Here is a 55,302-nt window from a genome sequence, read left to right as displayed (position 1 = left end):
TAGCGGTGGTTCAGTCAATAAAAAGGTGACTGATATATCGCTATCGCGAGCAGGCTCACTCCTACAAGGTCAGGTGGTAGCTAAAATATTACGCGACCACTCGATAACACGGCACATACGCCGCGCCACCCGGCAACTTCATCCGGTGCTGGGCGACGAAGGCTTTGAGCAGCGCATCGAGCGGTTGCATGATCGCCGCATCACCACGGATCTGGTATGGCCCGTGTTCTTCGATCAGGCGAATGCCTTTGTCCTTGACGTTGCCAGCGACAATGCCGGAAAACGCCCGACGCAGGTTCGCCGCCAGTTCGTGCGGTGGCTGGTCGCGGTGCAGTTTCAGGTTGGCCATGTTTTCGTGGGTCGGATCGAACGGACGCTGGAAGCCTTCGTCGATTTTCAGCAGCCAGTTGAAGTGGAACGCGTCGTTGCGCTCGCGACGGAACTGCTTCACCGCTTTCAGCCCCTGAGTCATCTGCCGCGCCACTTCGGCCGGGTCGTCGATGATGATTTCGTAATGCTGCTTGGCCGCTTCGCCGAGGGTGGCGATGACGAAAGCGTCGAGTTGTTCCAGATACGGCGCGGCATGTTTCGGCCCCGTGAGGATAACCGGGAATGGCAGCCCTTCATTGTCCGGGTGCATGAGGATGCCGAGCAAATAAAGGAATTCCTCAGCCGTACCGGCGCCGCCCGGGAAGATGATGATGCCGTGGCCGACACGCACGAAGGCTTCCAGACGTTTTTCGATGTCCGGCAGGATCACCAGCTCATTGACGATCGGGTTCGGCGCTTCGGCGGCGATGATGCCCGGCTCGGTCAGGCCGAGATAACGACCGCCGTGAATACGCTGTTTGGCGTGGGCGATGGTCGCGCCTTTCATCGGGCCTTTCATCACGCCAGGGCCGCAGCCGGTGCAGATGTCGAGGCTGCGCAGGCCGAGTTCGTGGCCGACTTTCTTGGTGTATTTGTATTCTTCAGTGTTGATCGAGTGACCGCCCCAGCACACGACGATTTTCGGCTCGACGCCCGGACGCAAAGTGCGCGCATTGCGCAGCAGGTGGAAAACGTAGTCGCTGATGCCTTGCGAGGTGCTCAGGTCGATGCGTTGGCTGTCGAGTTCGTTTTCGGTGTAGACAATGTCGCGCAGGGCGCTGAAGAGCATTTCGCGGGTGCTGGCGATCATCTCGCCGTCGACGAAGGCATCGGCCGGAGCGTTCAGCAGCTCCAGGCGTACGCCGCGGTCCTGTTGGTGAATGCGGATTTCGAAGTCCTTGTAGGCTTCGAGGATGGTCTTGGCGTTGTCGACATGGGCGCCGGTGTTGAGAATGGCCAGGGCGCACTGGCGGAAGAGGGTGTAAGTGCTGCCGGATCCTGCTTCGCTCAGTTGCTGGACTTCACGTTGAGAAAGGGTTTCCAGGCTGCCTTTCGGGCTGACCGAGGCATTGATTACGTGTCGTTGGGTCATGCAATGATCCTTAAAACGATGTCATCTCAAGACTAGGCGATGGCATCCGAATAGTGTGTATCCAAGAATGAAGATGGCACGATCTGCGCTGTACCGCCATGTCCCCGTTGGACGCGGAAATGATGAAAAGGAGCCCCAGCATAGCTAAATCCGTCGCAGAGGCGATAATGCGCCGGCCGGTTTTTTCAGTTACCCCTTTTGTCGCCCAAGGAAGTCATTTGTGATGTTCGAGATTCAGCCGATGGATGCCGCAACCTTTCGCCAGCAGACCCGACGCAGCACGATCATCATTGCCGTGCTGTTCCTGGTGCTGGCGATGTTGTTCTCGAGCGTGGCGGTGGCGTTGTTCGGCGAACCTGGCGGCGATAACCTGCGCTTCAATGTCGGCGGGGTTTTTCTGGCATTTCTGCTGACTGCGGCATTACTGCGCGGGCGTTTCTGGAATCAGAGCTGGATGGCGCCAGCGGTATACAGCTGGCGGCTCAAGCGCAGCCTGATGAGCATCACCAATGTGATGCATCAGGTGACGGCGGCGGTGGAGCAGAATGATCCGACGGCGATGAAGGTGCTGCGCTTCTACCATCTCGGGCTGACACAAATGCACGAACTGGACGGCAACTCCAGCGATCACGGGCAACTGTGGCGCGAAGTTGAAGCGCATAAGGAACGCATGCAGGCGCAGGGGCTCGACACTGAGCAGACGCGTCTGGATCCGGCCTGGCTGGAAACCCTGAAGCAGACGCGGCGCTGATTAGAGCGCTCGACGCAGCCTCCACGAACGGATCAAGCGACCATACACCAGCAGGTTGACCGCCAGCACCACGCTGCCGAGCGCCAGTTGAATCTGCGGGGTGAGCCCGGCCGGGTAGATGACCGGCCAGATGTAATGCTCGATGAAGCCGCCGGCGTATTCGGTCTGCCCGGCCGCATGGCGCATAAGGTTTTCCCAGTAGGTCAGCGGACAAGTCAGGTGCAGCACCTCGACCATCACGCCCCAGGTGGCGGCGGGTAAATGCAACCACATCAAACGTGGCCATTTGAGCACCAGCAGCCCGCCAAACAGCACGAACAAAATAAATGACAAATGAAACAGCACCAGCCCGTCGGCTGCGATTCGGTACAGCATGTCGTCTCCCTGACGCGATTGTGAATGGCGCTATGTTACGCCGGTCAGGGGATTAATCGTCAGTACGAAAATCAGCGAATTCCGCGCGCATCCGGCCGTTGTGTTTGGCCTGGTAGAGCAGTTTGTCGACGCGCTCGACAAAATGCAGCGAATCGCTTTCGGCGCTCGCCTGCGTAGTGCCCGCGCCGAGGCTCAGACTCAACAGCGACGACACCGGTGATTGAGCATGAGCGATCTGCTGTTGGCAGATCAGGTGCAGGCATTTTCGGGCGACCAGGCGCGCCGATTCGGCATCGGTTTCCGGCAGCAGCCAGACAAATTCTTCACCGCCGATCCGGGCAATGAAATCCCGAGGACGATTGGCCGCCAGCGCCAGGGTCTTGGCCACCTGGCGCAGGCATTCATCACCTTTGATGTGGCCGTAATGGTCGTTGTACTGCTTGAAGTAGTCGATATCGAGGATCAGCAGCGACAGCGGCAATCCCGTGCGTTGGGCGTTAAGCCATTCGCGTTCGAGGACGGTGTCGAACATGCGCCGGTTGGCAATGCCGGTCAGACCATCCTGAAACGAATACTCTTCCAGTTGTTTCTGCAGGCGGATCAGGTGTTCTTCGGTTTTCTTGCGCTCGCTGATATCGAACATGAACCCGACCAGCGCTTCGACTTCGCCGTCCTTGCGCACCACGTGCACGACGTCACGGATCCACACGTAGTCGCCGGTGCTGGTGAGGGCGCGATAATCGGCTTCGTGGTCGACCCCGGCACGCGACTGCGACACACAAAACTCCACCACGTAATCGCGATCATCCGGGTGCATGCGCTCGACCCAGTCGTTGACCCCGACCCAACTGTCCTGCTGCCAGCCGAGCAGGGCTTCGATCTGCGGGCCGATGTAGCTGAAGGTCATGGTTTTCCAGTCGATTCGCCACGGGATGGCTTGGGTCGATTCCAGCAGAGTCTTGTACACGTCGCTGTCGATGGCGGTCATGGCAGGGCATGGTCTCGTGGGGGAAAATGCAGCGCCAGCATGTTGTTGGCCATCCTCGGTTGCAAGCGGCTTGCCGATGAACGGTTGCATTCGGTTGATTTCCCACAAGTGCGCAAGATTGTTCAAGCCAGAAAAGCGAATTTGCTGGCACAGTCGCCGACCGTTTTCCTGGTTGAAGAACGTTTATGTCTGACTCAGTAATGCCACGCAGTGCGTTCCTTCGTGGCGCTGTGGCGATCATGCCGTTGTCTCTGGCCACCGCGCCGTGGGGGCTGCTGGCCGGTTCCATGGCGATCGAAGCCAATCTCACGCCGCTGCAAGGTCAAGGTCTGTCGAGCATCGTGTTTGCCGGTGCCGCGCAGTTAGTAGCGATCGGCATGCTCAAGGGCGGCGCGGGGATTTTCTCGATTCTGCTGACCACGTTGCTGCTGACGTCGCAGCACTTGCTGTATGGCATGAGCATGCGCTCGGTGATTTCACCGCTGCCGGGGCGCTGGCGAATCGGTTTGGGCTTTTTGCTCACCGATGAGTTGTTTGCGCTGACCAGTCAGCATGACCGTCAGCAGTTCAATCGCTGGTATGCGTTGGGCGTCGGCCTGACGTTCTACCTCGCGTGGAATCTGTTCACCCTGGCCGGCATCGTCCTCGGCAGCAGCATTCCGGGGCTTGAGCATCTGGGGCTGGACTTCTCGATTGCCGCCACGTTTATCGCGTTGATCACGCCGGTGGTGCGTAACGTGCCGACGGTGGTGTGTGTGGTGGTTTCGTTGTTCTGCTCCGTGCTGTTCAGCTATTGGCAATGGGGCTCGGCACTGGTGTTGTCCGGGCTGGCGGGAATGACCGCCGGGTTTATCTGCAACAAGCTGTATCGGGAGCGCACATGATGGTTTGGGTAGTTATTTTCGGCATGGGGCTCCTCGTTTTTCTCAACCGCTACGTGTTTCTCGAGCCGCGTTTACCGGTACGTTTAAGTAGCAATGCGCGGCAGTTTCTCGGGTTTGCGGTTCCCGGAATGCTCACCGCCATTTGCGGGCCGATTGTCTTCATGCCCGACAAACAGCTGAATCTGCAGTGGGATAACCCGTATCTGCTTAGTTCACTGGTCGCGATCGCACTGGTGATATATACGCGCAGCACTTTGCTCAGCATGTTGCTGAGCATGGCGTTCTTCTTTCTGCTGCGCTGGTGGTTGTAAGTGGTCCGCTTGAAACTGTTCTACGCTTTAGGGATGAAGGTTTACTGATAAAAGGAGGCGCGCATGGCGACTGAGCAAAAGCATCCAGAGACGGATGAGCAAGAGACTGATGAGCCGACTGAAGAGGAAATCGAGCGGGAGAAGCACAAGGAACAAACCTGGAAGCATGATGACGGCCGGGAGCTGTCAGTTCCGGATCGCAAGTTTTAATTGATTTATACGAAAAAGCCCCGCATTTGCGGGGCTTTTTCGTGGTTTCAAAGATCGTCCAGCTGCGTGAAATCGGGGTGTGAGGCTCGAAATCCCAAGGTTCGGTCGATCCACGCATTGAGCTCGTTGACCATCACCGGCGGGTGGCCGGGATACGCTTCGAGGGTGGTGCGCAGGGTCTGTTCGATATCGGGTACGGAACGCAGGTTTCGGGTCTTGATGTAGTGGCCGATAAAACAGTCGAGTTCAAAGCGTTCTGTCATCGACAGATAAATACACTCCAGGCCGCTGACCTGTTTGATTGCAAAATCGTCGCGCAACTTATTTCTCTGCAAGGCTTGTAGAAGTTGTGGGGAATTCCTGATTTGTTGACTCTTTGGTCAACTGGTATACCAATCGGAAATGCGGCGCGCATGCTATCCGTAGTGCTTCTAAATGTATGTATGACGGTTGAAATGTCAGACAGGCGGTTAGTTCATTCGAACGTCTGTTTCATCATCGGTGTTTCGTCGTTGAAACACCCGGTGTAACGCTGTGGATTCAAAGCTTTGGCCGTTTTTTTAATAACGTGCCGCTCCGGGAAATATTTAGCCGGCGGGTTCAATCAATTCGGCGCCCTGATTGCGCGAGTTACCGACAGCTTTGCCGACTTTGTGCCACTCGAACACTTCGCTGCCTTCACCTTCGAACAGCAACATTTGTTCGGCACGCTCGATGGGCGTCGCTGGATCGAGCCATTCGTGCACTAGATCTGCGCGCAACACCAGCGGTCGGCGATCATGGATATCGAGCATGCCGCCGATGGCATCGGCGGTGATGATGACGAAACCGTCGTCATCCCGAGCCGCTGTTTCGGCTGTCGGAAATTGTCCGATGGCCGCGCAGAAAACTGGACCGTGATCCGCGCGACGGATCAGCCACGGTTGGCGGGTTTTGTCCTCGGCGTTGACCCATTCAAACCAGTTATCGACCGGCACAATCAAACGATGGCGCCAGATCGCCCGGAAGAACGGGCCATGGGCGACTTTCTCGACGCGGGCATTGATGGGTGCGGGGCGATCCCTGGCCCAGTGCGGGCGCCAGCCCCAACGCAGATTGTCGGCATGCAGCTGTTGCCCTTGTTGATGCAGGACGGCCAGCGCAGTGGTCGGCGCCGCGTTGTAGCGATCAAGCGATGCATCGCCGACGTGATTGATCAACGCGTCGGGAATGCTCAGCACCGCGACAAAGTCGTGAATGCCACGGTACTGCGAGAGTCTTCCGCACATGGGCTGAATCTCCGGAGGGAGATTTCAGCTTAGTCGCTGGCGTCCTGACCGGTGAACGTGTCGCGCCATTTCAACCAGCGACGTTCGAGCATGGCCAGCAAGCCGTCGCTGAGTTTGCCGAGCAAGGCGAGCACGATGATCGCGGCCAGCACGATGTCCGGCCGCGAGGTTTCCCGACCGTCACTGAGCAGATAACCCAGGCCCTTGGTCGCCGCGATCAACTCCGCCGCGACGAGAAACATCCACGCCAGGCTCATGCCGCTGCGTAACCCGGTAAACAGGCCGGGCAGGGCGGCCGGCAGCAAGATCCGTCGTACCAGTTGCAAGCGGCTGAAGCCGTAGATGCGGCCGACTTCCACCAGTTTGCGATCAATATTGCGAATGGCCGCGACGACGTTGACGTACACCGGAAAAAACGCGCCGATGGCAATCAAGACGATTTTCGACGTCTCGTCGATGCCCAGCCACAACAGCAGCAGTGGCACCCAGGCCAGGCTCGGAATCGAGCGCAGGGCGGCGAACGTTGGCTCCAGATAGGCCTCGGCTTCACGGCTCAAACCGACCCAGGCAGCAAACACCAATGCCAGACTGGCGCCAATGGCAAAACCCAGCAACACCCGAATCAGGCTGGCGCCAATATGCTTCCACAACGCGCCTTCGGCGAGGTCGGTGAGGGTCAGGGCGATCTCGCTCGGCGCTGGCATCTGGTAGGACGGCAGCCAACCGATGCGTACGATAATTTCCAGCGCGACGATGATCAGTAGCGGCAGGGCCAGGCCTTTGCAGCGGCGTTGCCACGTCGAATTCAAACTCGCAGGACGCTGGCGCGGTACGGCAAGTGGCGCGGGCAAGTCTTTGCTGTGAGTGGTCATGGTCTTGGCTCCGCTCACGACAAATCCGCGACAGGCGCGGATTTATCGTGAGACTGATCGATTACTGGTGGGCGACGGCTTGCTGCACACCGCTGTCGAGCAATTGATCGATGACTTGATCGACATTCACCCCTCGGCGCACCAATTCCTCGGAGACCAGAATCGGCGCCGCTGCCTTGGAGGCGCTGATGTCCTGCTGAGTGAGTTGCGGGCTGCTCAGGTCGGTGCGCGACAGTTGCAACTTGGCTACGTCCAGCGGCAAACCGGATTCCTTGGCCAACAGGGCGGCGAATTCATCGGGGTTTTTCAATGCCCAGTCGCGCGCCTGTTCATAGGCCTTGATCACGCTGTCGATGGTCTGCGGGTGTTCCTTGGCGTACTGCTCGGTGACGCTGACCACGCCGTAACTGTTGAACGCCGGGTTGCGGTAGAGCAGGCGCGAACCGGCCTGCACCTGACTGGCGGCCATGTGCGGATCGAGTCCGGCCCAGGCGTCGACATCGCCTTTTTCCAGCGCGGTGCGGCCATCCGGGTGTTGCAGATGGACCAGTTCGACATCGTCTTTTTTCAGTCCGGCCTGTTGCAGGCTGCGCAGGGTAAACAAGTACGGGTCGGTGCCCTTGGTGGCGGCGATCTTTTTGCCCTTGAGGTCGGCGACGGTCTGATACGGCGAATCCTTGCGCACCACCAGCGCTGTCCATTCGGCGCGGCTGTAGACGTAGACGGATTTGATCGGGCTGCCATTGGCCCGACTCAGCACGGCCGCCAGGCTGGCGCTGGAAGCGAAATCCACGCCGCCACTGTTGAGGTATTCCAGCGAACGGTTGCTGCCTTGGCTCAGTACCCAACTGACCTTGGTTTGCGGCAAAGCCTTTTCGAGGAAGCCGAAGTGCTTGAGCACCAGACTGACCGGTGAGTAATAGGCGTAGTCGAGATGCACTTCCGCTGGCGCGGTCTCACTCGCGTGGGCGAACGGTTGCAGACTCAGCATCACAGCGCTGGCGGCCAGCAGTGTTTTGAAATGAGCAAAGAACGATGTCATGGAGCGCTCCGGCAAAGGCACAGGTTTCTTATGTCCAAAAAGATATTTTTATCGAATGCTTCCTGCATGAATGGAATATTGCAGGCTCTGTGCCATGTGCTTGGAAGTGCCGGATTATAAGGGTTTTACGGCCGGATGCAGGGTTTCAGCTGTTGCATGGTCAACACTGTGGTTCGCCACTGTTGCCACGCGAACAGTGGGCATCGAGAGTGATGAGCTTATGCATTAATCGAATTTCAAAACCGAGAAATAACAGCGTTATGGTCTATGCAATTTCCCTCTGCAGGTCAGCCCATGAAGCTTTCTCGTTTCCTACGCAGTGCGCTACTCACAGCGCTCTTCACTTCGCCGCTTTCCTACGCAGCCGAGCCATTGGTCCTGCATGTGGGCGATCAGAACTACTACAATATCCGTGCTTCGGTGGAAGCGTCCGGCGTGCTGAAAGACGCGCCTTATACCGTTGACTGGAAACACTTCCAGGCCGCAGCACCCTTGGCGGAGGCCTTGCAGACTGGCTCGCTGGATCTGGGTTTTCTCGGTGATTCCGGCTTTTTGTTTCTGGCTGCCAAGCAGGCGCCGGTGAAACTGATCGGCGTCTCGCGGCAGAATCCGGAGACCATCGCGTTGCTGGTGCCGAAGGATTCGCCGGTGAAAACCATCGCCGACCTGAAAGGCAAGAAAGTCGCCTACTGGCCCGGTGCCTGGAGTCAGCAGTTGACCTTGCGTGCTCTGGAGCAGAGCGGTCTGCCGGACAACTACGTCGACTTCGTCAAGCTGATGCCGATCGATGCCGCCGCCGCGTTGCCTCAGGGCAGCATTGACGCCTTTCCGGTGTGGGAACCGTACATTTCCCAGCAGATCGTGTTCTCAGGCGCGCGACCAATCCTGACTGCAAAGAATCTGATGCCGGGGCTCAGCGCGATCGCGGCATCGACGCCGTCCATCGACAGCAAGCGTGCCGCCATTGCGGATTTTCTCGGTCGGTTGAAACTGGCTCGGGCCTGGGTCGACAGCCACACCGATGAGTACGCCGATCTGTGGGCAAAGAAAGCCAATCTCGACCAACAAGTGTCGCGGCACTGGTTGCGTCAGGCGCACATGACCGTCGGGCCAGTGGATCAGCAGGCTGCGATGGACCTGCAAAGCACCGCCGACTTCCTGTTCAAAGTGAAAGCGCTGCCGGCTCCGTTGGCCACGGCAGGGATTATCGACAGGTCTTTTCAGCAGGCATTGACGCACTGAGCGAGCGCCGGAACCAAACCCTGTGTACCTTATCCAACCTCCGCTCGTGTATCGGAGCGCAGGGATGGATAAGGGCGAGGGAGTTTTGCCAATCGACCACATGACGGCCGTCGCCGTGCTCAAGGCAAAACATGAACTCCGGATTCAAACTTCTCTGTGCCGCGCTTATTGCGCTTGGGCTGGCCGGTTGCATCGCCGCCCCGATTGAAATGACCGCGCAAACCGAAACACGGCTGAAGACCCAGGCGCCGGTGCGCTTTCTGTTGACCTTCGACGATGGCCCCAGCGCCTCGAGTTTGTGGAATCCGTCGGCCACGGTGCTCGACAGTCTCAAGGACAATCCGCTGATGCCGAATATCAAAGCGGTGTTCTTCGTGCAGACGCGTGCGCCACGAGCGGGCAACAGTGACATTGGCCGCAGCATCATGCGTCGTGAACATGAGGAGGGGCACATTCTCGCGTTTCACACCGCGACCCATTGGCACACCAATCATCGCTTGCTCAACCCGCAAGAACTCGAAGAGTCGCTGAGCAACGGCACGGCTGATATCGCCGCCATCACCGGCGCGCCACCGACACTGTTGCGGCCACCGTTCTGGAATTACGACAAACGCACCTTCGCCGCCTATCAGCAGCACGGTTTGCACGTTTTGCTGACGGACCTGAGCGCCAACGACGGCAAGATCTGGGGCTTCAATGCCAGCCCACGGCGCCGGGCCAACATGCTGCGGCAATTATCGGAGGTCCGCGAACGTATTGCCCTCGGTGAGTTGCCGACCGTGGACGGCGTCATTCCGGTGGTGGTGACCTTTCATGATCTCAACCGCTATACCGCGCGGCACACCCGCGAATACCTGCAGATTTTGCTGGATAGCGCTGCCGCCACGGGCGTGAGACTGGCGGACAAGCCTTTTTATGATGATCACGCTGAACTCGAGAAAGCCGCGCTGGCGCGCACCGTGGAAAAAAGCTCGGAAGCGGTGAGTTTGCCGGGGATGTGGAACTGGATCTGGGATCATGACGCGCACTGAGGAAGTTGTGACGCGCTTGGCATTTTTGTGTCGAGCAAGACACAAATTGCTCATCTATGCTCTACGGATTCATCGAACCATCGCCTGTGAGGCGTCCACCCATGCTTGTCATTGCCGATATTTGCCGCATCGTCGAGTCTGGCTTTCCGGCACGTAAATGTGACTGCACCCCATCAGTGCAGGGGCTCCTGCAGATCAAGGTTTATGACCCTGAAAGTGGACGGGTGGATTTATTGCTCAATGGCGTTTCCCCCGAGCATCTCGTCACCATCCGTGACATTTCCAACTTCATCGGTGAATTACGCACGGAAATGAGCGCTGGTCGTCGCGCATTCGCTGGCTAAGCCCTCATAACCGTCGCTGAAACGCTTGAACGATGCGCAGCGTCGCTTCGCTGGTGTTCAGATTGCCCACCGCGTCCAGCGGATGCCAGATGCAATCGACGATCTCGTTTTGCGGGCGCACCTGCTCAAAGTCCTGCACCGACGCTTCGTAAACATGATGCCGGGTGCTGCCGCTCTGCAGTTCCATCAGATACAAGACATCTTCGGCATCCAGGCCGGTTTCTTCCTGCAGTTCGCGCACGGCAGCCTGCGCCCGGGTTTCCCCTGGCTCGACCTTGCCGCCGGGCAATGTCCAGCGGCAGCGCGGTTTGCGCACCAGGAGAATGTGGCGATCCTGTTCGCATATAACGGTTGCACGTACTTTCATCTGTTACCTTTTTTGTCGCTTGTCACAAAATAGAAATAAAACTGCAATATTTGAGCCGGGCCTTGAGGCAAAGGTTTCATGGGGATTTTGAGGGCTGATTTCCGGGAAAAGTGCCGGATCCTTGACCGCCGGGCTGGCGACACCCGGTCGGCCATTCGCGTGGATGAGGGTGTAAGGTAAAAGCGTGAAGCTGGATCTGACCGTTAGCGAAAATGGAGGTGTCCATGAGCATGCCGATGTTGAACAAGATGCACATGAACGGCTATGACGTGCTTAGCGTGAACAATGGCCCATGGCGGGTTTGCACCCAAGGCGATCGGCTGGCGTCGTTTGGCAGCAGGGAAGAGGCGCTGGCCTACGCCGCTGCACTGCCCGGCTACAAAAAACGCTCGACGCGCACCCAAAGTCACAAAAGCCACTGACTGAACGGCTGCAATCAAAGAGCCCCGGCATGTGTCGGGGCTTTTGTTTGGGGGAAGGGATGCAGGTCTCAGTGGACCTTGGTTCGGCTGATGGCGCGGGCTTTCACTTCCTTGGCATACAGCTGCAGCCGTTCTTCATCGCTTTGCAGCACCTCGCAGGATCTCAGCACGGTTTGCGCATCCGCCTCGTTGCCGGATTTGCGCAGTTGTTCGGCGATACGTTTCAGGTCGACCGCCGACCATCGCAAGTCCGATGCGACGCTTTGCAGGTCGCGTTGAAGTTCGTGTTCGTATTCATTGAGCCGCATGATCACCTCCAGAACATTCTCGGTAGAAAAGAGTAGTCGCATTTTCAGGCGATGGACAAAGCGCATTCGTCAGTACGCCCAGCGGTTGTGAAAAGTTGTGCAGATTGCGCCAAGGGCGCGGTGCCACGATGGATGTAGAGCCGCTTACACGCTACATTCACTTTTTTCAGATCAGGAATACACCATGCGGATATGGATCGGGAGTCTGGCGTTGGCCATGTTGGCAGGTTGCTCGTTGCCGGCCTCGCTGGTGCCGGGTGAGCCGAATATCAGCAAGACCAGTACCAAGTCGCCCAAGGACTATGCTGCGTGTTTATTACCGTTGTGGCAGAAGGATGTGGCCAAGACTTCGCAGACGTCGATTTCCAACGGCTACCGTATCACCGCGCCAAGCATCATCACTGCTGACGAGATCCTCGACATCGTCAAGTACAAGGACGGCAGCCGGGTTTCGTTGTATCAGGGGCCGCCGTGGGCGAAGTCCGGTTCGTTGCGCCAATCGGTACGTGATTGCCTGTAAGCATTTCTTCAGAAGCAAAAAAGCAGAACCCGGTTAAACGGTTTCTGCTTTTTTTTCGAGGTTTTACCAGCCATTACGTCAGTCGGAAATGTCGGTGAGCGGGATGCTGCCGACGTTGCCCTTTTTCTCCCGCCGATCCTGCATCCAGTCTTCCACTTGCTGACCGAACTCTTTCGGTGCCTTGCGTCCGACCTTCCTTGCGATGTCGAGGATGGTCTGTTGGGCGAGGGCTTCTTCCATGCGTTTTTGCGCGGTCATCATCGCGCCGTGAATCGAGCAAGTGCCGTCGACGGCCCACTCTGGTGGATTGCCGTCAAACAACGCGCAGCGTCCGCGAATGTCGCGGCACTCGAAAATATTCTTGCGCCCGTCGATGGCGTTAACGATGTCGAGCAGGCTGATTTCATCGGCCGGCCGCGCCAGGCTGAATCCGCCGCGCACGCCTTCTGAAGCCACCACCAGTTTGCCCTTGGCCAGTTTGGTAAAAATTTTTGCCAGGTATTCCAAAGGCACGCCTTGCAATTCCGCGAGGTCACGCACGCTGGCCTCACGGGTATCGCCGTTGCTGGTGACCAGAAAAGCCAGGCAATGGATGCCGTATTCGACGCCTGCACTGTAGAGAGACATGAGTAAGTCCGACTTGATTTGTCGTAAATACTACCAGCCAGATCGTTCCCCGGCAATCCGCTCGGTTGAACAGAACGCCATGAATATCAGATGTTTTACCTGTAAATTCCAGAGATGACTTCGGCGTTACGTTGGATTTGATATCTATAAATCCGATTAAACCTATCGGATAATCTGACTTGTTGGTTTTATATCCGACCAATAGAGTCGGCGCTATTGAGTCGGGATGACCGGCTCACGACGAATTCGATTTCACCTCTTCCAATCGCTGGGCGTTTTCTGGAGAAACACAATGAAGCAGCAGATTCTGATTGTCGGCGCCGGGTTTGGCGGCATGTGGTCGGCGTTGAGCGCTACGCGTCTGGTCGACCTGCACAATCGCAACGACGTCGAAATCAGCGTACTCGCACCGCAAGCCGAGTTGCGCGTGCGTCCACGTTTCTATGAACCCAATGCGCATCAACTGGCCGCACCGCTGCATGAACTGTTCGAAGCAGTCGGCGTTCACTTCATCAAGGGCGCAGCGGAAACCATCGACGTGGCGAACAAAACCGTCGGTTACTCCGATGCTGCGGGCGGCAAGCAAGTGTTCCACTACGACAAACTCGTTCTGGCCAGCGGCAGCGGTCTGGCACAGTCGGCCACGCCAGGTGTCGCTCAATACGCCTTTGACGTTGACCAGATCGAAGCGGCGATTCGTCTGGAGGCCCATCTGAAAGCCCTGAAAAACCAGCCTGACAGCAAGTCACGCAACACGGTTGTCGTAGCTGGCGGTGGTTTCACCGGGATTGAAACGGCCACCGAGATGCCGGGGCGTCTGCGCGAGATTCTTGGTGAGCGGGCAGATATCAAGGTGATCATCGTTGATCGCGGCGCGAAGATCGGCGCGTCGATGGGCGAAGAGATCAGCCAATCGATCCTCGAAGCCAGCGAAGCGTTGGGCGTTGAATGGCGTTTGGCTGTGTCGGTACAGTCGGTGGATGCCAACGGCGTGACGCTTTCGGATGGCCAGCACATCGAAGCGAAAACCGTGGTCTGGACCACCGGTGTACGCGCCAGTTCGCTGACCGAGCAGATTCCCGCTGAACGCGATAAGCAAGGTCGCCTGCACGTCGACGCACACCTGAAAGTCATCGGTCAGGACGACATCTTCGCCACCGGCGATGTCGCCTACGCCGCCACCGACGATATCGGCAACTATGCACTGATGACCTGCCAGCACGCGATCTCGTTGGGCCGGCACGCCGGTAACAACGTCGCTGCGCAGATTCTTGGTGTCGACCCGACGCCGTACAGCCAGCCGAAATACGTCACTTGCCTCGACCTCGGCGCTTGGGGCGCGGTGTACACCGAAGGCTGGGATCGTCAGGTGAAGCTGGTCAAGCAGGAAGGCAAAACCCTGAAGACGCAGATCAACACCCAGTGGATCTACCCACCGGCGGCTGATCGCGTTAGCGCGCTGGCGGCGGCAGATCCGCTGATTCCTGTAGTCGCGTAACAAACGCCGCCGCCATCGATCCCGCTCCCTGAGCGGGATTTTTTTGCACTCGCGAAAGGGCTATGACTAAAACTCATTGCCCCATGATTTTTAATGGTTACGGCCGGCTCCAGCCCCGGTGTTAAAAAATCGCAAACACAGCTCATCAATAACAACCAGAGAGCGTTTGCAGCCATGTCCCGTTTCTTCCGCCGTCTCTCCCCACGCCCGTTATTGACCACGCTCGCCGTTCGGCCTGCGTGAGCTATCGAACATCCCTCGTATCGCACAAGAGTAATGACTGATGAAAGAACTCGACCTGTACATCGGTGAAGGTTTCGAAGGCCCGGGCGTCAACGCCGCACACATCAATATTCTGATCGGCCCGCGCAATGGTCCGGCGGGGCAGGCGTTCGCCAACAGCCTCGCATCGCCTAGCCAGGGCCACTGCCCGTTCATGGTGATTGCGCAACCGAACATCCCGGTCAAGCCGATGACCCTGTACGTCAACAAAGCCGCGATCAGCAGCGACCTGCACGGCAACGCCACGTGGGGTGCCTCGCAAGCCGGGATCGCCAAAGCCGTGCTCGAAGCGCTGCTCGACGGCACGCTGCCGCCGGAAGCCGAAGACGAGTGGGCGATCGTCACCGCCAACTGGGTCAACCCGGCTTGCGACGACCTCGACGCGGTGTATCTGAACAACTACAACGCCTGCCGCACGGCGATCCGCGCGGCCCTGACCGGCAAGCCGGAAACTGCGCAATTGAAAGATGTCGTTGCGCACATCAGCAACCCTTTCTATACGCCAAAAGCCTGAGGTCGACGCCATGCAATACATCCGTTTGGGCAACTCCGGCCTGCAGGTTTCGCGTCTGTGCCTGGGCACGATGAACATGGGCACGCCGGACTGGAAACCGTGGATCTTCAACGAAAAACAGAGCGAGCCGATCGTCGCCCACGCCTTGGATAACGGCGTGAATTTCATCGACCTCGCCGACTTCTATTCCGCCGGTGTCGGTGAAGAAGTGGTCGGGCGCATCGTCAAGCGTCTGGCCCGCCGCGAAGACCTGGTGATCACCACCAAGGTCGGTTACGGCACCCGCAGCGGCATCAATGCCAGCGGCCATTCGCGCAAGCACATCATGGACAGCATCGACGCTTCGCTGAAGCGTCTGGACATGGATTACGTCGATGTGTTCATGCTGCATTACTTCGATGTGAACACCCCGGTCGAAGAAACCATGGGCGCGCTGAACGACATCGTGCGCTCGGGCAAGGCACGTTACATCGGCGTGTCGACCATGCTCACCGGGCAACTGGCGAAAATCCTCATGGCCTGCGAGCGCAACGGCTGGGTCAAGCCGATCAACATGCAGCTGCAACTGAACTGCGCTTACCGCGAAGAAGAGCGCGAGATGATTCCGTTCTGCCGCGATCAGGGGATTGGCGTTTCGGTGTTCAGTCCCTTGGCGCGCGGTCTGTTGACTGGCGACGTGCAGTCGACCCGTAACCAGACCGACTTCTTCACTCAGCAGATGTACAGCGACGAAGCCTCGTTCGAAATTGCCCACTCGGTGCAGCGCGTAGCCCGCGCTCGCGGTGTATCGAATGCGCAGATCGCCCAGGCGTGGGTGGCCAATCATCCGGGTGTTGATTGCATGCTGGTCGGTGCGGATACCACCGCGCAATTCGACAGCGCATTGGCTGCACTCGAGACCCGACTTGATGCTGATGAGCTGTATGAACTGGAGCGCAATTACACCCCCTGCGATGTGATCAACGACTACACCGCCGGTAAACGCATCCTGCGCTCGGCGCGTCCGGGGCTGGAGCGGTTCACTCTGCAGGGAGCGGTGGCATGAGCGATTTGATCCGACACGGCAACTTCATTGATGGCCAGTGGGGGCAGGGCGGTGCGACCTATCCGGTGCGCAACCCGGCCAACGGCGAGCTGATCACTGAGGTGCAGAAGGCTGGCGCCGAAGAGACCAACCTGGCCATCGACGCCGCCCACCGCGCACTGCCGGCGTGGCGCAAATTGACCGCGAAGGAACGCAGTCAACGCCTCAAGCGCTGGAGCGAGTTGATGCTCGCCAGCCAGAAAGATCTGGCCACGTTGCTCAGCCGCGAACAAGGCAAGCCGCTGGCCGAGGCCATGGGCGAAGTGGTTTACGCAGCGAGTTTTCTCGAGTGGTTTGGCGAAGAAGCCAAGCGTGCCTACGGTGATGTGATCCCGAGTCACAAGGCCGATGCGCGGATCATTGTGGTCAAGGAAGCCATCGGCGTGGTCGCGGCGATCACCCCGTGGAACTTCCCGCTGGCGATGGTCACCCGCAAAGTCGGCCCGGCGCTGGCGGCGGGTTGCACGATGATTCTCAAGCCTTCGGAAGAGACGCCGTTGTCGGCGTTTGCCTTGGCCGTATTGGCCGAGCAGGCGGGGATTCCGGCCGGCGTATTCAACATCGTGTCCGGCGATGCGATCGCTATCGGCGGCGCGCTGCAGGCGTCCAGTGTTGTGCGCAAACTGTCGTTCACCGGCTCAACCCGCACCGGCAAACTGCTCATGCGCCAGGCCGCCGACACCTTGAAAAAGGTCTCGCTGGAACTGGGTGGCAACGCGCCGTTCATTGTCTTCGACGATGCCGATCTGGATGCTGCGGTCAAAGGCGCAATGGCCTCGAAGTTCCGCAACACCGGGCAGACCTGCGTCTGTGTGAATCGCTTCTTTATTCAGGACGGCGTTTACGAGGCCTTCACCGGCAAGCTCGCCGAAGCGGTGGCGGCGATGCGCGTCGGCCATGCGCTGGACGGTGAAACCGAACAAGGGCCGCTGATCAACAGTGCGGCGCTGGCCAAGGTCGAAAGCCATGTCAGCGATGCTCTAGAGAAAGGTGCGACGCTGTTGTGCGGCGGTCGTCGTCACGCCTTGGGCGGCACGTTCTATGAGCCGACCATCCTTACCGAAGTCAACGGCGACATGCTGATTGCCCAGGACGAAACGTTCGGCCCGGTGGCGGCTTGCTTCCGTTTCCAGGACGAGGCCGAAGTGCTGGCGCGGGCCAATGACACGCCATTCGGTTTGTCGGCGTACTTCTACAGCCGCGACATCGGCCGGGTCTGGCGCATGGCCGAAGGGCTGGAGGCGGGCATGGTCGGGATCAACGAAGGGATCATCTCCACCGAGGTGGCACCGTTCGGCGGGATCAAGGAATCGGGCCTCGGCCGCGAAGGTTCGAAGTACGGGCTGGATGACTATCTGGAGATCAAATATCTGTTGATGGGTGGCCTCTGACCCTCAGCGAAGATCCCCTTTGTGGGAGCGGGCTTGCTCGCGAATGAGGTGTATCAGTCAACGCTTATATGAACTGACACTCAGCCTTCGCGAGCAGGCTCGCTCCCACATACAACCAAGCAAGAGCAATCGGTTTCTCCGTCAATAACAACAATTGGAGACGAACATGTCCGCTCAACCCATAAAAATCGACGACCTGCCGATCGGCCGGTTCCACATCAAGATCGCCGGTCTGACCTTCGGCGCGCACTTCACCGACGGCTACATTCTCGGCCTGATCGGCATCGCCTTCACCTTGCTCAGCCCGCAAATGCAACTGGACGCGTTCTGGCAAGGCTTGATCGGCGCGTCGGCATTGATCGGGCTGTTTCTCGGCAGTCTGTTTTTCGGCTGGATCTCGGACAAGGTCGGCCGGCAGAAAATCTTTCTGGTCAGTTTTGTGCTGATCACCGTGGCCTCGGTGATGCAGTTTTATGTCGAAACAGCGATGAGTCTGTTTCTTTGCCGAGTGCTTATCGGCATCGGCTTGGGCGGTGATTTCAGCGTCGGTCACGCGATGCTGGCCGAGTTCTCGCCGAAGAAACATCGCGGCGTTTTGCTGGGTTCGTTCAGCGTGATCTGGACCTTTGGTTATGTTGCCGCGACCTTCGTTGGCACCGCAATGCTCAGCCTTGGCGATGACGCCTGGCGCTGGATGCTGGCATCGTCGGCAATCCCGGCAGCGTTGATTCTGATCGCGCGCATCGGCACGCCGGAATCGCCACGCTGGCTGGTCAATCAGGGGCGCATCGCCGAGGCGCGGGCGATCGTCAAAAAGCATCTGGGTGACAACGTTGAACTCGACGAAACCCGCTCCACGGAAACCCGATCGGGTTATGCGGTGCTGTTCAGCCGTGAATATCGCAAGCGCACGGCGTTCAACTGCCTGTTTTTCGTGTGCATCGTGATGCCGTACTTCGCCATCTATACGTTTCTGCCGTCGATCCTGCAGAAGATGGGCCTGGCCGAAGGCTTCGGCACTGAGTTGATGTTGAACATGTTGCTGATCCTCGGCGCGCTGATCGGCATCTGGTGCACGATCAAATTCACCCGGCGCGGCTTTCTCATCAACTCGTTCATCATTCTCGCAGTGGCGCTGTTTCTGCTGGCGGTGCTGCCGGGCAGCGCGGCGTGGCTGATGGTGCTGGTGTTTGGCCTGTTCACCTTGGTGTTGTCGGCGGTGAGCAATCTGGTCGGGGTGTTTCCGGCCGAGAGCTTTCCGACTGAGGTTCGCGCCAGTGGTATCGGGCTGGCAACGGCGGTGAGTCGCTTGGGTTCGGCCGTCAGTACGTTTCTGTTGCCGGTGAGTGTGGCCGGGATCGGCTTGAGTCCGACCATGGGCATTCTCGCGGCGATTCTGGCGATTGGCGCATGGCTGTCGTGGGCGTGGGCGCCGGAGACCAAGTCGCTGACGTTGAGCCAGGCGTGCAAGGCGCAGAGCCTGGTGGAAGGGAGTTCGATTGTCGTGAGTAAAGTCGCCACGCCGATTTGATGTGCAAGGCTTAAAACCTCCCCCTCACCCCAGCCCTCCCGAAACGTCGGACCGCCCCCAAGGGGCGAGGGGGAAAGGGGGGCGATCTATGTAGTACTCAAAATCTACGTTCGACTCGGTATCTCAGGTCGGCGTAGTTCGAATAATCACCTCGGTCAGTTCCCTCTCCCTCCGGGAGAGGGCTAGGGTGAGGGCAATTCAGGGATTGCTCACCAGACTCAGCCAGTCAGTAAACAGCTTCACCTTCGACAATCCCTGCTTGTCATTCGCCACATCCAGCCAATAGCCATACGGCCCGATCACTTCAATCGGAGTGATCGGCACAAGGCTGCCGTTGGCCAGTTCCTTCTCGATCATCTGCCGATCAATCACCGCCAGTCCGCCACCGGCCAGCGCGGTGTGGATCACCTGATCGAGCGTGCTGAATTCCAGCCCCTGTCCCGCATCGATATCTTCACGACCCATCGCCGCCAGCCAGTTTTCCCAGACCTTCAGACGCTTGCCGTCATGCAGGATGTGCAGCAATGGAAACTCGCGCAGATCCGGCGCTTGATCGCCATTGAACAGCTCTGGACTGGCCACGGCGATGTGCCGTTCCATCACCAGCAATTGACTGGTGCACTGGGTGGACGCCGCGAGACCGAAACGGATGTGACAGTCGATTTCCGCGAGGCTGTCGTGGCTGGCCTGATTGGTCACGCTGAGGCTGATGTCCGGGTAGCGCTGGCAGAACGCGCGCAGATGCGGCGATAGCCAGCGCGTCGCCCAGGTGGGCGGAGCGAGTACGCGCAGACGTTGGCGCAGGTTGGGCACGCGTACGGCTTGCAGGGCGCGTTCCATGTGGTCGAACGCTTCGGCCAGATGCGGTTTAAGGTTGCTGCCGGCTTCGGTCAGCGACAGGCCTTGCGGGGTGCGCACGAACAGCGCGACGCCGAGGTAGTCTTCGAGCTGTTTGATCTGACGACTGACTGCGCCCTGGGTGACGTTCAGGCCGAGTGCGGCCTGGCTGAAACTGCGATGACGCGCGACTTCTTCGAACACGCGCAGGGTGTTGAGGGAGGGCAGTTGACGCATGGAGGCAGAACCCCGGATCGAGCGTTTGGCTCGGTTTGTTTTTGTAGGTTTTGTTTGTAGGGGGTATCTGACTATTGGTGAGGGTTTGATGCAAGTGGAGTTTGTGCGGGCGCCTTCGCGAGCAGGCTCGCTCCCACTTTGAAATACATTCCAAGTGTAGGAGTGAGCCTGCTCGCGATAGCTATTTCATGAATTCGAACAATCTGGATCAGAAGTAGTAACCAACGTTCACATACACCTGGTTCTCCCACTGATCCAGCCCACCCGCTCCCAGGCTTTGAGTGTAACTGCTGCCGCCAATGTACGGATCATTCCGGCCAAACAACCACTCGGCCGCGACCCACAGTTTGCTGACCGAAAACGAGCTGCCGAGGATCATCCGCTCTGATGTCTTGTAGCCGCTGGCGGATTTGTCGAAGGCGCTGTAGTTGGCGTAAAGCTTGACCCCGCTGACCTGATCGAAGAGGTATTTGCCCGCCACGTCATAGCTCAAGTCCGCGACGTACAGATTGCCGCGACTGGCGACATTGTAAGTACCGTCATACCCGCCCAACGTCACCACTTCATCACTGCCCGGATTGCGCGGCGACATCTGCTGCCGCGCCGCTTGCAGTTGCACGCCCCACGGGCCGTTCTTGCCCAGATAGTGAATGGCCACGGCGTTGCGCCGACCATCGTTGTTGGTGTCGCGATTTTGCAGGCTTGAGGTCAGGCCGGAGATGCCGACTTCGGACTTCCACGGGCCCAGATCAAGTGCCTTGGCGACGCGCAGCACCACGGTGTTGCGTTCCTGATTGTCGCTGCCGTCGGCCACGTAACTGTCGGCTTCGGAGACAATGCTGGAATAGCTCACGCCATTGCTGGTGCCTTTGCCTTGCCATGCCGGGCGCAGGTAGTAGCCGGCCTGGAGGTTCCAGTCGCCGCTTTGCTGGATGTACTTGGCGCCGACTTGCTGCACGTCTTCAAGGCCAATGACGTTGCCGAGGGTTTCGTAAAAAGTACTGCCGAAGTACGGCTGCAAACCGAACGGCACGGTGTTCAGGCCGACTTGTACTTGCTGATCGGGATTGAACTTGTAGCCGGCCCAGGCGAACTTGGCGAACTGGATATCGCCGTAGTTTTTCGTGTACTGGTAGGGATACGAGCGACCGTAAAAGCGGTACTGCGCCTCACCGATCCAGCTGTCGGAATTGTACTTGGCGCTGAGGAATACCGTGTCGAGGCCGAACTTCTGAATGTCGCGATCCGGGTCGAGATCCCAGCGCGCACGAATGGCGCCGCCCAGATCAAGGTTGTCGGTGACCTGCACGGCCATCGCCGGGGCGGCAATGCTGCAGAACAGAGCAAGGGAAGTGCTGCGCAAGCGCAAGGAAGCAGAGAAGGGCATGGAGCGGCTCTCGATTGTTTTTATTAGAGATGCCGCGCAGTTTTGCCATCCGGTGTGTGTTGAACAAACGATAAAAACGGTAAGCAAACCTGCATCGAATGCATGTTACTCGCAAATTCCTGTAGGACAGTCCGGCACACTCATGGGATGCTTTGCGCCTTGTCAGTGGTTTTCGAGTGCCTTGATATGAAACGCAAAATGCCCGGCCTGAACGCGCTCAAGGCGTTCGAAGTGGCCGGCAGCACCGGCAGTTTTACCCGCGCCGCCGAGTTGCTCAATGTCACCCAGAGTGCGGTCAGTCGTCAGGTGCGGCAATTGGAGGAACAGCTCGGCGAGAGCCTGCTGGAACGCCGTCACCATCATCTGGAACTGACCGCTGCCGGCAAGATTCTCCTGCGGGCGCTGCACCAGTCGTTCGACAAGATCGAGCTGACGGTGCGCAGCATTCAGCAGAAAACCCACGCCAACCGATTGCACATCAATGCACCGCCGACCTTTACCAGTCGCTGGTTGATGCCGCGTCTGGGTCGACTGCGCGAGCAACATCCCGAGCTGGAACTGAGCATCACCACGCGCTTGCAGGACAGTCTGGCGGAAACCAGCACGCTCGATTGTGCGATTCGATTTGGCAATGGCGAATGGGACGGTCTCGACAGTTCGCTACTGGTTCAAGAGCGCCACATCGCGGTGTGTGCGCCATCGTTGTATGCCCGCGAGAGTGGCGAGCAAGGCATCGACCTCAATCGCCTGACCTTGCTCCACGTTCTGGCCAGGGAAGATCAGCGCTACCTGACCTGGAATCACTGGCTCGACGCGGCGCGCATCACCGGCGTGGATACCCAGGGCGGCTACGAGTTCGATCTGCTCGATCTGGCGATTCGGGCGGCGACCGATGGTCTGGGTATCACCATTGCCGACTGGCATATGGTCGCTGCGGAACTGGCCAGCGGGCAGTTGACGCAAGTGCTGAATGTGTATGTGGAGGGACACCAGTCGTATTGGCTGGTGACCCGGCCGGAGCAGACCGAGATGCCGCAGTTGCAGGTTTTTGCTCAATGGCTGCAGGAGGAGATCTGGCTGGCGCAGCGCCAGTTAGAGCCTTCGACCGCTGCTATCTGAATCAGCCCGGATTCCCTTGTAGGAGTGAGCCTGCTCGCGATGGCGGTGTATCAGCGAAAAATAGGTGGCTGACACACCGCCATCGCGAGCAGGCTCACTCCTACAGGGGATTTGTGCCGATGCGGGGGTAACCTGCATTTTTCGAATGTTTAACCGCCCGATAAATCGTTTGTTCAACCCGCCATCGATGCCAAGACTGGCGGCATTGATAAAAACAAACGATGGGCGATGCACATGCGAATCGAGCGAAATTTTGTTAACGGCCAATTCATCGAGCCTGCCAGCGCGGCGCTGATCGCGGTCTACAACCCGGCTACCGAAGCGTTGCTCGGCCATGTCTCGGGTGCCACCGCCGAGGAAGCCAGCGCAGCGGTCGATGCGGCGGCAGCGGCGCAAAAGGTCTGGGGCAAACTCACCAGCATCGAGCGCGCCGAACATCTGCGAGCCTTTGCCGCAGCGTTGGAAGAGCGTGCCGAAGCCATCGGCAGCGCACTGGCCGCCGAGTCTGGCAAAAGCGTCAGCGATGCCAGCAACGAAGCCCGTTATGCCGCGCAGATCACTCGCTACCACGCCGAATGGGCGCGGCGCATCGAAGGCGAAATCATCCCCAGCGACAGCCCTGACGAAAACCTGTTTTTGCACCGCGAGCCGATCGGCGTCGTGGCCTGCCTGATCCCGTTCAACTACCCGGTTTACACGTTGCTGCGCAAAATCGCCCCGGCGCTGATTGCCGGCAACACCGTGGTGGTGCGCCCCAGCAACAACACACCGACCTCGGCATTCGAAATTGCCAAAGCGGTGCAGCAGTCGGGCATGCCGGCCGGTGTGATCAATATCCTGACCATGGATCACGCCACGGCGGCGGCCGTCTGCACCCATAAAGCCGTGGGCCTGATTACCTTGACCGGCAGCGTCAACGCCGGGCGCATCGTTCTCGATTATTGCAAGGCAAACATCGCCAAACCTTCGCTGGAACTGGGTGGCAAGACCCCGGCGATCATCGAAGCGGATGCCGACCTGGAAGCGGCCGCGACAGCAATCATCGCGTCGAAAACCACGCATTGCGGGCAGTTGTGCACAGCGGTCGAGCGCGTCTACGTGCAGGAAAGCGTCCACGACCGATTCCTCGCGCTGCTCAAGGCCAAAATCGCAAAAGTGAAATTCGGCGACCGCGCCACCGACGCCAGCCTGATGGGACCGCTGGTCAACGCCAGTTCGCAGCAGAACATCCACGCCATGGTCGAGCGCGCCATCGCTGACGGCGCCACGCTCGAAAGCGGTGGCGTGCTGCCGCAAGGCCCGGGGCATTTCTATCCGCCGACGCTGCTCAGCGGTTGCCGTCAGGACATGGAAATCGTCCAGGAGGAAATCTTCGGCCCGGTGCTGCCGGTGCTCAAGTACCGCGACATCGACGACGCGCTGGCCATGGCCAACGACCATCAGTTCGGCCTGTCGTCGGTGCTCTACACCGAGAACTACCGCACCGCGCAGAAAGTCGCCAACGCCATCGAGGCCGGCGAGTTGTACGTCAATCGCACCCCGGCTGACCCGTATCAGGGCTACCACGCCGGCTGGAAACGCTCCGGCCTGGGCGGCGATGACGGCAAGCACGGCATGCTCGAATTCACCCAGACCCGACTCGTGGTCATGAAGTACTGATCCACTGCAACACGCCTCACGCTGCACCTATAAAAACAATTATCAGGGGCGCCCGGAGCACGGGTTGCCCGAGGTCACTTCAATGTCCAAGCATGCATCCTCTGCTGCCGCTGTTCAGGGTTCCGATTCGGCTGTGAAAAGCCAGAGCGACAAGGGAAGTCGCTATTTCCAATTGATGTTGCTGGTGCTCGCCGCCGGCGCGATCTATCCGATTCTGTACCTGCGTCAGGTCTATCAAACGACCATGCTCGAGGTGTTCCAGATCAACCACAGCGAGCTGGGTTATCTGTACTCGATGCTTGGCACGATCTTCCTGCTCAGTTACTTGCCGAGCGGCTGGCTGGCCGATCGCATCGCACCGCGCTTTTTGATTTTCTTCTCGCTGGTGGCCACTGGTGCCTTGGGCCTTTGGTATTCCACTGCGCCTTCGATGACCGGGCTGATGATCATCTTCGGCTGCTGGGGTTTGACCACCGGTTTGACCTTCTGGGCCTCGGTACTCAAACGCGTGAAAATGATTGCGCATCACACCGAGCAGGGCCGGTTCTTCGGCATTCTCGACGGTGGTCGCGGCTTGGTCGAAGCGTTGCTGGCGACGGTTGCACTGGGCTTGTTTGCCTTCGCCACGGAGACCCGTGGCGAGTCGACCGCCGAAGGCTTCAGACATGTGGTTTACCTGTACGCCTTCACCTGTATCGTCATCGGTTGTCTGCTGGTGCTGATCAAGGACCCGAAGTCGATGGAAGACACGCCAGCGGTGGAGAAGGGCAAGTTCAATCTGCTCGCCGACCTGACCACGCTGGTGAAAATCCCTGAGCTGTGGCTGGTCACCGCCATCGTGTTCTGCGGTTATCACATCTTCTGGGCCACCTACAGTTTCTCCGACTATCTGCAAGGCAGCGGCATGACCGCCGTCATGGCTGGCACGATTACCACGATCAAACTCTGGATGCGTCCGATCGGTGGCATTGGCGGCGGCTGGCTGGGCGACAAGTTCTCGAATATTTCGGTGCTGATCGTCGCGCTGTTGCTGGCGAGTCTGGCGATCGTCGGGCTGATCGTGTTTCCCGCGCTCAACAGCATCGGTCTGTTGATTGCCACGGTGATTTTCATCGGCCTGATGACTTACGCGATTCGCGGTCTGTACTGGGCGATTCTCGACAGTTGCAACATTCCGCTGCGCATCACCGGTCTGGCCATCGGCATCGTCTCGGTGGTCGGCTACATGCCGGATGCCTTTATTCCGCTGATCAACGGCTACCTCACCGAGCACTTTCCCGGTGCCCTCGGCTACAAGCTCTACTTCGGCTACATCGCCACTATCGGTCTGGTCGGCACCCTCGCTGCCGTGACCCTGCGTGCCCGAATCAATCGTCAATCTTCGAAAAAAGCAGGTGCCTGAGATGAAAATCATCGCCCTTGAAACCCATATCGTTGCCGTACCGCCACCGCACATCGGCGGCATGTACTGGCTGTTCGTCAAGCTCAAGACCGACTGCGGAATCGAAGGTGTCGGCGAGATCTACGCCGCGACCTTTGGCCCGAAAGCCATGCTGCCGATCATCGAAGACGTGTTCGAACGCTACCTGCTCAATCATGATCCGCACCACATCGAACGTTTCTTTCGCCAAGCCTATTCCAGCGGATTCACCCAGCGTCCCGACCTGACCATGATGGGTGTGGTCAGCGGTCTGGAGATGGCCTGCTGGGACATCATCGGCAAAGCGGCGAACAAGCCGGTGTACGAACTGCTCGGCGGCAAGGTCAACGAACGCCTGCGTTCCTACACCTACCTGTACCCGGTCAACAGCCGTGGCGAGTACGACTACGACGACCCGGATCTGGCCGCCGAATGCGCCATCGACAACATGAACAAAGGCTTCACCGCCGTGAAGTTCGACCCGGCCGGACCTTACACCGCGTACTCCGGGCACCAGATTTCCCTGGAAGTGCTGGAGCGCTGCGAAACCTTCTGCCGCAAGATTCGTGAAGCGGTGGGCGACAAGTGCGATCTGCTGTTCGGCACCCACGGGCAGATGGTGCCGTCGTCGGCAATCCGCCTGGCCAAGCGCCTGGAGAAATACGACCCGCTGTGGTTCGAAGAGCCGGTGCCGCCGGGTCAGGAAGAGGCCATGGCGCAAGTCGCGGCGAAGACCAGCATCCCGATTGCCACCGGCGAGCGCCTGACCACCAAGTACGAATTTTTCAAGCTGTTGCAGGCCGGCGGCGCGTCGATTCTGCAGATGAACGTGGCGCGCTGCGGCGGCCTGCTCGAAGCCAAGAAGATCGCCAGCATGGCCGAAGCCTACTACGCGCAAATCGCCCCGCATCTGTACAACGGGCCAATTGGTGCGGCGGCGAGTTTCCAGTTGGCGACCTGCACACCGAACTTCCTGATTCAGGAAAGCATCGAGACCTGGGGCGGCTTTCACGCCGAAGTACTGACCAAACCGTTGCAGTGGGAAGACGGCTACATCATTCCCTCCAGCGAGCCGGGTCTTGGGGTCGAGCTGAACATGGACGTGGTGCGCCGGCATTCGCCGTACACCGGTGAGCGGCTGCACCTGCAGATGGCGCCGACCCCAGCGGATGTGAAAGACACCTCGCCAGCTCGCGGCTGACACGGCAGGCGCAGTTCCTGTGGGAGCGAGCCGAATTTTGAACAACGACTTACGCGGTAACCGTGCATGACATACGACTACATCATCGCTGGCGCTGGCGCCGCTGGCTGCGTGCTGGCCAACCGGCTCTCGGCCTCGGGCAAACACACCGTGCTGTTGCTGGAAGCCGGCGGCAAAGACAGCTCGCTGTGGTTCAAGATCCCGGTCGGCTTTGCCAAAATGTATTACAACCCGACCTTCAACTGGATGTATTACAGCCAGCCACAAAAGCAATTGGGCAACCGCGAAATCTACGCCCCGCGCGGCAAAGTGCAGGGCGGTTCCGGGTCGATCAACGCGATGATCTACGTGCGCGGCCAGGCTCATGACTTTGATGATTGGGCCGCCAATGGCAACGACGGTTGGGGCTTCAAGGATGTGTTGCCGTACTTCCGCAAACTGGAAAACCATCCGTTGGGCGACAGCGAATATCACGGTGGCAGCGGCCCGATCAGTATTACGCCGATGAAGGGCCAGACGCATCCGATCTGCGATGTGTTCCTTGAGGGCTGCTCGGAACTCGGCTATCCGCGCAGTGAAGATTTCAACGGGGCAAAGTTCGAAGGGGCGGGTCTCTACGACGTCAACACCAAAAACGGTCAGCGCTGCTCCAGCAGCTTCGCGCATCTGCATCCGGCACTGAAGCGGCCGAACCTGACCGTCGAGCATTTCGCGCTGGTGGATCGGGTGTTGTTTGATGATGCGCAACAACGTGCGAGCGGGATCTCGATTACTCAGCATGGCGTGGTGCGAACCTTCACCGCACGCAAGGAAGTGATCCTGTGCGCCGGTGCGGTCGACACGCCGAAGATCCTGCAATTGTCCGGCGTGGCGGACAGCGCGTTGCTGGCCAGGCACGGCATTCCTCTGGTCAGACACCTGCCGGCCGTGGGGCAGAACCTGCAGGATCACCTGTGCGCCAGCTATTACTACAAGGCCAATATCCCGACGCTTAACGATGAGCTGAGTTCGCTGTTCGGTCAGTTCAAACTCGGCGTGAAATACCTGCTGACGCGCAAGGGCGCCCTGGCCATGAGCGTCAATCAGGCCGGTGGTTTTTTCCGTGGCGACGCGCAGCAGAATCATCCGAACCTGCAGCTGTATTTCAACCCGCTGTCGTACCAGATTCCGAAAAACAACAAGGCCAGCCTCAAGCCCGAGCCGTATTCCGGCTTCCTGCTGTGCTTCAATCCGTGCCGGCCGACCAGTCGTGGGCATATCGAGATCGCCTCGAAAAATCCCCGGGATGCGGCGCTGATCGATCCGAACTACCTGAGCACGCAAAAGGACATCGACGAGGTCATTCAGGGTAGTCGTCTGATGCGCAAGATCATGAACGCTCCGGCGCTCAAGAGCATCACGGTAGATGAGGTTTTACCGGGGCCAGCGGTGGAAACTGACGAGCAGATGTTGCAGTACTTCCGCGATAACTGTGGCTCGATCTATCACCTCTGTGGTTCGTGCGCGATGGGCGTTGACGAGCAGACGTCGGTGGTTGACAAGCGGCTGAAGGTGCACGGTTTCGACGGGCTGCGGATTGTTGATGCGTCGATTTTTCCGAATGTGACCTCGGGCAATACTCACGCAGCGGTGTTGATGGTGGCGGAGAAGGGCGCGGATCTGATTTTGCAGGATGTGTAATGAGTGGTGACAGTTGCGCGCGAGGGTTTTCAGCGGTGTGCACTAGGCTTTTGAGGGGCGGTCGATAGTCAGATCGACCGGTCTTTCAAGGAGCCTCGGATCATGGATGATCTGGTCAAAGAAGTTATTCCGCTGTTGCAGTACCTGATTCCCGGTTTTTTGTCGGCGTGGATTTTTTATTCGCTGACGGCTTTCAAACGACCCGATACGTTTGGGCAGATCGTGCAGGCGTTGATTTTTACGTTTGTGATTCAGGGCGCGGTTTTGGGGATTGGGGCAATTTGTCTGTGGGTGGGTTCGAAAGGCTTTTCTGTAGGGAAATGGGATGCTCGGGCGGAAGCGTTGTGGGCATTTATTGTTTCAGTATGTCTCGCCGGGCTTTTCTGTTATTTGGCTTCAAACGGGATGTTGCATGTGTGGCTACGCAAGCGACACCTGACACGCAAAAGCTCCCATCCTAGCGAGTGGTACAGCGCTTTTGAGCGACAGGATCGCCTTGTCACTTTGCAACTGAATGACGAGAGGCGATTGTTTGGCTGGCCTTTGGAGTGGCCCTCAGGTCCATCGGAAGGGCAATTTATCTTGCTAAATCCACAATGGCTTGGCGATGGTGGCGAGCTGATCACTTTTGGCGCCGAATTAATGGTGATAGATTCCTCAAAAGTTCAGTGGGTCGAATTCAATTCTGTCGAGGAGGTTGTTTCATGAGCGCAAAAGCACCCAATCCCATGCCACCTCACGTGGCGCGTCTCTTCGTGGGCCCAGACGGCAAGCCATTGGCAAAACCGCTGGTCAAAGGCCCGAGCGCGCCCCCTCCACCAAAGCGCTGATCAGCACCGTCAACCTTTCATCCCCACCCCTCAGCCACCGCCCGGCGAATCGCTTCCAGCAACATCGCAAACGCCGGGTTGTCGTTGTTCTCCCGCCAGATCAGATGCAGCTCGCTCTGCACCCCTTCGCCCAGATCGATATCGCGAAACACCACATTCCTGAACACCACACTGGTCGCACAACGCGGCACCAGCGCCAGACCCATCCCGGCATTCACCAGTGCCAGAATCGTCAGCGACGACCCCAACCACTGCACGTAATCCGGTGCAACCCGGGCCGAGCGCAGCATGCCGGTCAGCAGTTCGTTGAACGGCGGATAAGCGGCGTGGGAATACATCAGAAATGGCTGCTTATCCAGGTCACTTACGGCCACTTCAGCCGCGCTCGCCAATGGATGACCACTCGGTACCGCCAGTATAAACGGCTCGCGCACCAGACATTCAGTGGCATATCCCGGCTCGAGTAATGGCGCACGGGCGATGCCCAAATCGATGCGTCGCGCGCGCAGGGCTTCATGCTGCTGGTAAGTGTTCTTCTCCGACAGATCGATTTTCACCTGCGGCTGTTTCAGTCGCGCCTCGGCGATGACCTTGGGCAGAAACTCATACACCGCGCTGCCGACAAAACTGATGTTCACCGACCCGATGTCGCCCTCGGCAAACCGCCGGGCGGTGACTGCCGCTTGCTGCGCGCGCTCGAGCAGGTTCTGTGCTTCGATGAAAAAAGCCCGGCCGGCGGCGGTCAGCGCGACGCTGCGGGTGCTGCGGGTGAACAGTTCGACGCCCAAGTGATGCTCAAGCAACTGGATCTGCCGGCTCAGCGGCGGCTGCGTCATGTTCAGTCGCTCGGCGGCGCGGCGAAAGTTGAGTTCGGTGGCGACAGTGGTGAAGCAGCGCAGCTGAGTCAGTTCGAACATTGATCTAATCCGGGTATCAATCGAATGCCAAGTTAGATTAGACGGGATCAATGATCGCCGTCCATGATCGGTCCATCGCTTTACGCCATCCCTAAAAAAACAAGATCGGGAGTCGCCCCTTGAAAACCCTCCAGAGTCCGCTGGGCGTCACGGTACTCGCCCGTGCCGCCGCCAAGGTCAAGCGCCACGTGTTGCCGCTGTTCGTGGTGATGTTCATCGTCAACTACATCGATCGGGTCAACATCGGTTTCGTGCGCAGCCACATGGAAACCGATCTGGGCATCGGCGCGGCGGCTTACGGCCTCGGCGCCGGTTTGTTCTTTGTGGGCTACGCACTGTTCGAAGTGCCGTCCAACATGCTCCTGCAACGTTATGGCGCGCGGGTGTGGCTGACGCGGATCATGTTCACCTGGGGCGCCGCCGCCATGGCCATGGCGTTTGTCCGAGGCGAAACCAGTTTCTATGTGCTGCGCTTTATTCTCGGCGCGGCGGAGGCGGGGTTCTTTCCGGGGATCATTTACTACTTCACGCAGTGGCTGCCGGCCTCCGAGCGCGGCAAGACCATGGCAGTGTTTCTCAGCGGTTCGGCGATTGCTTCGGTGATCTCCGGCCCGGTGTCCGGTGCGCTGCTGCACATCAGCGGGTTGGGCCTGCATGGCTGGCAGTGGATGTTCTTGATCGAGGGCGCGGCGTCGGTGGTGCTCTGCGGGTTTGTCTGGTTCTGGCTGCAATCGCATCCGCGTCAGGCGAAGTGGCTGAGCGAAGAAGAACGCGAAGCGCTGGTGGCGGCGATTGCCGAGGAGCAGCGCGCTCGTGAGGCGGTGCAAGTGGCCAAACCGTCGATGTTCAAACTGTTGGCGGATCGGCAGATCGCGCTGTTCTGTTTCATCTACTTCTCCATTGCCCTGACCATTTACGGCGCGACGTTCTGGCTGCCAAGCATGATCAAGAAGATGGGCAATCTCGGTGACTTCCAGGTCGGCCTGCTCAATTCGATTCCGTGGATCATTTCGATTGTTGCCATGTACGGCTTCGCGGCGATGGCCGGCAAGTGGAAATTCCAGCAAGCCTGGGTCGCGCTGACGCTGGTGATTGCGGCGATCGGCATGTTCATGTCGACCACTGGCGGGCCGATTTTCGCCTTCGTCGCGATCTGCTTCGCCGCCATCGGTTTCAAGGCAGCGTCGGCATTGTTCTGGCCGATTCCGCAAAGCTATCTGGATGCGCGCATCGCCGCTGCGGTGATAGCGCTGATCAACTCTATCGGCAATCTCGGCGGTTTCGTCGCACCGACTGCATTTGGTTTTCTTGAACAAACCACCGGCTCTATCGAGGGCGGCCTGTATGGCTTGGCTGGCACGTCGCTGGTCGCGGCGGTGGTGATCTTCTTCGCCCGTACGGCGCCTGGCGCGAAAGGCAAAAACCTCGCAAAGCCGCATGAGGTCACCGCCGTTGTCGCGACGGCCGGCCCGGCTGCGAGCCATTGAATTGATTGTTGATCTGTCAGGAGCGTTATCTTGAAAATCACCCGCGTCACCGTGACCCCGATTGCCTTCCGCGATCCGCCGCTGCTCAACGCCAGCGGCATCCACGAACCCTTTGCGCTGCGCTCGATCATCGAGATTGAAAGCGACAACGGCTACATCGGCCTCGGCGAAAGCTATGGCGATGCCCCGGCGCTGGCGATCCAGCAGCAGTTGCAGTCTCAGCTGATCGGCCTTGATCCGTTCAACCTCAACCAGTTGCGCGCGATCGTGCAGGCCACCGTTGCCGCCAATAAACCTGCGAGCCTTGCCGGGGCCGAACTGGCGCCCGGTTCCCACGCCAGCAAAGCGGTGAGCAATGCCTATTCGGCGTTCGAAGTGGCGTTTCTCGATTTGCAGGCGCATTACCTGAATGTGCCGCTGGTGGACCTGCTCGGCGGTGCTATTCGTGATGAAGTGCCGTTCAGCGCCTATCTGTTTTTCAAGTACGCGCAGCATGTCGATTCGCCGTACAAACCGGACAACTGGGGCGAGGCGCTCAGCGAGCAACAAATCGTCGCGCAGGCCGCGCGGATGATCGAGGCGTACGGGTTCAAAAGCATCAAACTCAAGGCCGGCACGTTGCCGCCGGAGCATGAAGTGGCGTGCATCAAGGCGCTGAAAAAAGCCTTTCCGGGTTATCCACTGCGCATCGACCCAAATGGCAACTGGTCGCTGGAAACGTCTATTCGCATGGCCGAATTGCTCGGCGACGACCTGCAGTATTACGAAGATCCGACACCGGGCCTCGATGGCATGGCCGAGCTGCACAAACGCACCGGCCTGCCACTGGCGACCAACATGGTGGTCACCGACTTCGACGAGTTCCGTCGCAGTGTCGCGCAGAACAGCGTGCAGATTGTTCTCGCCGACCACCATTACTGGGGCGGCCTGCGCGACACGCAGACGCTGGCGAAGATGTGCGACGTGTTTGGTCTCGGCGTGTCGATGCATTCCAATTCACACCTGGGCATCAGCCTGATGGCGATGGCGCATGTGGCGGCGGCGGTGCCGAATCTGGATTACGCCTGCGACACCCATTACCCGTGGCAGGAGCCGGATGAAGAGGTGATCAAGGGCGGCAAACTGCCGATTGTCGATGGCTGCGTGAAGATCACCCGCGCGCCGGGGCTTGGGCTGGAACTGGATCATGAGCAGTTGGGCAAGCTGCATGATCAGTACCTGACCTGTGGGATTCGTCAGCGCGATGATGTGCGGCAGATGCAGCGCTATAAGCCGGACTGGCAGGCGGTTAAACCGAGGTTTTGATGTCGTTCTCGCTGGCCTCTTCGCGAGCAAGCTCGCTCCCACATTTGATCTGTGGCGTTCACAAATCCTTTGTGGGAGCGAGCTTGCTCGCGAAGGGGGCGACTCAGTCTTTCAGAGTGTATGAATCAGCCAATCCCGAAACGCTTTCAGCGACGGCAAATTCTCATTGCGCGGCGGATACACCAGGTAATAGCTGCGCCGACTGGTAATCGGCTCGCCCAGTTGTAGCAACTCGCCGCTGAGCAACTCATCCTCCACCAGAATCCTCGGTACCAAACCGACACCAATATTCGCCCGCACCGCCTGAATCAAGTGCGAGGTCATTTCAAAGCTCGGCCCGATGCGCATGCTGCGGTGCGGCAAACCGTGATGGCTGAACCATTCCGCCCACGCCTGGGCATTGCTGCTGACATTGAGCAGCAGTTGCCCGGCAATCTGCTGTTCGGCGTCATTGCGCTCGGCTTCGGACAATTGCGCACTGGCAATCACCACCAGTTCTTCAGTGTGCAAGGGCAGGGCGGTCAGCCCTGGCCATTCACCGCCACCGACGCAGATCGCCGCATCGATTTCGCTGGTATCGAAGTCGATTGCGCCGATACGCGAATGCAAATGCACGGTCATGCCCGGGTGCGCGGTGTAGAAATCCTTCAGACGCGGCAGCAACCATTTCGAACCGAAAGTCGGCAGCGTCGCCAGGCGCAAACTGTGGACGCCCGAACCAAACGCCATCGCCTGCAAGGTCGCGCTGCGAATCTGCCCAAGCGCTTCGGCGAGTTCGCGCTGATACATGCGCCCGACATCGGTGAGCACCACTTGCCGGCCTTCGCGGCTGAACAAACGCATGCCGAGCATCTTCTCGAGAATCTGCACCTGACGGCTGACCGCACTCTGCGTCAGCGACAGTTCATGGGCGGCGCGGGTGTAGCTTTCGTGGCGCGCAGCGGCCTCGAAAGCCAGCAATAGCGACATGGAAGGGGTGAGCGTGCGCGGATTCATTCGTAAAAGTCATCAATAGCGGGTCGAATTTACGGTTGTCCCAGCGTTCGCCAGCAATGAACATGGGCACCATGAGATGGCGGAGCCTGACGCAATCATTCGTTGCGTACAACTGTTCACCGCCACGCGGCCCGATTTTGACCGAGATAACCTGACCGATGATTGCCCAGCTGTCCCCCGCCAAAACCCTGACCAGCGATTACCAGCAGTTCCTCCAAGCCCTGAAAGCCAGCGGTTTTCGCGGTGAGATCAGCGCCGATTACGCCAGTCGTGTGGTGCTGGCGACCGACAACTCGATCTATCAGCGCCTGCCGCAAGCGGCGGTGTTCCCGCTGGACGCCGAGGACGTGGCGCGGGTGGCGCGGTTGATCGCCGAGCCGGCGTACCAGCAAGTGGTGATCACCCCGCGCGGTGGCGGCACCGGCACCAACGGCCAATCGCTGACGGACGGCATCGTCGTCGATCTGTCGCGGCACATGAACCGCATCCTCGAAATCAACGTTGAGGAACGCTGGGTGCGGGTGCAGGCCGGGGTGGTCAAGGATCAGCTCAACGCCGCGTTGAAATCCGCCGGGCTGTTTTTCGCCCCGGAACTGTCGACCTCCAACCGCGCCACCGTCGGCGGCATGATCAACACCGACGCCAGCGGTCAGGGCAGTTGCACCTACGGCAAGACCCGCGACCACGTGCTCGAACTCGACATGATTTTGCGCGGCGGTGAGCGCCTGCACGGTTTACCACTTGAAGAAAGTGAGCTTGAAGCGCTGTGTGCCCGCGAAGATCGCGTCGGTGAGGTCTATCGCTGCGCGCGGCAGATCATTGATGAACAGGGCGAACTGATCAAACAACGTTTTCCCGATCTCAACCGCTGCCTGACCGGTTATGACCTCGCGCACCTGCGTGAGGCGGACAACCGCTTCAACCTCAACAGTGTGTTGTGCGGTGCCGAGGGCTCATTGGGTTTTGTGGTTGAGGCGCGGCTGAATGTGTTGCCGATCCCCAAGCACACGATGTTGGTGAACATTCGCTACGCCGGGTTCATGGACGCGTTGCGCGATGCGCGGGCCTTGATGGCGCTCAAGCCATTGTCGATCGAAACCGTCGACTCGAAAGTGTTGTTGCTGGCGATGCAGGACATCGTCTGGCACGGCGTCGCCGAGTATTTCCCGGAAAGCGCCGAGCGCCCGACCCTGGGCATCAATCTGGTGGAGTTCTGCGGCGACGATCCGGAGGATTTGCAGCGCCGGGTCGAAGCATTCGTCGAACACTTGAGCAACGACCGTACGGTCGAGCGCCTGGGTCATACGCTGGCGGTCGGTCACGCGGCAGTGAACAAGGTCTACGGCATGCGCAAACGCGCGGTGGGCCTGCTCGGCAACGTCGCCGGAGAGGCGCGGCCGCAGCCGTTCGTTGAAGACACTGCGGTGCCGCCGCAGCACCTGGCCGAGTACATTGCCGAGTTGCGCGACCTGCTCGACAGCCATGGTTTGCAGTACGGCATGTTCGGTCATGTCGACGCGGGCGTGCTGCACGTGCGGCCGATTCTCGACATGAAAGACCCGCAGCAAGCGGCGCTGGTGCGTCCGGTGTCCGATGGCGTCGCCGCGTTGACCCAGCGTTATGGCGGCTTGTTGTGGGGCGAGCACGGCAAGGGCTTGCGTTCGGAATACGCGCCGGCGTTTTTCGGTGAGCTGTATCCGGCACTGCAAGCCTTGAAGGCCGCGTTCGACCCGTTCAACCAGTTCAACCCGGGCAAAATTGCCACCCCGGCGAACACCGGCGCGGCACTGCTGAAAATCGACGAAGTCACTTTGCGTGGTGAGCTGGATCGGCAGATCGACGAAAAAGTCTGGCAGAGCTACGGCGCGGCCATGCACTGCAACGGTAACGGCGCCTGCTACAACTTCGACCCTGATGACGCCATGTGCCCGTCGTGGAAAGCCACCCGTGAACGCGCTCAGTCGCCCAAGGGCCGCGCCTCGTTGATCCGCGAGTGGCTGCGTTTGCAGGGCGAGGCGGGTGTCGATGTGTTGTCCGAGGCGATTCGCAAGCCGGCGTTTTTCAGCACGTTGTGGCAGCGCTGGCGCAACAGTCGTGCGCAGGCCGAAGATTTCTCCCACGAAGTCTATGACGCCATGGCCGGTTGCCTGGCGTGCAAGTCCTGCGCGGGGCAGTGCCCGGTCAAGGTCAACGTGCCGGAGTTTCGTTCGCGCTTTCTCGAGCTGTATCACAGTCGTTATCTGCGTCCGGCGCGGGATTATCTGATTGCTTCGCTGGAGTACAGCATTCCGTACATGGCGCGAATTCCGGCGCTGTACAACGGGTTGATGGGCGCCTCATTCGTTCGCAGCATTCTGGAACGGGTCGGCGGCATGATCGATGTGCCGTTGCTCAGTCGTTTTGATTTCCATGCGGCGATGCGCCGTTGGCAGGTGCAACCGGCGAAGGTTTCGACCCTGTCGGCGCTGACCCCGGCGCAACGCGAGCGCAGCGTGGTCATCGTGCAGGATGCCTTCACGCGTTACTTCGAAGCGCCGCTGTTGGCCGACCTGGTCGAGCTGATTTCGCGCCTCGGCTATCAGGTGTATCTGGCACCGTTCAGCGCCAACGGCAAGCCGTTGCATGTGCAGGGCTTCCTCTCGGCGTTCAACCGCGCGGCGCTGCGCAACGCCCGGCAGCTGCGTGAGTTGGCGGATGTGGGCGTGCCGTTGCTGGGCCTCGATCCGGCCATGACGTTGGTGTATCGCCAGGAATACCTGAAAGTGCCGGGCATGGAGCAATGCCCGGAAGTGGCGCTGGTGCAGGAGTGGTTGCTCAAGGTGATGCCAGAGCAGGCGGCGCAGGATAAAACCGCATCGTTCCGACTGCTCGCCCACTGCACCGAGAAAACCAATGCCCCGGCCGCGACTCGCCAGTGGGAGCAGGTGTTCGAACGCGCCGGTTTGAAACTGGCCACCCAGGCCACTGGTTGCTGCGGCATGTCCGGCACTTACGGCCACGAAGCGCGCAATCGCGAAACTTCAGCGGTGATCTACGAGCAGTCGTGGGCCCGTCAGGTAGACGCGCCGGCGCAGAAGGGCGAAGCACTGGCGACCGGTTACTCTTGCCGCAGTCAGGTCAAGCGCCAGTCGGATCAGGCACTGCGCCATCCGTTGCAGGTGCTGCTTGAGGTTCAGCGTCGCTGAGGTCGCCGCCGGTGTCCTTGTCCCAGATCAGGCGCGGATCGAAACTCATCGCCGCCAGCATGGTGAACACCACGACCAGGCCGAAAAACAGAATGCCCGGTCGTGGTTCGATATCGCCCAGCGCCTGAAACTTCACCAATGCTGCGACCAGCGCCACCACTAGTACGTCGAGCATCGACCAATAGCCGATCAGCTCGACGAAACGGAACAGTTTCGAGCGCTCTTTGCGCGCCCAGGCGCTGTCGCGTTGCACGGTCACCAGCAGCAGCGTCAGGGCCACGAACTTGACGCCCGGCACGGCGATACTGGCGATGAAAATGATCAGGGCGATGTCCCACGCGCCGTGTTCCCAGAACTCCAGCACGCCGCTCATGATTGTACTGTCGGCGCCACTGCCAAGCATGGTGGTGTTCATCACTGGCAGCAGATTGGCCGGCACGTAAAAGGCCAGCGCCGCGAGCATGTAGGCCCAGGTGCGCGCCAGTGAATTGGTCTTGCGTCGGTGCAGCGGCGCATCGCAGCGCGGGCATTCATGCGGCTCGTCGGTCATGTCACAGGCCAGGCCGCAGCTGTGGCACAGGCACAGATTGAGTTCGCTGGCAGTCGGTGGCCGTTTCATAGAATGTCCCAGAGGTCGCGGATATCGCGGCCGGCGATCCTGATCATCATCAGGCTCAGCACGGCCAGTGCGAACAGGCCGATGCCGGGCAATACATCAAGCAATCCCGCCAGTTTGAACACCGCCACCATCGCCCCCAGCAGGCACACTTCGAGCATGCTCCACGGCCGCAGGGTTTCCAGCCAGCGCATGCACAACTTGAAGCCCGGCGCACGTCGGGAGGACAGGGCGAAGCTCAGCACCCAGACCAGCAGCACCAGTTGAAACGCCGGGGCAATGATGATCGAAATCGCCGCCACCATCGCCATGAACGTGATCGGTCCCTGACTCAGCGCCAGCACCGAATCCCACAGCGTCGCGCTGTTCTTCAGGCCTTTGAGGCTGATGCTCATCACCGGATAGAAGTTGGCAAACAACCACAGCATCGCCGCCGTGAACGTCAGCGCCAGGCGCTGTTCGACGGTCAGACCGTTGAAACGCTGGAGGACGCCGCCGCAGCGCACGCAAGAGGTTTTCTGATGTTTGGCCAGCACGGCTTTTTCATACACGCAATCGCAGTGCTCGCAAATGATCAGGTGTTCGGTGTTGACCATGGACAACGCTCGACAGCAGGCCGCAAGGGCAGGGGACTTGATCACTATAGAAGCCTGAGGCCATTGGGCAACTTGCTCGGCTTGTTCGAATGGGATTTTCTGAGAATCACTATCGATTGGGCTTGGGTTTTTGCTGCTTGGTGTTATAAGGTAACGCAAATTTTCAGGGGTGTTGCTGTTGGGCACTCTGCCGTTATCCCTTCGACTGCGAAACGCTCATGACGATTGTGCTCCCTCGTTCTGCCCCGTTGGCCACCGGCCGGCTGCTGTCCATTGATGCCCTCAGAGGCCTGGTCATTTTGTTCATGCTGCTGGACCACGTGCGTGAAACGTTCTTGTTGCACCGTCAGGTCAGCGATCCGATGGACATTGCCAGCACCGAGCCCACGCTGTTTTTCAGCCGCACGTTGGCGCATCTGTGTGCGCCGGTGTTCGTGCTGCTGACCGGATTGTCGGCGTGGCTGTTCGGCGAAAAGTACGCGGGCAAGGCTGATGTCAGTGCGTTTCTGTTCAAACGCGGTCTGTTTCTGGTGCTGCTGGAGTTCACCCTGGTGAACGTTGCGTGGACCTTCCAGCTGCCGCCGAGCGTGATTTATCTGCAAGTGATCTGGGCGATTGGCCTGAGCATGATCGCCTTGTCGCTGCTGGTCTGGTTGCCGCGCTGGTTGTTGCTGACGTTGAGCCTGATGATCATTGCCGGGCACAACCTGCTCGACACTGTGCATTTCCCGGTGGCGTCGGCGCTGCATGTGCCTTGGGCGATTCTGCATGATCGCGGCTGGATCGACGTCAGCGACAACCTGCGTTTGCGCACGTCCTATCCGTTGTTGCCGTGGATCGGTGTGATCGGTCTGGGTTATGCGCTGGGGCCGTGGTTTGCTCGCGGCGTTGAAGCGGGTTTGCGTCAGTGCCACCTGCTGATCGCGGGTTGCGCGGGGCTGCTGGGCTTTGTCGGGCTGCGGCTGATCAACGGCTACGGCGAGAAACCGTGGGCCGTGGGCGACACGTCGGTGCAAACCCTGATGAGCTTTTTCAACATCACCAAGTACCCGCCGTCGTTGCTGTTTATCGCGCTGACCGTGAGCGTCGGGCTGTTGCTGCTATTGGCCTTCGAACGCTTGCAGGATCGTCGCTGGATTCGCTGGCTGACCGTGTTCGGCTCAGCGCCGATGTTTTTCTATCTGCTGCATCTGTATGCGTTGAAGGTGTTGTACCTGATCGGCGTGGCGCTGTTCGGACTTAATCAGGGCAGTTACTTCGGTTTCTCCTCGGTCGCTGCGATCTGGTTAGCCGCCATCGTTCTGGCGATTGCATTGTTCCCAGCAGTGCGCTGGTTCTCGGCGTTGAAGGCCCGTCGCCGCGATATCACTTGGCTGAAATACCTGTAGGCAGCCGATTGTGGGAGGGAATCTTCTCGCGAAAGCGGTGGGTCAGTGGCAATTAAGCTGCCTGACTTACCGCCTTCGCGAGCAAGCTCGCTCCCACATTGGATGGGGTTGAATCAGTTGAATTGACATGGCGCACCCCCCATGTGGGAGCGAGCTTGCTCGCGAATACGGTGCGTCTGCAACCGATGTGTTGGCTGACACTACGCTTTCGCGAGCAGGCTCGCTCCCACAGGGTTTTACGGTGTCTGGATTATTTGCGATCCAGCCACACGGTTTGCGCGTTGCAGAACTCGCGTACGCCGAAGTGCGACAGTTCGCGGCCGAAACCGCTCTTCTTTACGCCGCCAAAGGTCACGCGCGGATCGCTGGCGGAGTAGCCGTTGATGAACACGCCGCCAGTCTCCAGTTCGTTGGTCAGTTGCTGGGCCAGTGCCACGTTGGCGGTGTAGATCGTTGCGGTCAGGCCGAACTCGCTGTCGTTGGCCAGTGCTACGGCATGCGCGCAATCACGGGCGGTGATGATCGACGCGACCGGGCCGAACAGTTCCTGTTTGAACGAGGTCATGCGGTCGGTGACGTCGGCCAGCACGGTCGGCTCGTAGTAATTGCCCGGGCCTTCGGACTTGCCCCCGCCGAGCAGCAGGGTGGCGCCTTCTTCCAGAGTGTCGCGCACTTGCTGGTCGAGTTCGTCACGCAGGTCGAAGCGTGCCATCGGACCGATGTAGGTCTCGGCGGACAGCGGATCACCGACCTTCAACTTGCGCGTGGCTTCGACGAACTTGCGGGTAAATTCTTCGACCACGCCTTCTTCGATGATCAATCGTTTGGCCGCCGCGCAGACTTGGCCGGAGTTCTGGTAGCGACCAATAACGGCGGCTTGTACCGCCTCATCCAGATCGGCGTCGTTGAGCACGATGAATGGATCGGAGCCGCCGAGTTCCAGCACGCATTTCTTCAGTGCGGCACCGGCCTGAGCGCCGATGGCCATACCGGCACGCACGCTACCGGTCAGGGTCACGGCGGCAATGCGTGGGTCAGCGATGGCGGTGGAAACGCCTTCCGGGGTGACGTTGATCACTTCAAACACGCCATCAGCGAAACCGGCGCGGGTGAAGGCGTCGCGCAACAGATAGGCGCTGCCCATCACGTTCGGCGCATGCTTGAGCACGTAAGTATTGCCGGCGATCAGCGCTGGAACCGCGCCGCGCAGCACTTGCCAGATCGGGAAGTTCCACGGCATTACCGCGAGAATCGGGCCGAGCGGGCGGTATTCGATGCGCGCCTTGCCACCTTCAACCTGCGTCGGTTCGGCGTCGAGCATCGCCGGGCCGTGTTCGGCGTACCACTCGCAGAGCTTGGCGCATTTTTCGATTTCACCACGTGCCTGGGCGATGGGCTTGCCCATTTCCTGAGTGATCATCGTGGCCATGGCCTCGCTGGTTTCACGCAGCGCACCGGCCAGTGCGGTCAACAAGCGCGAACGATCCTGCAACGGCTTGCGCTTCCATTTGCCAAAGCCGTAAGCGGCGCGAGTCAGCGCGGCGTCGAGGGCGGCGGCGGATTCAAATGCGTAATGACCGATCTGCTCGCCCGTGGCGGGGTTGATCGAGATGGCGTGGGTCTGGCTGGAAATCTGGCTCATGGCATCGTCCTGCAGGTTCGTCGGATGAGCCTAGAGTAGGGTGGTGTTTGTTTTCTGGAAACTGAATAATAAAGATCGTTTCTTTCACGATTGGAGAATGATTGTGGATCTGGTGCAGCTGGAAATCTTCAAAGCCGTTGCCGAACACGGCAGCATCAGCGCCGCCGCCGCGCAGATCCATCGCGTGCCGTCGAACCTGACCACGCGGATCAAGCAGCTCGAGCAGGATCTGGGTGTTGATCTGTTTATCCGTGAGAAAAGTCGTTTGCGCCTGTCGCCGGCGGGGTGGAGTTTTCTTGAGTATGCGCGACGGATTCTCGACTTGGTTCAGGAGGCGCGTGCAACGGTGGCGGGTGAAGAACCGCAAGGCGCGTTTCCGTTGGGTTCGCTGGAAAGCACAGCGGCGGTGCGCATCCCCGAATTGCTCGCGGCGTATAACCAATTGCACCCGAAAGTTGATCTCGACCTCTCGACGGGGCCCTCGGGGACGATGATCGATGGCGTGCTCTCCGGACGCTTGGCCGCTGCGTTTGTCGACGGCCCGGTGCTGCATCCGACGCTGGAAGGCGTGCCGGCGTTCGAAGAGGAAATGGTCATCATCGCGCCGCTCAATCACGCCCCCGTAAAACGTGCAGCGGATGTGAATGGCGAGAATATCTACGCCTTCCGCTCCAACTGTTCCTACCGTCATCACTTCGAAAAATGGTTCAGTACCGACGCGGCGGTGCCGGGCAAGATCTTCGAAATGGAGTCGTACCACGGCATGCTCGCCTGTGTCAGCGCCGGTGCCGGACTGGCGCTGATGCCGCGCAAAATGCTCCAGAGCATGCCGGGGAGTGCCACAGTCAGCGTTTGGCCATTGGCGGCGGACTTTCGTTATCTGACTACCTGGCTGGTGTGGCGACGGGGCACGGTGTCGCGCAGTCTGAGCATGTTTGTGCGCTTGCTGGAAGAGCGCGGTGTGGTGCGTGCAGAAGAGTAATTGACACTTTGTGTCATGGCTGTATCTTTATCGGCGTTTCGCAATATAAAAAACTATACAACGCAGTCATGAGGAACAAGGAAATGACCACAGCCCTGAGCGAAAAAGCAGTTCTGAGCGGCAAAGAAGCCGTTGGCGAAGGTTTTGTGCTGGAGACCATGCGCCATGCCCAGCAATTGACCTGGAAGGCCGTCGACGCCATCGCTGCGGTGATCAAACCGGGCATGCTCGAGTCCGAAGCGACGGCGCGTGGCAAGGAAATCCTTGCTGAACTGGGTATGGACCGCATCTGGCATCCGCTGCTGATCCGCTTCGGTGCCAACACGCTGAAGACTTTCAAACAGCGTTCCGACGGCGACCCTGTACTGGGTGAAAACGATATTTTCTTCATCGACATGGGTGTGGTCTGGCAGGGGCATGAAGGTGATGCGGGGGCGACCTACACCACCGGATCCGATCCGGACATGATCGCTTGTGCGTCGGCCTGTAAAGAACTGTTCGATCGGGTCGAGGCGTTGTGGCGCGAGGGCGTTTCCGGCATCGAGCTTTACCGCTTCGCGACGGATCAGGCCGAGGCGATGGGCTGGGTGCTGAACCTGAATATCAAAGGCCATCGGGTCAGCGATTTTCCTCATGCGATTCACCGGGGCGGTGATCTGGGTGACTTCGATCAGGCGCCGAATGCGGGCGTGTGGATTCTGGAAATCCAGATCGCTCACCCGTCGCGTGCGTTTGGCGCGTTTTACGAAGACCTGCTGATCTGATTTGTGCCGATTTTTCGGAGCATGCTTTTATGGGGACGTGACAACAGAGCGCAGCGCTATAGTTGTTTTTATACAGCGCCAACTTCGATGATGTACGCCGTTTCCTAACTCCAAAGTCAAAAAACAGGACGTCCATCATGAAAGTCAGCGCACGCAACGTATTCAAAGGCAAAGTCAGCAATGTTCAGGCCGGTGCGGTCAACGCCGAAGTGGTACTGACCCTGGCTGGCGGTGAGCAGTTGGTTGCGGTCGTGACCATGGAAAGCATCAAAAATCTCGGCATCGCCGTCGGCAAAGAAGCCGTCGCGCTGGTCAAGGCGCCATGGGTCATGCTGATGACCGAATCCAGTGACATCCGCCTGTCGGCACGCAACTGCCTGGAAGGCAAAGTGCTGAGCGTGACCGATGGCGCGGTCAACGCCGAAGTGGTCATCGAGCTGGCCGGTGGTTCCAAGGTTTACTCGATCGTGACCCGCGATGCCGTTGCTGAATTGGGCCTGGCCAAAGGCGTCAGCGCCACGGCGGTGATCAAGGCTTCGCACATCATTCTGGGTGTGCCGGCCTGATTTACTATTCAGGCAAATAAAAAAACCGCTGATTCCGCGATTCGGTATCAGCGGTTTTTTGCTTTATGGCGTGCCGTTTCGCCCGTACAGGCGATAGCCTTCGCGTTGGTTCAGGCGCTCGTAGTAGGCGCTGACGGCGGGCAAGTGCTGATGATTGAGTGGCGTTTCGAACCAGCGATTCACCGACAGTCCGATCGGGATATCTGCCAGTGAAAACCCATCGCCACTGACGTAAGCACCGGTTGAATCCAGTTGCCGCTCGAGAATCTGCATGTTCTTCGACCATTGCTCGATGCCGTTGGCCAACGCAGCGCTGTCCTGATGCTCTGGTGACTGGCGCACCAGCGACATAAAGGCGTACGACCACGAGCGATTCAGCTCTGAAGCCTGCCAATCGATCCACTGATCAATCCGCGCCTGAGCCATCGGCTCCGTCGGATAAAACTGCGCGCCGTCATAGCGCGAGACCAGATAACGAATGATTGTGTTCGATTCCCACAGCGTGAAATCACCGTCCTGAAGTACCGGCACCATGGCGCAGGGATTCAACGCCAGGAACTCAGGTGTGTCGGTCGACTTGAACCCCGAACCCCAATCTTCACGCGTGAAGGGAATCTGCAATTCAGCGCACGTCCACAGCACTTTTCGCACGTTGATCGATGAGGCTTTACCGAGTATTCGCAGCACTGAATGTCCCTTACCCAATCGTCGTCAGGCGTAAAGAAATACCACAGCGCAACAGAGAAGGCCCGCACTAGGCGGGCCTTGGTTTTTCATCGGGACAATCTCACAGACTGTTCGCCAGTTTCCCGCCCATCATCCGCCGACGATAAGACGTGTCGCGGTTAGCCAGCCAGAAATACAACGGCGAGGTCACCAGCAACCCCACCAGCCACGACAGATCCGCACCGTTGATGTGTGCCGAGACCGGACCGACGTACAACGGCGTGTTCATGAACGGGATCTGCACGGCGATGCCGATCGCGTAGGCCAGCAACGCCTGCGGGTTGTAACGGCCGTAGATACCGCCATCGACCTGAAAGATCGACTGGATGTCGTACTTGCCTTTGTGGATCGCGTAGAAGTCGATCAGGTTGATCGCGGTCCACGGCACCAGCACCACCAAAAGCACCAGCACCATGTCGACGAAGTGGCCAATGAAGTCTTTCGAGGCGCCGACGGCGGCGAAGCAGCAGGCCAGCAAGACGATGATCGAGATCACTGCGCGGCTCTTGGCGGTGGGGATCCAGCGGTAGGCGAAGGTCTGTACCAGAGTGATCAGCGACAGCACCGCGCCGTACAAATTGAGAGCGTTGTGGCTGATCACGCTGAGCAGGAACAGCACCAGCATCAGCGGGCCAATCGAGCCGGTGGCGAGTTTCACCGCGTCCATGGTGTCCATGCCCACAGGCGTGGCCAGCACCGCAACGGCACCGAAGATGAACGCCAGACTTGAGCCCAGCGCCGAGCCCAGATACGTGGTCCAGAACGTCGACGAGACTTTGACATCGGCCGGCAAGTAACGCGAATAGTCGGACACGTAAGGCGCAAACGCGATCTGCCACAACGCCGCCAACGACACCGTGGCCAGCCAGCCGGACAGGTTGAAGCTGCCACGGGTGAGGAAGTCGTCAGTCTGAATGTGCGTGAAGATGTAGCCGAAACCGACCACGATGCCGATCCCCAGCACCCAGGTACCGATGCGGTTGAGCACGTGGATGAAGCGGTAGCCGATGATGCCGATGACTCCCGAACCGACTGCGCCAATGACGATACCGACCGGCACGGGAACGCTATCGACCACGCCGTGCAACGACTTGCCTGCAAGGACGATGTTGGAGGCGAAGAAGCCGATGTACATGACGCCGGCAATCAGTACCACCAGCAGCGCGCCGAGGGAGCCGAACTGCGCGCGGCTCTGGATCATTTGCGGGATGCCCATTTGCGGGCCTTGCGCCGAGTGCAGCGCCATCAGCACGCCGCCGACCAGATGGCCGACGAGAATCGCAACGATGCCCCAGACCAGATTCAAGTGGAACAACTGCACGCCCAGTGCACCGGTGACGATGGGCAACGGCGCGATATTGCCGCCGAACCAAAGGGTGAACAGATCCCTGACCTTTCCGTGGCGATCTTCGGGGGGCACGTATCCTATCGTGTGTTTTTCAATCAGCGGAGCGGAGGATGCTGCAGGGGTAGCCATGACGAACTCCAAGGCAAGGATGAGTACGTGGACGTACTTCGGCAAGCGCCGGCACGGGCGGCGCATTTCTTGTTGAAGTGATCATGTGCAAAGCGTCGGGATAGATAAATTAGTAAGTTTGTTGCTTCAGACCTTAAAAAAAATATGCTTCGGCGGGTGCGCGCGTCCGGTATGTTCAAACCTGATCGTGCGCCAGGGAAACAGGGCGAACACCCGCGCTCTTTTGGAGACTCATATGGCCGCCTACAACCTGCGCCAACTCAAATACTTCGTCACCACCGCCGACTGCGGCAGCGTCGCCGAAGCCTCGCGCAAGCTGTACATCGCACAGCCGTCGGTTTCCACCGCGATCAAGCATCTGGAGGAAAGCTTCGGCGTGCAGTTGTTCATCCGCCACCACGCCCAAGGCGTCTCTCTGACGCCCAGCGGTTCGCGCTTCTATCGCAAGGCGTTGGAGCTGCTGCGGGTCGCCCATGAGTTTGAGCAGAACGCTTTGGCCGACAACGACGTGGTGGCGGGGCAGATCGATATTGGCTGTTTCGAGACCGTCGCGCCGCTGTACCTGCCGCGCCTGATCGCCGGGTTCAAGGCGCGTTGGCCGGGTGTGGAAATCCGTATTCGTGATGGCGAACAGCAGGAACTGGTGCAGGCGCTGACCGCCGGCAGCATCGACGTGGCAATGCTGTTCGAACACGATCTGGACAGCACCATCGAAACCGCGCCGCTGATGCCGCCGCAACAGCCTTATGCGTTGCTGCCGGCCAGCCATCGCTTCGCGCAACAGGCGAAAGTCTCGCTGCATGATTTGGTGTTGGAACCGATGATCCTGCTCGACGTGGTGCCGAGCCGCACCTATTTCGTGAGCATCTTCGAAGAGCGCGGCCTGACGCCGAACATCGTCTTCAGCTCACCGTCGATCGAGATGGTGCGCGGCATGGTCGGCAACGGTTTCGGCTTTTCGATTCTGGTGACCAAACCGTTCAGCGACTACACCTACGACGGTCAGCAAGTCGTGTGCGTGCCGCTGGCGGAAGACGTCACCGGTTCGGGATTATCGGCGGCCTGGCTGCGGCGGGTGCAACTGACCAAACCGGTGCAGTTGTTTGTCGATCATTGCCGTGAAGAGTTGGCCCGACTGCACCCGTGAGTGCCGTCGAGCCGGGGTTCAATCACGGATAAACGCAAGCATGCGCTGGAGCATCTGATCGCAAGCCTGCAATTGATCGAGGCTGACAAACTCATCGGGTTTGTGGCCCTGATCCATGCTGCCGGGCCCGCAGACCACGGTCGGAATGCCGACAGCATCAAACAGCCCGCCTTCAGTGCCAAACGCCACGGTGCCGAAATCCTTCGAGCCGCAAAAAACCGAAATCAACTCGGCGGCCTGACTTTGCGCATCAGTGGCCAGCCCCGGATACGCCGACAAGGCGCTGAAGCGGATATCACTTTGCGCATTGACCGCACGCATGCGCGGCAGCACTTCGCGCTCGGCATAGTCTTTCAATGCTTCGGCAACCAGCGCCGGATCCTGTGAGGGCAGGGCGCGGATTTCGAAATCGAAACGGCAATCGGCAGGCACGATATTCAAGGCTTTTCCGCCGCTGATGACACCGGTCTGCACCGTGCTGTAGGGCGGATCGAAGCGCGCATCGTGATGCTCCGGCGCTTTCAGTTGTTGGCCGAGGCGACCCAGTTCGCCGATCAGTTCGGCGGCGTATTCGATGGCATTAACCCCGAGCGGTGCGTAGGCCGAATGGCACGGATGGCCCTGCACATCACAGCGCATCGCCAGTTTGCCCTTGTGGCCGAGCACCGGTTTCAGTTCGGTCGGTTCGCCGATGATGCACAACAGCGGTTTGATCGGGCGTTGCTGCAAGACCTTGAGCAACGAGCGCACACCGAGGCAGCCGACCTCTTCGTCATAAGACAGAGCAATGTGCACCGGCAGACGTAACGACGCTTGCACCAGCGCCGGCACCAAGGCCAGCACGCAGGCGATATAACCCTTCATGTCTGCCGTACCGCGCCCGAATACTTTGCCGTCGCGTTCCGTCAGTTCGAACGGCGGCAGCGTCCACGGCTGGCCGTCAACCGGCACTACATCGGTGTGCCCGGACAGCACGATGCCCGGTTGATCCACCGGGCCGATCGTGGCGAACAGGTTGGCTTTGCTGCGCTCGTCGTTGTAAATCAGCGCACACGGGATGTCGAACTCTTCAAGGTAATCGCGGACGAACTCGATCAACTGTAAGTTGGATTCACGGCTGGTGGTATCGAACGCCACCAACGCTTTGAGCAACTCGACGCTGTTCATCGGTCATCACCGGCCACGCCATAACCCGGCGCTTTGGCGGGATCGAGGGCGCGATCGATGTAGTCCTGAAGCTGCGGTTCGTAGGCATCCCAAAGCGTTTGCAACTGACCGATCGGGTCTTCATCGGCCCAATCCACGCGCAGGTTGACGATCGGCCAGGTTTGTTCACCGACCACCACGACAGCGGCCGAATGCACCGGACCGGCTTCACCGCCAAGGGCTTGTGCGGCGTGCAGGGCTTTAAGCAAACGATCGGCGAGTTGACCTTCGCCGTCCTCGAAGGCGCTGACCATCGCTTCGATCACCGAACGCCCGGCGAGCATGTTGCCGGCGGCCACGCACTGTTCGCCGCTGACCGCGTTGTGCACGCCGAGGGTTTGTGCACCGCTGAAATGTGCGGTCTGGCCGAGGTGGTTGATCGCGGTGATCTGGCGGTACTGGCTGTAGCCGTTGCGGGTCAGGACCTTGTCCAGCGCATCGTCCGGCGCCAGACCCTGCTCCATCAGCGCGAGGACTTCCGGACCGAGTGACGGCAGGGTGATGTTCTGGCTCGACACCGCGCCAACGCCCGGCAACAGCCACGGGCAGCGGGCGCCGACGGCGATGCTGGAGGAACTGATGGCGACACCGAACTGGCCGGTTTCAGCACAGCGGGCTGCGATTGAAAAGGTCATCTATTGGACTCCTTGTGTGTCTGGGCGGGCCTCATCGCGAGCAGGCTCACTCCCACATTGAAATACATTCCCCTGTGGGAGTGAGCCTGCTCGCGAAGGCCGCGACTCGGTTTCCTGACTTACTCAGGAATCACCGCAATCACATCAATCTCCATCAACCACTGCGGCTGCCCCAGCGCCGACACCACCAGTCCGGTGGAAATCGGGAACACCCCCTTGAGCCACTTGCCGACTTCGCCATACACCGCCTCGCGATAACGCGGGTCGATCAGGTAAGTGGTGGTCTTGACGATGTGGCTCATGTCGCTGCCGGCTTCTTCGAGCAGTTGCTTTACGTTGCGCATGGCCTGTTCAGCCTGCGCACGCGGATCACCCAGACCGACCAGATTGCCGTCGAAATCAGTGCCGACTTGCCCACGGACATACACGGTGTTGCCGGCACGCACGGCCTGGCACAAGTCGTTGTCCAGCGTCTGGTTCGGGTAAGTGTCTTTGGTGTTGAACATACGAATGCGCGTGTGGGTAGGCTTGCTCATGTGCAGCTCCTGAAAGAAGGTTTGCCCCGGCGCAATCGGCGCCGGAGCGAAAGAGGGATATCAAGCGTCGACGGTGTCGGCGGCTTTGCTGTGGGTACCCGAGTGCAATGTGGCTTCACGCTGCTCGGCATCGCGGTAGTCGAGGTATTTGCGCTGGGTGGCGATGTGATCGGCGACGTGCTTGGCGTCGTGCCACACGCCCCAGATAAACGACGAACCCCGGCGTGACTGCCACGGCAAACCGAGGAAATACACCCCCGGCTCACTCGACACGCCGCGCTGATGCACAGGCTTGCCCTTGTCATCGAACGCCGTGACTTGCAGCCACGAGTAATCCACGGCAAACCCGGTGGCCCAGATGATCGACGTGACGCCGGCCTCGGCCAGATCCAGGTCGGCCAGCGGATTTTTCACGCACTCAGGGTCGGGATAGGTTTCGCGCGCCTCCGGTTCTTCCGGCAGATCGAGGCCGTTGCGCTCGATGTAGGCATCGGCAGCATCGAGCAACGCCAGGTAGTTTTCGTCGCCGCGATTGAGATTGCCGAGCAGATCCTGCTTGAAGGTCACCACGCCGTTATTGAACGACTCGGTAACGCCGACCAGGGTCATGCCGCGATGGGCCAGACCACGGAAATCGATGGTGCGACCGCCATGGGCGCCACTGACTGCAATGGTCACGTGCTCGCGACCGGGTTTCATTGCCGCCTGATCCCACTCGCCGAGCACGCCCAGCCACCAGCAGAAATCACGGTTGCGGTAAGCACGCGGTGGGCGGTCGTGGGCGCCAACCGACAGGTAAACCTGCTTGCCGGAACGTTGCAATTCATCGGCAATCTGCACACCGGAGGAACCTGCGCCCACCACCAATACCGCGCCTGCCGGCAATTGCTGCGGGTTACGGTAGTCAGCGGAGTGGATTTGCAGCAGACGTTGGTCTTGCGGGGCAATCGCCGGGATCACCGGTTTCTGGAACGGGCCAGTCGCGGCGACGACGCGGCTGGCTTCGATTACACCTTCGGACGTCTCGACAGTGAAACCCGGGCGCCCGACATTGCGCACCACGCTTTTCACTTCCACGCCGGTACGGATCGGCGCATTGAATTTCTTTGCGTAGGCTTCGAAGTAATCGGCCACGCGTTCTTTCGGGGCGAAACCGTCGGGATCGACGTCATCGAATTCCAGACCCGGGAAGCGGTCGTGCCATGCCGGGCCGTTGGCAACCAGCGAGTCCCAGCGCCCGGTGCGCCAGCGTTCGGCAATGCGATTGCGCTCCAGCACCAGATGCGGCACGCCGAGTTTGCTCAGGTGCTCGCTCATCGCCACGCCCGCTTGGCCGGCACCCACGATCAGCGTGTCTGTTTTTATTATTTCAGGGGTCATCTCTACATCCTTCCTAGCAAGGCAGTGGGATTCGGGCCGCTGTTGGCTTGTCCGTTTTGCTTGAGGTCAGACTAGGGAGAGGGGGGATATCGGTAAAATATTATTAAGCTGGGATGTGAAGATAAAATTCTGATGCAGAAGGGCGAAAGCCTTTAAATACGCGGCTTCTAGCTGTTTGAGCGGGAAGAGAGGGGCGAGCGTAACCCCTATATTTCGCGCGAGCCTTTGCGCGCCAGTGTGTCACCGGTGAGGAGTTTTTTCGCCGTCTCGGGCGCATCCGGCAATTGGCCGCTGAGATCCCAGATTTCGAGCATTTTTGCGTATTCGAAAGCGTGGCGCGGGTCGCGCTGTATCCAGCGCTGGAAATCCTGGCGTACAGCCGGCGGACAATTGTCATCGTGCAGACGCATGCACCAATCGGCGGCTTGCACAGAGATGTCTTCGTCCATTTCATTGAGGTCGGAAGGGGTCATTGAGCGAGGGTAACAAAAAAGTCCGTCAAGCCGATGCCGACGGACTTTTTAATTTCGAATTTTCAGCGTTTGAGAAACGCTAGCAAATCCTCATTCAATGCCTGCGCATGCGTCACCGCAAAACCGTGCGGTGCCCCGGCGTAAACCTTCAACTCGGCACCCTTGATTTGCGCCGCCGCCTGTTTACCGGTGGTTTCGAGCGGCACGATCTGATCGCCGTCGCCATGAATGACCAGCGTCGGCACGTCGATCTTGGCCATGTCCGGGCGGAAGTCGGTTTCCGCGAACGCCGTGACGCAATCCACGGTGCCTTTGAGCGAGGCCATCAGGGCGATATTCAGCGTTTGCGTGAGCACGCCGTCGGAGACTTTCTGGCCTTGATTGGTGCCATAGAACGGCGCAGCGAAATCGGCGATGAACTGTGCGCGATCCTGCAGCAGGCCGGCCTTGATCCCGTCGAATACCGAGCTGTCGACGCCCTGCGGGAAATCGGCTTTCTTGCCGAACAGCGGCGTGACCGCACCCAGTAGCACCAGACCGGCAACCCGCTCGCTGCCATGCCGGGCGATGTAGCGGCTGACGTCGCCACCGCCCATCGAGAAGCCCACCAGCGTCACATCGCGCAGGTCCAGATGATTGATCAGTTGCGCGATGTCATCGGCGAAGGTGTCGTAGTCGTAACCGGTCCACGGCTGGTCGGAACGACCGAAGCCACGGCGATCGAACGCGATGGTGCGATAGCCACGGCTGCTCAGGTATTCCATCTGGTATTCCCACATGTCGGCATCCAGCGGCCAGCCATGGCTGAACAGCACGGGTTTACCGCTGCCCCAGTCCTTGAAATAGATCTCGGTGCCGTCTTGCGTGGTGAAGGTGCTCATGGAAACTCCTGCTTCAGGGTTCGCGGTAGTGCCGGAATGGCGGCATTCACTATCAGCGCAAAGCGATCCGGCTACTTGTATGCAGGTGCTGGCTTTACGTCGGCTCGGTCATGGATCCGCGCCAGAGTTGTATGATGCAACTCAAAGCCGCCCGGCCGACCACTGAATCGAGGGAGTACGTTTACGTGAAACGCAAAAGCCTGCAGGGCAATGCCTGCCCGGTCGCCCGCACGCTGGACCTGATCGGTGACTGGTGGTCGTTGCTGATCATTCGCGATGCGCTGGACGGCATCCGGCGTTTCAATGATTTCCAGAAGAGTCTGGATATCGCCAAGAACATGCTCAGCGCACGCCTCAAGGGGCTGGTGGAGCAGGGGATTCTGCAAGCGCTGCCGGCCGCCGACGGCGGGGCTTATAAGGAATACGTGCTGACCGAGCGTGGCAAAGCCTTGCAGACCGTGATCGTCGCACTGTCGCAATGGGGCGGTGAATTCATGTACGCGCCGGGTGAGCCAGGGTCGGTGATGGTTGATGCAAAGGATCGTCAGCCGATTCGCAAGCTGGAATTGACGGCGGCCGATGGTCGCGTGCTGGCCCCGGAAGACGTTGCGACGCGACTGGGTGTTGAACACTGAAAGGCGGCGCTGATCAATCAGGCTATGCCTAGCGGGACTGCGATGCCGTTTGTACATTCCTCGTTACAAACCCGACAAACGGTCGAAGCGATTGTTTGACGTCAAAATGGTGGCCATCTAATATCGCGCCACTATTTTGATGTCACTTTTCGTCTCGAGGGATCGAACATGTCCTCACCCGCCCTCGTGGCGAGGTTGTGCGTAGCTTTGCTGTGCCTGTCTCCACTTCAGATTGCCGTCGCCGCTCCGACTCCCGGCGACACCGACCTTATCCGCGACCGCCAGAACCGCCTGCTCGAAGAACAGCAGCGACGCCTTGAGGAACTCAAGGATCTGCCCGGCAAGGACGCCAAGCCTGCACAACCGGCAGCCCCCACCGATACCCGCTGTTTCCCGATCAAAGACATTGAGCTCAAGGGTGCCGACAGCCTGTCGGACAACGAAAAAAACCGTCTGCTCAAGCCCTATATCGGTGAGTGCCTGGGCGTACCTCAGCTCAACGAGCTGCTCAAAGTCATCACCGATCATTACATCGAGAAAGGCCTGGTGACCAGCCGCGCTTATCTGCCGCAGCAGGATCTGTCCACCGGGCATCTGCAAGTGCTGGTGGTCGAAGGCAAATTGGAAGGCATGAAGGGCGCGGAAAACAGTCAGCTCTCGGAGCGCGAACTGGCCATGGCCTTTCCCGGCAACACCGGTGAACTGGTCAACCTGCGCGAGATTGAGCAAATGGTCGATCAGCTCAACCGCCTGCCATCCAATCAGGCAAAAATGGAGCTGGCGCCCGGCCAGAACGTCGGTGGCAGCGAAGTGCTGGTCACCAACACGCCGCAGAAGCCATGGCGAGTCGGGCTGTCGCGCAACAACGACGGCCAGCGCAGCACCGGTGAGCAGCAGTGGGGCACCACGTTTGACTGGGACAGCCCGCTTGGCCTGGCGGATCAGTTGAGCCTGCGCGGCGGTCACGATGCGATGACTGACCATCAGCACACCTCCAACAACGCCATGCTCAATTACAGCTTGCCGTGGGGCTGGTGGACGTTCAGCTACACCTACAGCCAGAGCGAATACCGCTCGCAGATCGCCGCCAACCTCTACAACTTCAAACAGACCGGCGACAGCGAAAACCATCAGTTGCGCGCCGAGCGGGTGATCCATCGCGATGCCGTCAGCAAGACCTCGCTCAGCGCGGGTCTGTCGTATCTGCGCACCAACAACTTCATCGAAGACAGCAAACTCAAACTGAGCAGCAACCGCATCAGCGAAGCGCAGTTCGGCTTCAACCACGGTCGCCGTGTCGGCAGTGCCTTCGTCAACTTTGACGCCGGCATGCAAGAGGGCATCGGTGCCTTCGATGCGCAGGGCAGTCACGATCCCGGCCCCGGCGAGCCTAATGCACGCTACCGCAAATACACCGCCACCCTGAGCTACCTGCAGCCGTTCAAGTTGTGGGGCGAGTCGTTCAGTTTCAGCAGCCTGATGACCGGCCAGCGCAGTGAAGATGTGCTGTTCAGCCCGCAGCGCACCAGCCTTGGTGGCTCGTCGTCGATTCGTGGTTACAAGGACCAGTCGCTGTCCGGCGATAGCGGTGGTTACTGGCGCAACGATCTGCGTTGGTCGCGCCCGGTGACCATCGAATGGCTGCAACCGGTGTTCTCCGAATACGGCACCAGCCTCGGTTACGACCAGGGTGTGATCCAGAACGGTCGCTACAACGGCGATCAGCACGGGCGCATGTCGAGCAATTCGCTGGACCTGTTTGCCCGTGGCAAATACCTGTCTGCCGGGGTGACGTTTGCCCATTCCCTGGAACGCCCCGATGCGCTGACCGAGCGTGAAGCACCGATCTATTTCCGCCTCGACTTTTTTATCTAAAAACAACTTTTCGAGATCATCGACATGGATGTTCGTCAGTTCGCCTTCCTTGCAGACCGACCTTCTACGGCCGTGAGAACACATGAGTCTTTTTTGGGCATGCCCAAACGCGGGTTGGCGTTCCTGTTGGCGAACGTGATGTTCTGGCAACCGATGTGGGCGCAGGCCGACGGCATCGTGGTGGCCAACCCCA

General features: G+C 59.3%; 56 protein-coding genes. 31 read left to right on the top strand and 25 right to left on the bottom strand.

What is annotated here, in order from left to right; all coding sequences use genetic code 11:
• Positions 1–88: 88 nt before the first annotated feature.
• Complete coding sequence (gene ppnN, locus ACWR1S_RS05065; RefSeq protein ID WP_103303432.1) at positions 89–1,462, bottom strand: nucleotide 5'-monophosphate nucleosidase PpnN; 1,374 nt, start codon at positions 1,460–1,462, stop codon at positions 89–91.
• 223 nt (positions 1,463–1,685) lie between these two features.
• Between ppnN and ACWR1S_RS05060 the strand changes: the two genes are divergently transcribed.
• Positions 1,686–2,213: a DUF3087 domain-containing protein gene (locus ACWR1S_RS05060; protein ID WP_454562656.1), complete on the top strand. Its 528-nt coding sequence runs from the start codon at positions 1,686–1,688 to the stop codon at positions 2,211–2,213.
• Here the strand turns inward: ACWR1S_RS05060 and ACWR1S_RS05055 are convergent, their stop codons facing one another.
• Both ACWR1S_RS05055 and ACWR1S_RS05050 read right to left on the bottom strand, forming a co-directional pair.
• Complete coding sequence (locus ACWR1S_RS05055; RefSeq protein WP_242206309.1) at positions 2,214–2,588, bottom strand: DUF2784 domain-containing protein; 375 nt, start codon at positions 2,586–2,588, stop codon at positions 2,214–2,216.
• A 52-nt stretch (positions 2,589–2,640) separates the two neighbouring features.
• Entirely contained in the window at positions 2,641–3,576 is a 936-nt protein-coding gene (locus ACWR1S_RS05050) for a GGDEF domain-containing protein (RefSeq protein WP_454562655.1), read from the bottom strand.
• Positions 3,577–3,615: 39 nt separating this feature from the next.
• Here ACWR1S_RS05050 and ACWR1S_RS05045 point away from each other — a divergent pair, with 39 nt between their 5' ends.
• The 4 genes from ACWR1S_RS05045 to ACWR1S_RS05030 all read left to right on the top strand — a co-directional run bounded on the left by ACWR1S_RS05045 (position 3,616) and on the right by ACWR1S_RS05030 (position 4,981).
• A complete protein-coding gene (locus ACWR1S_RS05045; RefSeq protein WP_454562654.1) occupies positions 3,616–3,777 on the top strand; it encodes a hypothetical protein in 162 nt (53 codons plus the stop codon).
• Positions 3,762–4,460 carry an AzlC family ABC transporter permease gene (locus ACWR1S_RS05040; protein ID WP_454562653.1) on the top strand — a complete coding sequence of 233 codons (699 nt, stop codon included), beginning with the start codon at positions 3,762–3,764 and terminating at the stop codon, positions 4,458–4,460. The genes ACWR1S_RS05045 and ACWR1S_RS05040 overlap by 16 nt, the downstream gene beginning before the upstream one ends.
• Entirely contained in the window at positions 4,460–4,771 is a 312-nt protein-coding gene (locus ACWR1S_RS05035) for an AzlD domain-containing protein (protein WP_454562749.1), read from the top strand. The genes ACWR1S_RS05040 and ACWR1S_RS05035 overlap by 1 nt, the downstream gene beginning before the upstream one ends.
• A 63-nt stretch (positions 4,772–4,834) precedes the next feature.
• Complete coding sequence (locus tag ACWR1S_RS05030; protein ID WP_454562652.1) at positions 4,835–4,981, top strand: hypothetical protein; 147 nt, start codon at positions 4,835–4,837, stop codon at positions 4,979–4,981.
• Positions 4,982–5,028: 47 nt separating this feature from the next.
• On the opposite strand, the gene ACWR1S_RS05025 is transcribed toward ACWR1S_RS05030, so the two are convergent.
• The 4 genes from ACWR1S_RS05025 to ACWR1S_RS05010 all read right to left on the bottom strand — a co-directional run bounded on the left by ACWR1S_RS05025 (position 5,029) and on the right by ACWR1S_RS05010 (position 8,163).
• Complete coding sequence (locus ACWR1S_RS05025) at positions 5,029–5,301, bottom strand: hypothetical protein (protein ID WP_242206298.1); 273 nt, start codon at positions 5,299–5,301, stop codon at positions 5,029–5,031.
• Positions 5,302–5,568: 267 nt separating this feature from the next.
• Positions 5,569–6,249 (bottom strand): SOS response-associated peptidase, encoded by a 681-nt coding sequence (locus ACWR1S_RS05020; RefSeq protein WP_454562651.1) that lies wholly within the window; start codon positions 6,247–6,249, stop codon positions 5,569–5,571.
• A gap of 29 nt (positions 6,250–6,278) precedes the next feature.
• The gene (locus ACWR1S_RS05015) at positions 6,279–7,121 is read right to left on the bottom strand and encodes an ABC transporter permease (RefSeq protein WP_454562650.1); all 843 of its coding nucleotides are present in this window, start codon (positions 7,119–7,121) and stop codon (positions 6,279–6,281) included.
• Positions 7,122–7,182: 61 nt separating this feature from the next.
• Positions 7,183–8,163 (bottom strand): aliphatic sulfonate ABC transporter substrate-binding protein, encoded by a 981-nt coding sequence (locus ACWR1S_RS05010; protein ID WP_454562649.1) that lies wholly within the window; start codon positions 8,161–8,163, stop codon positions 7,183–7,185.
• 294 nt (positions 8,164–8,457) lie between these two features.
• Between ACWR1S_RS05010 and ACWR1S_RS05005 the strand changes: the two genes are divergently transcribed.
• From ACWR1S_RS05005 to ACWR1S_RS04995, 3 genes are all read left to right on the top strand, one after another.
• Complete coding sequence (locus ACWR1S_RS05005; RefSeq protein WP_454562648.1) at positions 8,458–9,405, top strand: ABC transporter substrate-binding protein; 948 nt, start codon at positions 8,458–8,460, stop codon at positions 9,403–9,405.
• A 131-nt stretch (positions 9,406–9,536) separates the two neighbouring features.
• Complete coding sequence (locus ACWR1S_RS05000) at positions 9,537–10,436, top strand: polysaccharide deacetylase family protein (RefSeq protein WP_454562647.1); 900 nt, start codon at positions 9,537–9,539, stop codon at positions 10,434–10,436.
• A gap of 101 nt (positions 10,437–10,537) precedes the next feature.
• Positions 10,538–10,780: a DUF1652 domain-containing protein gene (locus ACWR1S_RS04995; protein ID WP_454562646.1), complete on the top strand. Its 243-nt coding sequence runs from the start codon at positions 10,538–10,540 to the stop codon at positions 10,778–10,780.
• A gap of 4 nt (positions 10,781–10,784) precedes the next feature.
• On the opposite strand, the gene ACWR1S_RS04990 is transcribed toward ACWR1S_RS04995, so the two are convergent.
• Positions 10,785–11,147 carry an NUDIX hydrolase gene (locus ACWR1S_RS04990; RefSeq protein ID WP_454562645.1) on the bottom strand — a complete coding sequence of 121 codons (363 nt, stop codon included), beginning with the start codon at positions 11,145–11,147 and terminating at the stop codon, positions 10,785–10,787.
• Positions 11,148–11,371: 224 nt separating this feature from the next.
• Between ACWR1S_RS04990 and ACWR1S_RS04985 the strand changes: the two genes are divergently transcribed.
• Entirely contained in the window at positions 11,372–11,569 is a 198-nt protein-coding gene (locus ACWR1S_RS04985; RefSeq protein WP_242206282.1) for a DUF2188 domain-containing protein, read from the top strand.
• 68 nt (positions 11,570–11,637) lie between these two features.
• Here ACWR1S_RS04985 and ACWR1S_RS04980 read toward each other — a convergent pair whose 3' ends face one another.
• Positions 11,638–11,877 (bottom strand): hypothetical protein, encoded by a 240-nt coding sequence (locus ACWR1S_RS04980; protein ID WP_008085812.1) that lies wholly within the window; start codon positions 11,875–11,877, stop codon positions 11,638–11,640.
• A gap of 184 nt (positions 11,878–12,061) precedes the next feature.
• On the opposite strand from ACWR1S_RS04980, the gene ACWR1S_RS04975 reads away from it, so the two are divergent.
• Positions 12,062–12,397 carry a hypothetical protein gene (locus tag ACWR1S_RS04975; RefSeq protein ID WP_099758716.1) on the top strand — a complete coding sequence of 112 codons (336 nt, stop codon included), beginning with the start codon at positions 12,062–12,064 and terminating at the stop codon, positions 12,395–12,397.
• A 78-nt stretch (positions 12,398–12,475) separates the two neighbouring features.
• Here ACWR1S_RS04975 and ACWR1S_RS04970 read toward each other — a convergent pair whose 3' ends face one another.
• Positions 12,476–13,024, bottom strand: a complete 549-nt coding sequence (locus ACWR1S_RS04970) for an RrF2 family transcriptional regulator (protein ID WP_242206278.1) — start codon at positions 13,022–13,024, stop codon at positions 12,476–12,478.
• A gap of 292 nt (positions 13,025–13,316) precedes the next feature.
• Here ACWR1S_RS04970 and ACWR1S_RS04965 point away from each other — a divergent pair, with 292 nt between their 5' ends.
• The 5 genes from ACWR1S_RS04965 to ACWR1S_RS04945 all read left to right on the top strand — a co-directional run bounded on the left by ACWR1S_RS04965 (position 13,317) and on the right by ACWR1S_RS04945 (position 19,324).
• Complete coding sequence (locus tag ACWR1S_RS04965) at positions 13,317–14,522, top strand: NAD(P)/FAD-dependent oxidoreductase (RefSeq protein WP_454562644.1); 1,206 nt, start codon at positions 13,317–13,319, stop codon at positions 14,520–14,522.
• A gap of 283 nt (positions 14,523–14,805) precedes the next feature.
• Positions 14,806–15,318, top strand: coding sequence for a formaldehyde-activating enzyme (fae, locus tag ACWR1S_RS04960; RefSeq protein WP_093437400.1), 513 nt, complete (start codon positions 14,806–14,808; stop codon positions 15,316–15,318).
• Between the two features lie 10 nt (positions 15,319–15,328).
• Positions 15,329–16,363 carry an aldo/keto reductase gene (locus ACWR1S_RS04955; RefSeq protein WP_454562643.1) on the top strand — a complete coding sequence of 345 codons (1,035 nt, stop codon included), beginning with the start codon at positions 15,329–15,331 and terminating at the stop codon, positions 16,361–16,363.
• The gene (locus ACWR1S_RS04950) at positions 16,360–17,793 is read left to right on the top strand and encodes an NAD-dependent succinate-semialdehyde dehydrogenase (RefSeq protein WP_454562642.1); all 1,434 of its coding nucleotides are present in this window, start codon (positions 16,360–16,362) and stop codon (positions 17,791–17,793) included. The genes ACWR1S_RS04955 and ACWR1S_RS04950 overlap by 4 nt, the downstream gene beginning before the upstream one ends.
• A gap of 166 nt (positions 17,794–17,959) precedes the next feature.
• Positions 17,960–19,324 (top strand): MFS transporter, encoded by a 1,365-nt coding sequence (locus ACWR1S_RS04945; RefSeq protein WP_454562641.1) that lies wholly within the window; start codon positions 17,960–17,962, stop codon positions 19,322–19,324.
• A 198-nt stretch (positions 19,325–19,522) separates the two neighbouring features.
• On the opposite strand, the gene ACWR1S_RS04940 is transcribed toward ACWR1S_RS04945, so the two are convergent.
• Together ACWR1S_RS04940 and ACWR1S_RS04935 are read right to left on the bottom strand one after the other, a co-directional pair.
• Complete coding sequence (locus tag ACWR1S_RS04940; protein ID WP_454562640.1) at positions 19,523–20,398, bottom strand: LysR substrate-binding domain-containing protein; 876 nt, start codon at positions 20,396–20,398, stop codon at positions 19,523–19,525.
• A 208-nt stretch (positions 20,399–20,606) separates the two neighbouring features.
• The gene (locus tag ACWR1S_RS04935; RefSeq protein ID WP_454562639.1) at positions 20,607–21,785 is read right to left on the bottom strand and encodes a hypothetical protein; all 1,179 of its coding nucleotides are present in this window, start codon (positions 21,783–21,785) and stop codon (positions 20,607–20,609) included.
• 186 nt (positions 21,786–21,971) lie between these two features.
• Between ACWR1S_RS04935 and ACWR1S_RS04930 the strand changes: the two genes are divergently transcribed.
• The 6 genes from ACWR1S_RS04930 (at position 21,972) to ACWR1S_RS04905 (ending at position 29,572) form a co-directional block, all read left to right on the top strand.
• On the top strand, positions 21,972–22,904 hold the full coding sequence (locus ACWR1S_RS04930; RefSeq protein ID WP_454562638.1) for a LysR substrate-binding domain-containing protein: 933 nt from the start codon (positions 21,972–21,974) through the stop codon (positions 22,902–22,904).
• 234 nt (positions 22,905–23,138) lie between these two features.
• Positions 23,139–24,563 carry an aldehyde dehydrogenase gene (gene aldA, locus ACWR1S_RS04925; protein ID WP_454562748.1) on the top strand — a complete coding sequence of 475 codons (1,425 nt, stop codon included), beginning with the start codon at positions 23,139–23,141 and terminating at the stop codon, positions 24,561–24,563.
• A gap of 82 nt (positions 24,564–24,645) precedes the next feature.
• Positions 24,646–25,965: an MFS transporter gene (locus tag ACWR1S_RS04920; protein WP_454562637.1), complete on the top strand. Its 1,320-nt coding sequence runs from the start codon at positions 24,646–24,648 to the stop codon at positions 25,963–25,965.
• 1 nt (position 25,966) lies between these two features.
• On the top strand, positions 25,967–27,184 hold the full coding sequence (locus tag ACWR1S_RS04915) for a mandelate racemase/muconate lactonizing enzyme family protein (protein WP_454562636.1): 1,218 nt from the start codon (positions 25,967–25,969) through the stop codon (positions 27,182–27,184).
• 66 nt (positions 27,185–27,250) lie between these two features.
• Entirely contained in the window at positions 27,251–28,864 is a 1,614-nt protein-coding gene (locus tag ACWR1S_RS04910; protein WP_454562635.1) for a GMC family oxidoreductase, read from the top strand.
• A 102-nt stretch (positions 28,865–28,966) separates the two neighbouring features.
• Positions 28,967–29,572, top strand: a complete 606-nt coding sequence (locus ACWR1S_RS04905; protein WP_242206256.1) for a DUF6338 family protein — start codon at positions 28,967–28,969, stop codon at positions 29,570–29,572.
• A gap of 139 nt (positions 29,573–29,711) precedes the next feature.
• Here the strand turns inward: ACWR1S_RS04905 and ACWR1S_RS04900 are convergent, their stop codons facing one another.
• On the bottom strand, positions 29,712–30,611 hold the full coding sequence (locus tag ACWR1S_RS04900) for a LysR substrate-binding domain-containing protein (RefSeq protein ID WP_454562634.1): 900 nt from the start codon (positions 30,609–30,611) through the stop codon (positions 29,712–29,714).
• Between the two features lie 119 nt (positions 30,612–30,730).
• On the opposite strand from ACWR1S_RS04900, the gene ACWR1S_RS04895 reads away from it, so the two are divergent.
• Both ACWR1S_RS04895 and ACWR1S_RS04890 read left to right on the top strand, forming a co-directional pair.
• The gene (locus ACWR1S_RS04895) at positions 30,731–32,098 is read left to right on the top strand and encodes an MFS transporter (protein ID WP_454562633.1); all 1,368 of its coding nucleotides are present in this window, start codon (positions 30,731–30,733) and stop codon (positions 32,096–32,098) included.
• A 30-nt stretch (positions 32,099–32,128) separates the two neighbouring features.
• Positions 32,129–33,403: a glucarate dehydratase family protein gene (locus ACWR1S_RS04890; protein ID WP_454562632.1), complete on the top strand. Its 1,275-nt coding sequence runs from the start codon at positions 32,129–32,131 to the stop codon at positions 33,401–33,403.
• 111 nt (positions 33,404–33,514) lie between these two features.
• On the opposite strand, the gene ACWR1S_RS04885 is transcribed toward ACWR1S_RS04890, so the two are convergent.
• Complete coding sequence (locus ACWR1S_RS04885; protein ID WP_454562631.1) at positions 33,515–34,399, bottom strand: LysR substrate-binding domain-containing protein; 885 nt, start codon at positions 34,397–34,399, stop codon at positions 33,515–33,517.
• Positions 34,400–34,557: 158 nt separating this feature from the next.
• Here ACWR1S_RS04885 and ydiJ point away from each other — a divergent pair, with 158 nt between their 5' ends.
• Positions 34,558–37,584 carry a D-2-hydroxyglutarate dehydrogenase YdiJ gene (ydiJ, locus tag ACWR1S_RS04880; RefSeq protein WP_454562630.1) on the top strand — a complete coding sequence of 1,009 codons (3,027 nt, stop codon included), beginning with the start codon at positions 34,558–34,560 and terminating at the stop codon, positions 37,582–37,584.
• On the opposite strand, the gene ACWR1S_RS04875 is transcribed toward ydiJ, so the two are convergent.
• Together ACWR1S_RS04875 and ACWR1S_RS04870 are read right to left on the bottom strand one after the other, a co-directional pair.
• Complete coding sequence (locus ACWR1S_RS04875) at positions 37,517–38,203, bottom strand: paraquat-inducible protein A (RefSeq protein ID WP_454562629.1); 687 nt, start codon at positions 38,201–38,203, stop codon at positions 37,517–37,519. The two genes, ydiJ and ACWR1S_RS04875, sit on opposite strands and share 68 nt — an antisense overlap.
• A complete protein-coding gene (locus tag ACWR1S_RS04870) occupies positions 38,200–38,796 on the bottom strand; it encodes a paraquat-inducible protein A (RefSeq protein WP_038367946.1) in 597 nt (198 codons plus the stop codon). Before ACWR1S_RS04870 ends, ACWR1S_RS04875 begins: the two co-directional genes overlap by 4 nt.
• 218 nt (positions 38,797–39,014) lie before the next feature.
• Between ACWR1S_RS04870 and ACWR1S_RS04865 the strand changes: the two genes are divergently transcribed.
• Positions 39,015–40,184: a DUF1624 domain-containing protein gene (locus ACWR1S_RS04865; RefSeq protein WP_454562628.1), complete on the top strand. Its 1,170-nt coding sequence runs from the start codon at positions 39,015–39,017 to the stop codon at positions 40,182–40,184.
• 250 nt (positions 40,185–40,434) lie between these two features.
• On the opposite strand, the gene ACWR1S_RS04860 is transcribed toward ACWR1S_RS04865, so the two are convergent.
• On the bottom strand, positions 40,435–41,826 hold the full coding sequence (locus ACWR1S_RS04860; RefSeq protein ID WP_454562627.1) for an aldehyde dehydrogenase family protein: 1,392 nt from the start codon (positions 41,824–41,826) through the stop codon (positions 40,435–40,437).
• 103 nt (positions 41,827–41,929) lie between these two features.
• On the opposite strand from ACWR1S_RS04860, the gene ptrR reads away from it, so the two are divergent.
• The 3 genes from ptrR to ACWR1S_RS04845 all read left to right on the top strand — a co-directional run bounded on the left by ptrR (position 41,930) and on the right by ACWR1S_RS04845 (position 44,138).
• Complete coding sequence (ptrR, locus tag ACWR1S_RS04855) at positions 41,930–42,808, top strand: putrescine utilization regulator PtrR (protein WP_026000443.1); 879 nt, start codon at positions 41,930–41,932, stop codon at positions 42,806–42,808.
• Between the two features lie 83 nt (positions 42,809–42,891).
• Complete coding sequence (locus tag ACWR1S_RS04850; RefSeq protein WP_454562626.1) at positions 42,892–43,572, top strand: M24 family metallopeptidase; 681 nt, start codon at positions 42,892–42,894, stop codon at positions 43,570–43,572.
• A gap of 137 nt (positions 43,573–43,709) precedes the next feature.
• The gene (locus ACWR1S_RS04845) at positions 43,710–44,138 is read left to right on the top strand and encodes a TOBE domain-containing protein (RefSeq protein WP_077573316.1); all 429 of its coding nucleotides are present in this window, start codon (positions 43,710–43,712) and stop codon (positions 44,136–44,138) included.
• A gap of 63 nt (positions 44,139–44,201) precedes the next feature.
• Here ACWR1S_RS04845 and ACWR1S_RS04840 read toward each other — a convergent pair whose 3' ends face one another.
• The gene (locus ACWR1S_RS04840) at positions 44,202–44,825 is read right to left on the bottom strand and encodes a glutathione S-transferase family protein (RefSeq protein WP_454562625.1); all 624 of its coding nucleotides are present in this window, start codon (positions 44,823–44,825) and stop codon (positions 44,202–44,204) included.
• A 100-nt stretch (positions 44,826–44,925) separates the two neighbouring features.
• Positions 44,926–46,341, bottom strand: coding sequence for a purine-cytosine permease family protein (locus tag ACWR1S_RS04835; protein WP_454562624.1), 1,416 nt, complete (start codon positions 46,339–46,341; stop codon positions 44,926–44,928).
• A gap of 235 nt (positions 46,342–46,576) precedes the next feature.
• Here ACWR1S_RS04835 and ACWR1S_RS04830 point away from each other — a divergent pair, with 235 nt between their 5' ends.
• On the top strand, positions 46,577–47,488 hold the full coding sequence (locus tag ACWR1S_RS04830; protein WP_454562623.1) for a LysR family transcriptional regulator: 912 nt from the start codon (positions 46,577–46,579) through the stop codon (positions 47,486–47,488).
• An 18-nt stretch (positions 47,489–47,506) separates the two neighbouring features.
• On the opposite strand, the gene argE is transcribed toward ACWR1S_RS04830, so the two are convergent.
• The 6 genes from argE to ACWR1S_RS04800 all read right to left on the bottom strand — a co-directional run bounded on the left by argE (position 47,507) and on the right by ACWR1S_RS04800 (position 52,599).
• Positions 47,507–48,655, bottom strand: a complete 1,149-nt coding sequence (gene argE / locus ACWR1S_RS04825) for an acetylornithine deacetylase (RefSeq protein WP_454562622.1) — start codon at positions 48,653–48,655, stop codon at positions 47,507–47,509.
• Complete coding sequence (locus ACWR1S_RS04820) at positions 48,652–49,329, bottom strand: DUF1028 domain-containing protein (protein ID WP_454562621.1); 678 nt, start codon at positions 49,327–49,329, stop codon at positions 48,652–48,654. Before ACWR1S_RS04820 ends, argE begins: the two co-directional genes overlap by 4 nt.
• 119 nt (positions 49,330–49,448) lie before the next feature.
• Entirely contained in the window at positions 49,449–49,865 is a 417-nt protein-coding gene (locus ACWR1S_RS04815; protein WP_008086115.1) for a RidA family protein, read from the bottom strand.
• A 60-nt stretch (positions 49,866–49,925) separates the two neighbouring features.
• Positions 49,926–51,245 carry a flavin-containing monooxygenase gene (locus ACWR1S_RS04810; protein ID WP_454562620.1) on the bottom strand — a complete coding sequence of 440 codons (1,320 nt, stop codon included), beginning with the start codon at positions 51,243–51,245 and terminating at the stop codon, positions 49,926–49,928.
• 206 nt (positions 51,246–51,451) lie between these two features.
• Entirely contained in the window at positions 51,452–51,718 is a 267-nt protein-coding gene (locus ACWR1S_RS04805; protein WP_454562619.1) for a FecR/PupR family sigma factor regulator, read from the bottom strand.
• A 62-nt stretch (positions 51,719–51,780) separates the two neighbouring features.
• Positions 51,781–52,599, bottom strand: a complete 819-nt coding sequence (locus ACWR1S_RS04800) for an alpha/beta fold hydrolase (RefSeq protein WP_454562618.1) — start codon at positions 52,597–52,599, stop codon at positions 51,781–51,783.
• 185 nt (positions 52,600–52,784) lie between these two features.
• Here ACWR1S_RS04800 and ACWR1S_RS04795 point away from each other — a divergent pair, with 185 nt between their 5' ends.
• Positions 52,785–53,234 (top strand): winged helix-turn-helix transcriptional regulator, encoded by a 450-nt coding sequence (locus tag ACWR1S_RS04795; RefSeq protein WP_454562747.1) that lies wholly within the window; start codon positions 52,785–52,787, stop codon positions 53,232–53,234.
• Positions 53,235–53,402: 168 nt separating this feature from the next.
• The gene (locus tag ACWR1S_RS04790) at positions 53,403–55,109 is read left to right on the top strand and encodes a ShlB/FhaC/HecB family hemolysin secretion/activation protein (RefSeq protein WP_454562617.1); all 1,707 of its coding nucleotides are present in this window, start codon (positions 53,403–53,405) and stop codon (positions 55,107–55,109) included.
• Positions 55,110–55,302 lie beyond the last annotated feature (193 nt).

The organism is Pseudomonas sp. AIG (assembly GCF_977020205.1).
This window is presented reverse-complemented; position numbering and strand designations above follow the sequence as displayed.

What these genes read in the sequence shown, in the direction of transcription:
- ACWR1S_RS04865 (WP_454562628.1), top strand. Translation starts at nt 39,015, where the DNA reads ATGACGATTGTGCTCCCTCGTTCTGCCCCGTTGGCCACCGGCCGGCTG.
- ACWR1S_RS04970 (WP_242206278.1), bottom strand. Translation starts at nt 13,024, where the DNA reads ATGTCTCTCTACAGTGCAGGCGTCGAATACGGCATCCATTGCCTGGCT.
- ACWR1S_RS04950 (WP_454562642.1), top strand. Translation starts at nt 16,360, where the DNA reads ATGAGCGATTTGATCCGACACGGCAACTTCATTGATGGCCAGTGGGGG.
- ppnN (WP_103303432.1), bottom strand. Translation starts at nt 1,462, where the DNA reads ATGACCCAACGACACGTAATCAATGCCTCGGTCAGCCCGAAAGGCAGC.
- ACWR1S_RS05045 (WP_454562654.1), top strand. Translation starts at nt 3,616, where the DNA reads ATGTTGTTGGCCATCCTCGGTTGCAAGCGGCTTGCCGATGAACGGTTG.
- ACWR1S_RS04830 (WP_454562623.1), top strand. Translation starts at nt 46,577, where the DNA reads ATGGCCGCCTACAACCTGCGCCAACTCAAATACTTCGTCACCACCGCC.
- ACWR1S_RS04910 (WP_454562635.1), top strand. Translation starts at nt 27,251, where the DNA reads ATGACATACGACTACATCATCGCTGGCGCTGGCGCCGCTGGCTGCGTG.
- ACWR1S_RS05035 (WP_454562749.1), top strand. Translation starts at nt 4,460, where the DNA reads ATGGTTTGGGTAGTTATTTTCGGCATGGGGCTCCTCGTTTTTCTCAAC.
- fae (WP_093437400.1), top strand. Translation starts at nt 14,806, where the DNA reads ATGAAAGAACTCGACCTGTACATCGGTGAAGGTTTCGAAGGCCCGGGC.
- ACWR1S_RS05000 (WP_454562647.1), top strand. Translation starts at nt 9,537, where the DNA reads ATGAACTCCGGATTCAAACTTCTCTGTGCCGCGCTTATTGCGCTTGGG.
- ACWR1S_RS05010 (WP_454562649.1), bottom strand. Translation starts at nt 8,163, where the DNA reads ATGACATCGTTCTTTGCTCATTTCAAAACACTGCTGGCCGCCAGCGCT.
- ACWR1S_RS04875 (WP_454562629.1), bottom strand. Translation starts at nt 38,203, where the DNA reads ATGAAACGGCCACCGACTGCCAGCGAACTCAATCTGTGCCTGTGCCAC.
- ACWR1S_RS04940 (WP_454562640.1), bottom strand. Translation starts at nt 20,398, where the DNA reads ATGCGTCAACTGCCCTCCCTCAACACCCTGCGCGTGTTCGAAGAAGTC.
- ACWR1S_RS04975 (WP_099758716.1), top strand. Translation starts at nt 12,062, where the DNA reads ATGCGGATATGGATCGGGAGTCTGGCGTTGGCCATGTTGGCAGGTTGC.
- ACWR1S_RS04790 (WP_454562617.1), top strand. Translation starts at nt 53,403, where the DNA reads ATGTCCTCACCCGCCCTCGTGGCGAGGTTGTGCGTAGCTTTGCTGTGC.
- ACWR1S_RS04815 (WP_008086115.1), bottom strand. Translation starts at nt 49,865, where the DNA reads ATGAGCAAGCCTACCCACACGCGCATTCGTATGTTCAACACCAAAGAC.
- ACWR1S_RS04985 (WP_242206282.1), top strand. Translation starts at nt 11,372, where the DNA reads ATGAGCATGCCGATGTTGAACAAGATGCACATGAACGGCTATGACGTG.
- ACWR1S_RS05050 (WP_454562655.1), bottom strand. Translation starts at nt 3,576, where the DNA reads ATGACCGCCATCGACAGCGACGTGTACAAGACTCTGCTGGAATCGACC.
- ACWR1S_RS04800 (WP_454562618.1), bottom strand. Translation starts at nt 52,599, where the DNA reads ATGAGCACCTTCACCACGCAAGACGGCACCGAGATCTATTTCAAGGAC.
- ACWR1S_RS04810 (WP_454562620.1), bottom strand. Translation starts at nt 51,245, where the DNA reads ATGACCCCTGAAATAATAAAAACAGACACGCTGATCGTGGGTGCCGGC.
- ACWR1S_RS04965 (WP_454562644.1), top strand. Translation starts at nt 13,317, where the DNA reads ATGAAGCAGCAGATTCTGATTGTCGGCGCCGGGTTTGGCGGCATGTGG.
- ACWR1S_RS04915 (WP_454562636.1), top strand. Translation starts at nt 25,967, where the DNA reads ATGAAAATCATCGCCCTTGAAACCCATATCGTTGCCGTACCGCCACCG.
- ACWR1S_RS05055 (WP_242206309.1), bottom strand. Translation starts at nt 2,588, where the DNA reads ATGCTGTACCGAATCGCAGCCGACGGGCTGGTGCTGTTTCATTTGTCA.
- ACWR1S_RS04945 (WP_454562641.1), top strand. Translation starts at nt 17,960, where the DNA reads ATGTCCGCTCAACCCATAAAAATCGACGACCTGCCGATCGGCCGGTTC.
- argE (WP_454562622.1), bottom strand. Translation starts at nt 48,655, where the DNA reads ATGAACAGCGTCGAGTTGCTCAAAGCGTTGGTGGCGTTCGATACCACC.
- ACWR1S_RS05020 (WP_454562651.1), bottom strand. Translation starts at nt 6,249, where the DNA reads ATGTGCGGAAGACTCTCGCAGTACCGTGGCATTCACGACTTTGTCGCG.
- ACWR1S_RS04995 (WP_454562646.1), top strand. Translation starts at nt 10,538, where the DNA reads ATGCTTGTCATTGCCGATATTTGCCGCATCGTCGAGTCTGGCTTTCCG.
- ACWR1S_RS04980 (WP_008085812.1), bottom strand. Translation starts at nt 11,877, where the DNA reads ATGCGGCTCAATGAATACGAACACGAACTTCAACGCGACCTGCAAAGC.
- ACWR1S_RS04845 (WP_077573316.1), top strand. Translation starts at nt 43,710, where the DNA reads ATGAAAGTCAGCGCACGCAACGTATTCAAAGGCAAAGTCAGCAATGTT.
- ACWR1S_RS04990 (WP_454562645.1), bottom strand. Translation starts at nt 11,147, where the DNA reads ATGAAAGTACGTGCAACCGTTATATGCGAACAGGATCGCCACATTCTC.
- ACWR1S_RS04805 (WP_454562619.1), bottom strand. Translation starts at nt 51,718, where the DNA reads ATGACCCCTTCCGACCTCAATGAAATGGACGAAGACATCTCTGTGCAA.
- ACWR1S_RS04930 (WP_454562638.1), top strand. Translation starts at nt 21,972, where the DNA reads ATGAAACGCAAAATGCCCGGCCTGAACGCGCTCAAGGCGTTCGAAGTG.
- ACWR1S_RS05015 (WP_454562650.1), bottom strand. Translation starts at nt 7,121, where the DNA reads ATGACCACTCACAGCAAAGACTTGCCCGCGCCACTTGCCGTACCGCGC.
- ACWR1S_RS04920 (WP_454562637.1), top strand. Translation starts at nt 24,646, where the DNA reads ATGTCCAAGCATGCATCCTCTGCTGCCGCTGTTCAGGGTTCCGATTCG.
- ACWR1S_RS04955 (WP_454562643.1), top strand. Translation starts at nt 15,329, where the DNA reads ATGCAATACATCCGTTTGGGCAACTCCGGCCTGCAGGTTTCGCGTCTG.
- ACWR1S_RS04860 (WP_454562627.1), bottom strand. Translation starts at nt 41,826, where the DNA reads ATGAGCCAGATTTCCAGCCAGACCCACGCCATCTCGATCAACCCCGCC.
- ACWR1S_RS04870 (WP_038367946.1), bottom strand. Translation starts at nt 38,796, where the DNA reads ATGGTCAACACCGAACACCTGATCATTTGCGAGCACTGCGATTGCGTG.
- ACWR1S_RS05060 (WP_454562656.1), top strand. Translation starts at nt 1,686, where the DNA reads ATGTTCGAGATTCAGCCGATGGATGCCGCAACCTTTCGCCAGCAGACC.
- ACWR1S_RS04835 (WP_454562624.1), bottom strand. Translation starts at nt 46,341, where the DNA reads ATGGCTACCCCTGCAGCATCCTCCGCTCCGCTGATTGAAAAACACACG.
- ACWR1S_RS05030 (WP_454562652.1), top strand. Translation starts at nt 4,835, where the DNA reads ATGGCGACTGAGCAAAAGCATCCAGAGACGGATGAGCAAGAGACTGAT.
- ydiJ (WP_454562630.1), top strand. Translation starts at nt 34,558, where the DNA reads ATGATTGCCCAGCTGTCCCCCGCCAAAACCCTGACCAGCGATTACCAG.
- ACWR1S_RS05040 (WP_454562653.1), top strand. Translation starts at nt 3,762, where the DNA reads ATGTCTGACTCAGTAATGCCACGCAGTGCGTTCCTTCGTGGCGCTGTG.
- ACWR1S_RS04905 (WP_242206256.1), top strand. Translation starts at nt 28,967, where the DNA reads ATGGATGATCTGGTCAAAGAAGTTATTCCGCTGTTGCAGTACCTGATT.
- ACWR1S_RS05005 (WP_454562648.1), top strand. Translation starts at nt 8,458, where the DNA reads ATGAAGCTTTCTCGTTTCCTACGCAGTGCGCTACTCACAGCGCTCTTC.
- aldA (WP_454562748.1), top strand. Translation starts at nt 23,139, where the DNA reads ATGCGAATCGAGCGAAATTTTGTTAACGGCCAATTCATCGAGCCTGCC.
- ACWR1S_RS04900 (WP_454562634.1), bottom strand. Translation starts at nt 30,611, where the DNA reads ATGTTCGAACTGACTCAGCTGCGCTGCTTCACCACTGTCGCCACCGAA.
- ACWR1S_RS04885 (WP_454562631.1), bottom strand. Translation starts at nt 34,399, where the DNA reads ATGAATCCGCGCACGCTCACCCCTTCCATGTCGCTATTGCTGGCTTTC.
- ACWR1S_RS04935 (WP_454562639.1), bottom strand. Translation starts at nt 21,785, where the DNA reads ATGCCCTTCTCTGCTTCCTTGCGCTTGCGCAGCACTTCCCTTGCTCTG.
- ACWR1S_RS04820 (WP_454562621.1), bottom strand. Translation starts at nt 49,329, where the DNA reads ATGACCTTTTCAATCGCAGCCCGCTGTGCTGAAACCGGCCAGTTCGGT.
- ACWR1S_RS04850 (WP_454562626.1), top strand. Translation starts at nt 42,892, where the DNA reads ATGACCACAGCCCTGAGCGAAAAAGCAGTTCTGAGCGGCAAAGAAGCC.